This window comes from Mesorhizobium sp. M0514 (genome assembly GCF_040321145.1).
GTDB lineage: Bacteria > Pseudomonadota > Alphaproteobacteria > Rhizobiales > Rhizobiaceae > Mesorhizobium.
Genome location: NZ_JAMYQZ010000045.1, coordinates 1 through 49783 on the forward strand (window position 1 = coordinate 1; position 49783 = coordinate 49783).

At 63.8% G+C, this 49783-nt stretch carries 40 protein-coding genes; 14 read left to right on the plus strand and 26 right to left on the minus strand.

Features of this window, described 5'->3' with window-relative positions:
- Positions 1-363: 363 nt before the first annotated feature.
- Positions 364-1158, minus strand: coding sequence for a SapC family protein (locus NKI61_RS18940; protein WP_352840267.1), 795 nt, complete (start codon positions 1156-1158; stop codon positions 364-366).
- A 238-nt stretch (positions 1159-1396) separates the two neighbouring features.
- Between NKI61_RS18940 and NKI61_RS18945 the strand changes: the two genes are divergently transcribed.
- Together NKI61_RS18945 and NKI61_RS18950 are read left to right on the plus strand one after the other, a co-directional pair.
- Positions 1397-1666 (plus strand): DUF6916 family protein, encoded by a 270-nt coding sequence (locus NKI61_RS18945; protein WP_352840268.1) that lies wholly within the window; start codon positions 1397-1399, stop codon positions 1664-1666.
- A 73-nt stretch (positions 1667-1739) separates the two neighbouring features.
- Positions 1740-2318: a 2OG-Fe(II) oxygenase gene (locus tag NKI61_RS18950; RefSeq protein WP_023672959.1), complete on the plus strand. Its 579-nt coding sequence runs from the start codon at positions 1740-1742 to the stop codon at positions 2316-2318.
- 15 nt (positions 2319-2333) lie between these two features.
- Here NKI61_RS18950 and NKI61_RS18955 read toward each other — a convergent pair whose 3' ends face one another.
- From NKI61_RS18955 to NKI61_RS18975, 5 genes are all read right to left on the minus strand, one after another.
- Positions 2334-2861: a GNAT family N-acetyltransferase gene (locus NKI61_RS18955; RefSeq protein WP_023833000.1), complete on the minus strand. Its 528-nt coding sequence runs from the start codon at positions 2859-2861 to the stop codon at positions 2334-2336.
- Positions 2862-2871: 10 nt separating this feature from the next.
- Positions 2872-3399: a phage tail protein gene (locus tag NKI61_RS18960; RefSeq protein WP_352840269.1), complete on the minus strand. Its 528-nt coding sequence runs from the start codon at positions 3397-3399 to the stop codon at positions 2872-2874.
- Between the two features lie 9 nt (positions 3400-3408).
- Positions 3409-3930: a phage tail protein gene (locus NKI61_RS18965; protein ID WP_023714158.1), complete on the minus strand. Its 522-nt coding sequence runs from the start codon at positions 3928-3930 to the stop codon at positions 3409-3411.
- A 12-nt stretch (positions 3931-3942) separates the two neighbouring features.
- Positions 3943-4449 carry a phage tail protein gene (locus NKI61_RS18970; RefSeq protein WP_352510224.1) on the minus strand — a complete coding sequence of 169 codons (507 nt, stop codon included), beginning with the start codon at positions 4447-4449 and terminating at the stop codon, positions 3943-3945.
- 118 nt (positions 4450-4567) lie between these two features.
- A complete protein-coding gene (locus NKI61_RS18975; RefSeq protein ID WP_352840270.1) occupies positions 4568-16786 on the minus strand; it encodes a beta strand repeat-containing protein in 12219 nt (4072 codons plus the stop codon).
- 269 nt (positions 16787-17055) lie between these two features.
- On the opposite strand from NKI61_RS18975, the gene NKI61_RS18980 reads away from it, so the two are divergent.
- Positions 17056-17595 carry an invasion associated locus B family protein gene (locus NKI61_RS18980; RefSeq protein ID WP_502896401.1) on the plus strand — a complete coding sequence of 180 codons (540 nt, stop codon included), beginning with the start codon at positions 17056-17058 and terminating at the stop codon, positions 17593-17595.
- A 55-nt stretch (positions 17596-17650) separates the two neighbouring features.
- On the opposite strand, the gene NKI61_RS18985 is transcribed toward NKI61_RS18980, so the two are convergent.
- From NKI61_RS18985 to NKI61_RS19025, 9 genes are all read right to left on the minus strand, one after another.
- Positions 17651-19159, minus strand: a complete 1509-nt coding sequence (locus tag NKI61_RS18985) for an aldehyde dehydrogenase family protein (protein ID WP_023733647.1) — start codon at positions 19157-19159, stop codon at positions 17651-17653.
- Positions 19160-19179: 20 nt separating this feature from the next.
- Complete coding sequence (locus tag NKI61_RS18990; RefSeq protein ID WP_023672951.1) at positions 19180-19524, minus strand: cupin domain-containing protein; 345 nt, start codon at positions 19522-19524, stop codon at positions 19180-19182.
- Positions 19525-19547: 23 nt separating this feature from the next.
- Positions 19548-19889 (minus strand): cupin domain-containing protein, encoded by a 342-nt coding sequence (locus NKI61_RS18995; RefSeq protein WP_023672950.1) that lies wholly within the window; start codon positions 19887-19889, stop codon positions 19548-19550.
- Positions 19890-19910: 21 nt separating this feature from the next.
- Positions 19911-20261, minus strand: a complete 351-nt coding sequence (locus NKI61_RS19000; protein ID WP_023672949.1) for a cupin domain-containing protein — start codon at positions 20259-20261, stop codon at positions 19911-19913.
- The gene (locus tag NKI61_RS19005) at positions 20258-21532 is read right to left on the minus strand and encodes a glycosyltransferase (RefSeq protein ID WP_023704269.1); all 1275 of its coding nucleotides are present in this window, start codon (positions 21530-21532) and stop codon (positions 20258-20260) included. The genes NKI61_RS19000 and NKI61_RS19005 overlap by 4 nt, the downstream gene beginning before the upstream one ends.
- A gap of 10 nt (positions 21533-21542) precedes the next feature.
- Positions 21543-22616 carry an ABC transporter ATP-binding protein gene (locus NKI61_RS19010; RefSeq protein WP_352840271.1) on the minus strand — a complete coding sequence of 358 codons (1074 nt, stop codon included), beginning with the start codon at positions 22614-22616 and terminating at the stop codon, positions 21543-21545.
- Positions 22613-23374, minus strand: coding sequence for an ABC transporter permease (locus NKI61_RS19015; protein WP_352840285.1), 762 nt, complete (start codon positions 23372-23374; stop codon positions 22613-22615). The genes NKI61_RS19010 and NKI61_RS19015 overlap by 4 nt, the downstream gene beginning before the upstream one ends.
- Positions 23375-23590: 216 nt before the next feature.
- Complete coding sequence (locus NKI61_RS19020; protein WP_352840286.1) at positions 23591-24433, minus strand: ABC transporter permease; 843 nt, start codon at positions 24431-24433, stop codon at positions 23591-23593.
- Positions 24434-24527: 94 nt separating this feature from the next.
- Positions 24528-25592, minus strand: a complete 1065-nt coding sequence (locus tag NKI61_RS19025) for a polyamine ABC transporter substrate-binding protein (RefSeq protein ID WP_023685711.1) — start codon at positions 25590-25592, stop codon at positions 24528-24530.
- 235 nt (positions 25593-25827) lie between these two features.
- Between NKI61_RS19025 and NKI61_RS19030 the strand changes: the two genes are divergently transcribed.
- The 5 genes from NKI61_RS19030 to ggt are packed head-to-tail and all read left to right on the plus strand — an operon-like array spanning position 25828 to position 32379.
- Positions 25828-26766, plus strand: a complete 939-nt coding sequence (locus NKI61_RS19030; protein ID WP_023685712.1) for a GntR family transcriptional regulator — start codon at positions 25828-25830, stop codon at positions 26764-26766.
- A gap of 10 nt (positions 26767-26776) precedes the next feature.
- Positions 26777-28060, plus strand: a complete 1284-nt coding sequence (locus NKI61_RS19035) for a glycosyltransferase (RefSeq protein ID WP_352840272.1) — start codon at positions 26777-26779, stop codon at positions 28058-28060.
- Between the two features lie 6 nt (positions 28061-28066).
- On the plus strand, positions 28067-29449 hold the full coding sequence (locus NKI61_RS19040; RefSeq protein WP_352840274.1) for a glutamine synthetase family protein: 1383 nt from the start codon (positions 28067-28069) through the stop codon (positions 29447-29449).
- A 2-nt stretch (positions 29450-29451) separates the two neighbouring features.
- On the plus strand, positions 29452-30753 hold the full coding sequence (locus NKI61_RS19045; protein WP_352514954.1) for an NAD(P)/FAD-dependent oxidoreductase: 1302 nt from the start codon (positions 29452-29454) through the stop codon (positions 30751-30753).
- Between the two features lie 39 nt (positions 30754-30792).
- On the plus strand, positions 30793-32379 hold the full coding sequence (ggt, locus tag NKI61_RS19050; RefSeq protein ID WP_352840275.1) for a gamma-glutamyltransferase: 1587 nt from the start codon (positions 30793-30795) through the stop codon (positions 32377-32379).
- Positions 32380-32401: 22 nt separating this feature from the next.
- Here ggt and NKI61_RS19055 read toward each other — a convergent pair whose 3' ends face one another.
- From NKI61_RS19055 to NKI61_RS19075, 5 genes are all read right to left on the minus strand, one after another.
- Positions 32402-32566 (minus strand): hypothetical protein, encoded by a 165-nt coding sequence (locus NKI61_RS19055; protein ID WP_023728593.1) that lies wholly within the window; start codon positions 32564-32566, stop codon positions 32402-32404.
- Positions 32563-33618, minus strand: a complete 1056-nt coding sequence (locus NKI61_RS19060) for an ABC transporter ATP-binding protein (protein WP_352840276.1) — start codon at positions 33616-33618, stop codon at positions 32563-32565. Before NKI61_RS19060 ends, NKI61_RS19055 begins: the two co-directional genes overlap by 4 nt.
- A gap of 12 nt (positions 33619-33630) precedes the next feature.
- The gene (locus tag NKI61_RS19065; RefSeq protein WP_352514956.1) at positions 33631-34464 is read right to left on the minus strand and encodes a carbohydrate ABC transporter permease; all 834 of its coding nucleotides are present in this window, start codon (positions 34462-34464) and stop codon (positions 33631-33633) included.
- Positions 34465-34474: 10 nt separating this feature from the next.
- Positions 34475-35407: a carbohydrate ABC transporter permease gene (locus NKI61_RS19070; protein ID WP_352840277.1), complete on the minus strand. Its 933-nt coding sequence runs from the start codon at positions 35405-35407 to the stop codon at positions 34475-34477.
- A 67-nt stretch (positions 35408-35474) separates the two neighbouring features.
- On the minus strand, positions 35475-36788 hold the full coding sequence (locus NKI61_RS19075) for an ABC transporter substrate-binding protein (protein WP_023692040.1): 1314 nt from the start codon (positions 36786-36788) through the stop codon (positions 35475-35477).
- A gap of 236 nt (positions 36789-37024) precedes the next feature.
- Here NKI61_RS19075 and NKI61_RS19080 point away from each other — a divergent pair, with 236 nt between their 5' ends.
- Genes NKI61_RS19080 through NKI61_RS19100 form a run of 5 tightly spaced genes read left to right on the plus strand, consistent with a single transcriptional unit; the run spans position 37025 to position 42062 of the window.
- Positions 37025-37702: a beta/alpha barrel domain-containing protein gene (locus tag NKI61_RS19080; protein WP_352840278.1), complete on the plus strand. Its 678-nt coding sequence runs from the start codon at positions 37025-37027 to the stop codon at positions 37700-37702.
- Entirely contained in the window at positions 37702-39159 is a 1458-nt protein-coding gene (locus NKI61_RS19085; RefSeq protein WP_352840279.1) for a xylulokinase, read from the plus strand. The genes NKI61_RS19080 and NKI61_RS19085 overlap by 1 nt, the downstream gene beginning before the upstream one ends.
- Before the next feature lie 14 nt (positions 39160-39173).
- A complete protein-coding gene (locus tag NKI61_RS19090; RefSeq protein WP_352840280.1) occupies positions 39174-40466 on the plus strand; it encodes an iron-containing alcohol dehydrogenase in 1293 nt (430 codons plus the stop codon).
- 7 nt (positions 40467-40473) lie between these two features.
- Positions 40474-41277, plus strand: coding sequence for an HAD-IIB family hydrolase (locus NKI61_RS19095; protein WP_352840287.1), 804 nt, complete (start codon positions 40474-40476; stop codon positions 41275-41277).
- 2 nt (positions 41278-41279) lie between these two features.
- Positions 41280-42062 (plus strand): DeoR/GlpR family DNA-binding transcription regulator, encoded by a 783-nt coding sequence (locus NKI61_RS19100; protein WP_352840281.1) that lies wholly within the window; start codon positions 41280-41282, stop codon positions 42060-42062.
- A gap of 10 nt (positions 42063-42072) precedes the next feature.
- Here NKI61_RS19100 and NKI61_RS19105 read toward each other — a convergent pair whose 3' ends face one another.
- The 6 genes from NKI61_RS19105 to NKI61_RS19130 form a co-directional block, all read right to left on the minus strand.
- Complete coding sequence (locus NKI61_RS19105; RefSeq protein ID WP_023743088.1) at positions 42073-42582, minus strand: L-2-amino-thiazoline-4-carboxylic acid hydrolase; 510 nt, start codon at positions 42580-42582, stop codon at positions 42073-42075.
- Positions 42579-43364 (minus strand): ATP-binding cassette domain-containing protein, encoded by a 786-nt coding sequence (locus NKI61_RS19110; RefSeq protein WP_286440123.1) that lies wholly within the window; start codon positions 43362-43364, stop codon positions 42579-42581. The genes NKI61_RS19105 and NKI61_RS19110 overlap by 4 nt, the downstream gene beginning before the upstream one ends.
- The gene (locus NKI61_RS19115) at positions 43361-44371 is read right to left on the minus strand and encodes an ABC transporter ATP-binding protein (RefSeq protein WP_023743089.1); all 1011 of its coding nucleotides are present in this window, start codon (positions 44369-44371) and stop codon (positions 43361-43363) included. Before NKI61_RS19115 ends, NKI61_RS19110 begins: the two co-directional genes overlap by 4 nt.
- Positions 44368-45198, minus strand: a complete 831-nt coding sequence (locus tag NKI61_RS19120) for an ABC transporter permease (RefSeq protein ID WP_023743090.1) — start codon at positions 45196-45198, stop codon at positions 44368-44370. Before NKI61_RS19120 ends, NKI61_RS19115 begins: the two co-directional genes overlap by 4 nt.
- On the minus strand, positions 45195-46181 hold the full coding sequence (locus NKI61_RS19125) for an ABC transporter permease (protein WP_352840282.1): 987 nt from the start codon (positions 46179-46181) through the stop codon (positions 45195-45197). The genes NKI61_RS19120 and NKI61_RS19125 overlap by 4 nt, the downstream gene beginning before the upstream one ends.
- Positions 46182-46451: 270 nt before the next feature.
- Positions 46452-48056 carry an ABC transporter substrate-binding protein gene (locus tag NKI61_RS19130; RefSeq protein WP_352537065.1) on the minus strand — a complete coding sequence of 535 codons (1605 nt, stop codon included), beginning with the start codon at positions 48054-48056 and terminating at the stop codon, positions 46452-46454.
- A 362-nt stretch (positions 48057-48418) separates the two neighbouring features.
- Between NKI61_RS19130 and NKI61_RS19135 the strand changes: the two genes are divergently transcribed.
- Positions 48419-49609 (plus strand): M24 family metallopeptidase, encoded by a 1191-nt coding sequence (locus NKI61_RS19135; protein WP_352840284.1) that lies wholly within the window; start codon positions 48419-48421, stop codon positions 49607-49609.
- Positions 49610-49783: the final 174 nt, after the last annotated feature.

Sequence of the window (49783 nt, forward strand, 5' to 3'; positions counted from 1 at the left end):
CGTCAGGCTCATAACCTGAAGGTCACAGGTTCAAATCCTGTCCCCGCAACCAACATCAAAAACAGCCCGCTTCACGCGGGCTTTTTGCGTTCGGACCGTGATCGATGGCGACGACCGGCTATTCAACGATTGAGGAGGGCAGCAAGGTTGGCGTGCTGAGAGGTCCGCGAACCGGGGGATTGATGCCGCCTCGGCGCATTTCGCGAGAGATACGTCGAGCATTAGGAAGTTCGCCAACCCGTCATGGCAATCGATCTGCACGACAACAGCATGATTCGAGCCGCGGAGAGATCGTCGTGCGAAGGCGCGAACCGTTGATTTAAACAACCCGCGCCTTGCCGAAGCTTTTCGTCGCGGGCCGCGTCAGCCAGCTCGCCGCAATGACGCCTGGAAGGCCAGCGAGGTCCAGCTGTTGCTCGAGGCGAGATGGCAATAGAGCAGCGCAAGCGCGCCGGATTTCCTGAGATCAAGAAACGCCTCGTCGCTCAATTTGTTGAAGGCCGGCTCGTCGATCACCTGAAAGTCGGTGAGGTTGAGGGTCTCGCCGCCCTCCAGCGTCACCTTGCTCTGCCGCGGCGCGAACAGGCCGTGCGCGTCGATCTTGTCGATCATGGCGCGAGTCGCATTGAAGTCGGTCTGGAACTGGCTGCAGAAGGCGAGCGCCTGCCTCGAGGCCTCGGCCGGCTCGTTGCCGTCGAAGAAGGGCGCGGTCTCGTCGCCGCCCTTGGACGAAGGCGTCTGCTCGACGACGCGTTCGCTGGCGCGGTCGATGCACAACGTCAGGCGGCCGGTCGTTTTCGATTCATCGGCCAGGATGAAGGGGTACCGGCGGACATAGGCGGGAATGTAATGCGGCTCCGCCCATTTGCCGTCGGCGCCGACGAACAGGTTCTGGTCCTGGCGCAGGCCGGTGATGATGACAGGCGCCTTGGCGTCGCCGATGAAAACGATCGGGTAGGAGCGCATTGCCGCCGGCATTTCCGAGGCGACGACGGGGATTGCGTGCGCGGTGCGGGCAAAGGAGAAATCGGCCCGCGCCGCCAGGCCGAGTGAGCCGTGCCGTAGCGGATTGAGCGCCTCGGGTTTTTTGTAGAACAGCGGCAGCGCGTTGGTCGCGGTGCTTCCGGCCGGGGCCGTGCCTGTTTTCGCGTCAGTCATCCCTAGTGTTCTCCTCTTATACCATTCCGGTTTAGGCCAGTGGCTGCCGGTGCGCAACGCGTTGACGGCTGCTTCACCCTACGTGGCCAAGATAAATCTATCTGTTTGTTTGATCGTGCTCTTTTGTACTTCTGGAAATCGAGCTCTATAGACAGCACGCCATGAAGCGGCGAGATTGGCTGACGGGATAGACATCTCAAGAGAGCCGTCTGAAAGACAGACGAACCAGGGCAGGCGCATGGCAACGCTTTCGGATTTCGAGCAGGGGCAGAGCTTTTCCGTCGAAGCCGGCGGTCAGACGCTCACGATGGAACTGAGCGCGGTGCAGCCCATTGCCAACAGCCCGCGCGACGGCGGTGGCTTCACGCTGCTGTTCAGGGGGCCGCGCGACGCGGCGCTGCCGCAGGCTATCTATCGGTTCAACGGCAAAAGCGGCGCCCATGAGATCTTCATCGTGCCGATCGCTGCCGATGAGGCAGGGCGGCTTTACGAGGCGGTATTCAACTGATTTTTTTCGACCGGATCGGCCACGGGGACGCTCCGGCCATCAGGGCGATTTGGCAGCGCGGCGGCTCGACATAATGATCGACTATATCGAGATTGCGGACGTATTTGACGGAGCGGCGTGTAGCGCACTGTGCGCGGAAATTCGGGCGGCCCTGGGCCGTCCGGCCGGCCTGCTGGGGCGTGCCGACCAGAAGATGGCATGGCCGGAGATCCGAAAGACCGTGCGCGCCGATGTTTCGCAGGCCACTGAAGAGCGAGTGAGTGCCCTGTTGGCGCAGCAGAAGGCGGCTCTGGAGCGGCATTTCGGGCTGCTGCTCGGCCAGGTCGAGAAACCTCAGTTCCTTCACTATCGGCAAGGCGATTTCTTTGTGCCGCACCAGGATGGCAATACGCCGCTCATTCACGACGAGTCGCGGTTCCGAAAGATCTCGGTGGTGATCTTTCTCAACCGTCAATCGGACAACCCTTCGCCAGAAAGCTATGCAGGCGGCTCGCTGGTCCTGCATGGGCCTTACAGCGGCCCGGACCTGCGCATTGCCATGCCGGCATTGCCGGGCTCTCTCGTCGCCTTTCGCTCGGAAACGACGCATGAAGTCACCCCGGTCACGTGCAACGAACGTTTCACCATCGTCTCCTGGTATCGCGGCACGTGACGACCGGCACGGCCCTTACGGCGAACGGATCATCAGGTCGTAGACGCCCTTGTCCTCGGCAACGGTGAAGCCGAGGCGTTTGTAGAGCCGCCGCGCTGGATTGTTCTTCTCGACATGGATCGAGACCGACTTGCCGACGGCGGCGGCCTCATCGATGAGATCGGCGAGCAACGCACCGCCAGACCCCTTGCCGCGATGCGCCGGCAGGAAGGCGATATCTATGATGCAATGCTCGCTCGCCGAGCGCTCGATATACAGGCGACCGATATCTTGCCTTGCCTGCTCGATCACCAGCCAGTCGGCGTTGGGATAGTATTTCTGGTAATGCGCGTGCTGCGCTTGAAACTGCATGTCGAGGAACGCCGTTTTCTGCGCGTCGCTCCACGGCGTGACGGCAAGTTCTTCGGCGCGGGTCGAGGCGTAGAGCGCCGACAGGAACGGCAGATCGGCGTCCGCCATCGGGCGGAACGTCAGATCAATCCGCGCCGCGCGCACCCAGCAAAATATAACAGGCCCGTTGTCCACAATCGGAAGCTGGATCATGGAGTGGCGCTTACGGACGCGCCGGATAAACGCCTTGCATGGCAATGATGAACGTCATCGCCAGATAGGGAGGCAGGTTGTTGTGAGGCAACGTACTGCCCGTCATGCTCAGTGCCTGGGGGTCCATCTGGACCAGATTTTGCGAAGTGTTGTTCTGATACAGCGTTCCGCCCCCCGACTTCCCCAGAACAACCGCATCGGTAAGAGTTCCCTGGGCGCCACTCTCGGTGGATATCGCGACAAAATGATTATGTTGCGGCATTTCCGTTTGCAGAAGGGTGACGGACGTTTCGCCACCCGTCTCGCCGAGAAACCGCTCCGACAAGCCATTGCCCTGTCCTTGCCCCATGGGCGCGGAGCCAGCCATATTCGGCAACGCGAAGGTCGACTTGCCGTCGCCGCCGTAAACTGTGCCCAGCAGCGAAAACAGCGCCGTATTCTGCGAGATTGGCAGGAGCTGGCCATCGCAGGTCGCCCACCCCGTCGGGGCGAAATCTCCGGCAAAAATTCGAATTTCGGCGACGAACGGATTGGTCATGGCAAGTCTCTAGCTTTGCTGGGGGAAGATGCCAAATAGCGAGATGATGAAACTGACGGCGAGGAACGGCACCATATTGTCGTGAGGCTGGCTGCCGCCGGCCGGCGAAATGGCTCCGGCGGCCATGTTGCCATCAGGTGCGATACCCACATAGGGCGTCAGCAGGCTCGATGTCGCCAGGACACCGCCGGACGGACCCGGATTCTTGGCGATATTCGACGAACCGGTCCAGGTATGGGAATGGTTCGGCATTTGTTGGGTTGAAACAGTGACGGATTCGACCCCGCCCAGTTCTCCGACGATATAGGTCTGGCTGACCAGCGGGCCCTTGCCAGCATGGACGGGGATGCGGGATGCGAGGTTGGGCAGGGCGAATGTTTCCTCCCCGTCGCCGCCATAGGTCGTACCGATCAGATTGAACAAGGTTTCGTTCTCGGAGATCGGCATCAACTGGCCTTGGCAGAACGCCCAGCCATTCGGAGGGAAATTGCCACCGAACATCCTGATCTCGCCGACAAAAGGTTGGCTCATCGAAGCGTCCTCTTAATTTCGCGACGGGAATATGCCTTGCAGGGCAATGATGAAATTCAAGACGATATAGGGCGATCTGTTCTCATGCGGCTGGCCGCCACCGACGAAAGTGATGTTTTCCTTCGCCATAGCCACCGCGCTGCCAGGCGGCTGATAGATCGGGCTGGCGTTCGCCCCCAACAGCGCGCCGGATGGATTGTTGACGTTTCCGGCAGTGTTCGATGCGTTGACGAAATGGTTGTGTGTCGGCATTTCGCCGAGCGTGAGCGTGTGAAACTCTTCGCCGCCCTGGCCGCCGACCATTGCACCAATAGGGCCGCCCGTATGAACCGGCGCACGTCCCCTCATATCCGGAAGGGCAAAATTTGTCTGGCCGTTGCCGCCGTACCTGGTGCCAAGAAGTGAGAACAATGGCTGGTTCTGGTTAAGCGGCAACAACTGGCCGTTACAAAATGCCCAGCCGCGCGGTGCATAGTTCCAGGAAATGATCTTGACTTCACCTAAATAAGGCTCACTCATCCCCGTTCCCTCCGTTGGCGGCTTACTGTCTGAATTCTTGTATTATGCCTAAGTAAGACAACAAGTCGATATCAGATTCATAAAATATATTTCCTAGGACGAAATCCAAGGTTGCTGACTACGGTGTCGCGGCAGGCAGCAGTGGCAGCGGCTGGTTGAAGAACGTCCGGGTGTCCGTCAGTGCCGTTGCCCCGCCATTGACGGTTTCGATACCGGCCTCGCTCGCCTGCGGTACGTTGATCGTGCCGTCGGCGCCGCCGAGGCCGTCCGCGAGGAAGCGGATGGCATTGGCGTTGTTGACGTTGGTGATGGTGTTGGCATGAACGTCGGCATTGATGATAGCGCCGGCAAATGTGGCGGTGACCGTGATGCCGCGGCTGTCGGCATTGTCGCGAATGGTGTTGTTGGTGACCGTCGCGTGCACGGTGCCCGGCTGCACGAGCTGCGTGATCGAGACGCTGTCGCCACCGCTTATGCCGTTGACGCCGATGCTCTGGATAATGTTGTTGTCGATCAGCACCTTGGCGACGCCGAGGCTTTCATGCCCAACCCTGATGCCGTTGCCGGTTCGCGATCCCGAGGTTGCTACGCCTTGCGTACCGATGACATTGTTGGCGATTGTGCCGTCAAGCGTCCGTGCGAGGTCGCCGCTGCTGAACACGTTGATGGCCGTCGAGTCGCTGTTGGTGACGGTGTTGTTCCGGACGGTGAAATTCAGATTGCCGCCCGTGCCGGCGCCGGAATTGCTGCTCTGGGTGAGGTTGATGCCGTTGTTCAGATTGTTGAATAGATTTCCCGTGGTCTCGCCGATGTGAGCGTTGACGGTGCCGTCATTGGCAATGACGAACAGACCGGTTCCAGGGATGACTCCCGGTCCGGGATAGGCGTTGTTGCCGGTGAAGGTTGCGCCGTCGACGGTCAGCGTCATCGTCGGCGCGCCGGCGACACCGGCGCCGTCCGCCTCGAAGATGAAGTCGCTGCCGGCATTGTTTGAGGCGCCGTTGTTCGAGAACGTGCCGCCGCTCACCACCAGGTTCGCCAACGTGCCGCCGGAATTGATGACCTGCACGTTATGGGTGAATGAGTTGGAGACCGTGAGGTTGGTGAACGTGGTGACGTGCGAGGCGTTGCCGGTAAGTTCGTTGAACAGGATTCCGGACTCGGTGTTGGCATCGGCATTGCTGTTCAGGGTCAGACCGTTGAGCACCACACCGTTGACGCGCAGGCCCTTTATGCCGTTGCCCGCATTGTCGCTGATAATCATGTTGCTCAGGCTGACATCCTGAGTGTCGGTCAGGCTGACGCCATCGCCGGTCGAGTTCTGGATCGTGCCGCCGCTGCCCCCCGTCGCGCCGGTGCCGGTCACCACCAGATTGCCGCTGGTGCCGGTGTTGTTGAGCACGATGCCGTTGGCTGCACCATTGGACGCAATGCTCCTGAACGTCACGTCGCCGGCGCCGATCGTCGTGTTGGCGACATTAAGGGCCGTGCCCGTGCCGGACACGATGGTGTTGCCGGTGCCCTGCACCGTCATCGTGCCGCCGCCGGTGGCATTGAAACCGGCGCCGCTGGTGGTGGCGATGACCAGCCCGCCATTGGTGAAGTTGATCGTCGCGCCGGCATTGTCGCTCAGGCTGACGCCAGCCGCCGTGGTCGAGGTGATCGATTTCGACGCGCCGGAGAAGGTGATGATGCCGGCGACATTGTCGTCCAGCAGGATGCCGATCTGGCCCGCCGCATTATGCGTGATGTTGCCCGACAGGGTGATGTTGCCGGCGGTCAGGGCGCGATCCTGGATGTTGACCGCCTGGCCGGTGCTGCCGCTGGTGATCGCGCCGGCATAGGTGAACGCCGCCGTGCCGCCGCTGTTGGCGGTGCCTAGGCCATCGCCGATACGGATCACGGCGCTTGTTCCGCCCACCAGCGCGCCGGTGCCGAGGTCGATCGCTCCCGAACCGGTGACGGAATCGAGGATGACGGCGCTGGTGCCGCCGACGCCTTTGTTTGTGGAAGCGAAGGTCACGCCGCCCGCCGCGATAGCAACGCTGTCAAGGTTGACCGCGACGCCGCTGCCGGTCGAAATTGTGTTGCCCGAGCCGGTAACGGTCACGGTGCCAGTGCCGTTGCTCGTGGCGTTGAAGCCGGTGCCGGAGGTGGTGGTGATGGCCAGGCCGCCGCCGGTGAAGTTGACCGCCGTGTTGGTGTTCGCCGTCAGGTCGACGGCATTGTTGGCGCCGGTGGTCAGTATCTTGCTGGCGCCGGAGAAGTTGATCGTGCCGCCGGTGTTGGCGTTGACGAGGATGCCGTTGGCCACGCCGCCGGTGGCGCTGAGAGTTCCCGACAGCGTCATGGTGCCGGCGGTGCGGGTGGAGATGCTGACGACGTTTCCGGCCGTGGTCTTGGTGACCGAGCCGGCATAGCTGATGTTGGCCGAGCCGCCAGTGACCAGGAAGGCGGCGCCGGTCGCGCCGCTGAGCGCACCGGAGCCGAGGCTGACAGTGCCGGCGCCGGCGACATTGGTCAGCGACACGTTGTTGGTGCCGCCGGTCGAATTGGTCGAGGTGAAATTGATGCCGGTGGTGGTGGCGATGCCGTTGAGGTTGACCGCCTGCGCGGAAGTGGAGCTCACCGTGCCGGTCGTGACATTGACTGTGCCGCCATTGATGGCGCTGAAGCCGGTGGTGCCGTTTGTGACGATGTCGAGGTTGGCGAAGCTGACGGTCGAGGCCGTGGCGCCGTTGTTGATTGCGACTGCGGTGCCGGTCATCGGCGTCGTGGTGCCGAGATCGACCGTACCGGTGAAGCTCACCGTATTGGCCGCCGTCGCGCCGGAAATGCTGATGCCGCTCGCAGCGCCGTTGGCGATCACCGAGCCGGCGAAGGTGAAGCTGCCGCCAGCGCGGGTCGAGATCGTGGCCGCCGCGCCCGACGTGCTGATGATGGAGCTGGCGCCGTCGAAGCTGATCACCGCGTTGCCGCCGGTCACCGAAAGGCCGCTGCCGCCCGATATTTGGACATTGGTGCCGCTGATCGTGCCGCCGGCGCCCGACGCGCCGCCGAAGGCGATGCCGGTGCCGGTCGCTGCGGTGGTGATGTTGACGTTGGTCAGCGTCGTCGTGCCGGTGGTGTTGTCGAGCCTGAAGGCAATGCCGGTGGCGCCGGTGCTGGTGACGTTGGTGATGGTGGTGTTGGACGCGTTCAGCCACACATCGCTGGCGTTGCCGGAGAAAGTAACGTTGTTGATCGTCGTGCTGTTCGACGGGGTAATCTCGATACCCTGCGTGGCGAAATTGCTGATGGTCATGTTGCTGATGACGGTATTCGCAGCACCCGCGCCATTGTCCTTGACGCCACGCGCGGCACCCGCCGGGCTGCCATTCAGGATGAAGCCGTCGATGATGTTGCCGCTGGCGCCGAGCGTGATGACATTGTTGCCGGCACTCGTCGTCAGCGTCGCGGCGCCATTGGGCGTCTGGTCGATGATCGAGATGCTGTTGCTGGCGAGCTGGATGGTCGAGGGCACCGTCAGCGCCAGATTGATGTTGCCGTTGCCGAAGCCGCGCACCTGCTCGCCGGTGGCGAGAGCCAGCGTGTCGTTGCCATTGCTGCCTGCCGCGGTGATGGTGCCGCCATCGTTGACGAGAACCAGGATGTCCGTCGCCACGGCTGCTGCTTCGGCGGTGGCCAGCGTCGCGAGATTGTTCTGGTCGCGACCGCTGCCGTCACCGGTCGCGGACGCGCCGACGAAATAGACCTTGCCGACTCCGAAGCCCAGGCCGGGAGCCGACTGGAAGTTCACATCCTGGAAATTGTAGGTGCCGGCAACCGGCGCACTGGATGCGTCGATGCCTACATTGGCGCCGATGGTCGAGAGCTGGTCGGTCGCCGATTCGCCGTCGCCATAGGTGAAAGCGAGGTTGGTGGCGCTGTTGAGGAACACGCCGGTGTTGACGCCGGCAATGCTGGAGCTGGCGCCGCCGACAACGGCATCGCCGAGGCGTACCGTCTGGCCGCCAGTGGCGCCACGCAGGTCGACGGCGATGGTGCTGCCGGCGGCGGCCGCGTTGGTCACGTCGAAATCATTGGCGGTGATCGCCGCGTTGATCGCCGCACCATTGAGGTCGAAGGCGATGCCTGTCGTGCTGTTCAGGCCGATGTCGAGATCGTTGAAGGACAGCGCCGCGCCAAGCGTGCCGGAAACATCGACACCACGCGTGGTCATGCCTTGCAGGTTGACCGTGCCGAGAATGATGGCGCCGCCGCCGGACGAGGCGATATTGTTCAGCGAGATGCCGGTTGCGGCGGCAGTGGCCGAAACACTGTCGAAATTCATGCCCGCAGCGCCAATCGTAACGCCATTGAGGTTCAACGCGGTGCCGCCGGCCGTCGTGGTGATGCTGTTGTCGCTGAGGGGCGCGCCGCCGCTGACCGTGCCACCGCCGCTGGCGTTGAAGCCCGTGCCGGAGGTGGTGTTGATCACCAGGCCACCCGTATCGAAGTTGATCGTCGCGCCGGTGTTGGTCGTCAAGTCGACCGCCGTATTGGCGCCAGTGGTCAGCGTCTTCGTGCCACCGCTGAGAGTGATGGTCCCGCCGGAGTTGCCGTGGACATAGATACCATTGTCGAAACCGCCGGTGGCGCTGAGCGCGCCGGACAGTGTGACCGTGCCGCCGGTGACGCCGGAGATGTCGACGATCTTGCCGGCGGTGGTCTTGATGACCGTGCCGCCATAGCTGACGGTCGCAGCACCGCCGGTGACCAGGAATGCGACGCCCGAAGCGCCGCTCAATGCGCCGGATCCGAGGCTGACCGTTCCGGTGACATTGGCCAGGCTGACATTGTTGGTGCCGCCGCCCGACGAGGTCGAGTCGAGCGCAATGCTGGCGGCGACGCCGGAGAGGCTGATCGCCTGGCCGAGGGTCGAGTTTACCGTCTCGGCACCGCCGGTGGCGGTGATGCCCATCGTGCCGCCGGTGCCCACGATGGCCGTGCCGGAGGTGGTGTCGATGGTCACACCGCCGGTGAAGCTTGTCGTGCCGCCGCTCTGCGACAGGCCGACGCCGCTCGTCGTATCGATGTTGGCGAGGCCGGTGACGTTGACCGTGCCTGATACCACATGGATGCCGCCGCCGGCCGTGGCGGTGTTGTTGACCGTCACCGCGCCGAAGGTGAACGTGCCGGTGTTGGCGCCGGTGCCGTCTATGCCGAAGCTGCTGGTGCCGGTGATGCTGGTCGCGCCGGAGACATTCACCGCCCCGGTGACGCCGTTGAGGATGATGCCGCTTGTGCCGCCGCTCGAGGTGATGCTGTCGAAATTGACGCCGCCGGCGCCGAGTGTGCCTTGCAGCGATAGCGCTGTCTGGCCCGTAGCGTTGATCGTCGTCGAGCCGGCATTCGCGACGGTCAGGACATTCAGCCCCGAGAGGCTGAGGCCAGTGGCGAGGGACGTCGTGATGTCGAGGCCGCCATTGAAATTGACGGCGCCGCCGGCGGTGCCGCCCGAAATCGAGACGCCATTGCCGCCGGTGATGGCCACCTGGTCGGTGAAGGTCACCGCGCCGCCGGTGCGGTTGGCGATGTTGATGCCGCCACCGGTCAGCGTTCCGGCCGGCCCGCCATTGGGCAGGAAGCCGCGCGACACCGAGATGGTGCTGGTGCCGCCATTGACGTCGAGCAGCGTGCCGGCAAGGTTGATGTTGTTGTTGATGACCGACAGACTGCCATTGAGGCCGGTAACCTGGATGGCGGTCTGGCCCGCCGCGACATTCGAGATCGTCACGCCTTCGATGGTAATGCCGCTGGCATTGCTGAAGCCGGCCGCGCTCTGGTCGATCAGGAAGGCGGCACCGGCCGCGCTGCTGAAGTCGAATGCGGTGTGGCGCACGGCATTGTCGCCGAGCAGCTGCATCAAGTTGGCCGTCCCGCTGACGACGGCCTCGTCGCCGGTGATGTTGCCGCCGGTGGCGCCAAGAGCACCTTGGACGTTGGCCGGCTGGATCGTGCCGGTCGAAACCACATTGCTGTTGCCGAAGCCGGTGATCGTCTGGCCGGAATCGAGCGTGAAGGCGGTGGCGCCGAGATTGATCGTGCCGACGAAGGCGAAGTTCTGCGCGCCTGTCAGCGCATCGGCGGCGGCGAGCGAAATGGTGTTGACGCCCATGCTGAGATTGCCGGTCGTGCCGGCGGCGATGAAGCCGCCCGACTGCGAGACCAGCGTGACCGAACCGGGCGCGGTGGCGAGGTTGGCGCTGCCGGTGAAGAACACGTCGTCGAAATCGTAGTTGCCCGATATCGGGTCGAGGCCGACGGTGTCGACGGTGTAGCCGCCAACGGCCGCGGTGATGAAGGATTCCAGGCCGTCGGTCGAATCGCCGTCGCCGAAGGTGAAGGTGGCATTGGCTGAAGTCACCGTGGTACCGCCGGACGACAGTTCGACGCCGACGCCGACATTGTCGATCTTGGAACCCTGCAGGAAGGTGATGACCTTGTTGCCCGTGGTCGACGACAGGTCGATGCCGCGCGAGGTCAGGTCGCCCAGGCCGGTGATCGTCGTCAGGCCGAAATCGGCCGTCGTCGAGGAGCCGCTGAAGTCGATGCCGGTCTGGTTGGCGCCGACATCGTCGATGGTAGTCGTGCCGAAGCTGACATCGTTGTTGGTGCCGGCGAAGTTGATGCCGGCAGTGCCGCTCGTGGTGCCCAGCGTGACCTGGGTCGTGCCGAAGGTCACCGGGCCGGCATTGCCGACAATGTAGATGCCGATGCCGCCGGCGCCCGTCACGGTCACCGCCCCGAAGGTTGCCGATGCGGTGCTCGCGACACCGGAGACGGACAGGCCGGTGCCCAAGGCATTGGTGATCGATAGCGGGGTGGTAACATTCAACGTTGCGGTGCCGATCAGGCCACCGACCACCGCGCCGCCGCCACCGCTCGCCGACAGGGTCGGGCCGGTGAAGCTGAACGCACCGCCTGCCGGGGGCAATGTCGAGCCGATGGCGAACAGATTTCCGGTGCCGGTCGACGTGACGCTGCCGCTGAACTGGGCCGAGCCGCCGATGGTGCCGTCGATCTTGACCGCCGTGCCTGGTGCTGTTGCCGAGCTGGAGATGTTGGCCGAGACCGTGATCGCGGCGCTGCCGCCAAAAACCACGACGCCGTTGCCGGTGCCGGAATTGGTGATGGTGCCGCCGATGTTGATCGTGCCGGTGTTGTTGGTCAGGCTGACGTCGTCGCCCGAAACCAGCGTCGTCACCAGATTGTTGACATTGACCGTCGCGGCGCTGCCTTGCACCACGAAGCCGGGGCCACCGCCAACAACCGTGTCGATCGTCGTCGTGCCATTGAAGGTAACGGCGTTGGCCACGTTGGTGAGGCGGATGGCGTCGCCAGTGACGCGATTGATGTCGACAGCGCCGAAGGTGACGCTGCCGCCGCTGGTGTTTTCGATGAGGATGCCGGTCTGCACGGCGCCGCCTGAGCCGTCGACGGTGACGCTGTCGAAAATGACGCCGCCTGCGCCGATGGTCAAACCGCCGGCGCCACCGAGATGGATGCCGTTTTCGACAGGGCCGAGCCCAGATGCGGTCGTGTTAGTGCCGGTGACGGTGAGCGTGCCGCCATTGATGGCGCTGAAGGCAAGGCCGCCATCGGTGGTGAGGTCGAGCCCGCCGGTGAAATTGATCGTGCCGCCGGCATTGCCGGTCAGGTCGATGGCGTTGGCCGCGCCGGTGCTGGCGGTGATTTGGCCGGCGAAGGTGGCGGAGCCGCCGGTCATGCCGCTGATGATGACCGCGCTCGCGGCACTCGTCTGATTGATGGTGCCGTTGTAGGTGAGGTTAGGCGTTGCTCCAAGAATGCTGAGCGCCGTGCCCGTCGTGCCGGCGATCGAACTCGCATTGTCGAAGGTCAGCGTGCCCGTGGAACCGCCCGTGACGCTGACGCCGATGCCGGCGCCGGTGATGTCCAAATTGTTGAAGGTGCCGGTGCCGCCGAAGTTGCTGGCCAGCAGGCCAGTGCCGCTGACGCCGCCCATCGTCGTGTTGGTGATGTTGATCGCACCCGTTGCGCCGGTCAGGTCGATGCCGGTTACGGCGCTGCTGATCGTCACCCCGGTGATGGTGGCCGCGTTTACATTCGATCCGTTGATCGCCGAGCCCGAACCCGCATTGCTGACGCTGAGGTCGGCGACGCGGTTGCCGTTGGCGAGATCGATGGTGCTGCCGGCCGAGTTGTTGAGGGTGGCGGCGCCATTGCCGAACGGATCGACCTGGGTGCCCGAAGTAACCACCTCGCCGGTGACGTTGGCCGGCGGCCCGCCGAGAGCGACGGTGTTGCCGTTGGCGAAGGAGACGATCTGCTGGCCGTCGGCAAGCGTGAAGCCGTCGGCATCGGTGTTGATGGTTCCAGCGCCGCTGTTGACAAGAACGAAGATGGTGTTGGCGTCGGTCGTCAGACCGTCGGCGGCGTCGGCGTTGATAAGGTCGCCAACGCTCGCGCCGGAGCCGGTTCCGGTGTTTGCTGCGCCGACGAAGATGACGTTGGCGGTGTCGAACAGCTGCGGGCCGACCAAATGGGTGGCGTTAAAAGCATAGGTGCCGTTGCCGGCCAGCAGGCCGCGCATGTCGAGCGAGGCGGTGGTCCCCGTGATCGATGCGCCGCCGGCGGCACCGAACGAGAAGGTGGTGTTGGCGCTGGTCCCGGGCGCGCCGTGCGTGCCCATCTGGACGCCGGTGCCGGCGGAAATGACGCCGGTGCCGATCGTCACCGAGCCGCCGGTGGTGCCGGAAAGGTCGATGCCGGTCGAAGTGCCGGCGCCGGTGATGTCGAGCGAGGTGGCGGTGAAGGTCGACTGGCTGCCCGACAGGTCGACCCCGGTCTTGCCGGTCGCCAGGCCGGTGATGTCGATGTTGGCGAAGCTGATCGTGCCGTTCGTACCGGAAATGTCGATCGCGTTTTGGCCCGGCTGGTCGATCGCCACATCGCCGAAAGTGATGGCACCGGAATTGGCAGCCAGTATGATACCAGAGCCAGAAGGAGCGGTGACCGTGGCATTGCCGCCAAAGCCTACCGTTGCCGAGCTATTCTGGATGACAATGCCGTTTGCGACGTTCGAAATCGTCGTCGAGCCGGAGATCTCGAAGCTGCCGGTGACGTTCGTGAGGCCGACACCGGTCCCGCCACTAATCTGGTTGAGGCTGGTCAGCGTGACATCGAGCCCAATCTGGGATGCGCTGAATCCGTTGCCGCCATTGCCGGAGATCGTTCCGCCAGTGGTCGTCAGCTTGCCGGCGCCCGTCGATGTGGCGTCGACGCCACTGCCGCCATTGACCTTGGCGTCAAGCGTCTCGAAGCCGTAGGTACCGTTGCCGTTGATCAACAGGCCGTCGGTGCCGTTGTTCGACAGCGTCGTCGTGCCGTTGAACGAATAGGTTCCGTCGCCCTGGATCGACAAGCCGGCGCCGCCATTGTTGGTCGAGCTGAGGTTGGTGGCGGTAACGGTATTGGTGCCGTCGAACAGCAAGCCGTTCAGGTCGGCGCCGCTGACGGCCAGGCCCGTCATTGTGACATTGCTGACGGCGCTGCCGTGAACCGCGTTGCCGCCACCGGTATTGGACAGGTTGAAGTCGAGCAGCGAGGTATTGTTGGCGAGCGTCACCGTGTCGCCGGCACCGCTATTGGTCAGCGTGGCTGCGCCGCCGGCGTCGGAGACGGTGCTGCTGTGCACGACATTGTTGCCCGTCACATTGATCGGGATGCCGCCGAGCGAGAACGTGCGGCCGTTGCCGAACGAAGCCAGCGTCTGGCCGGCGCTCAGCGAGAAGCCGTCCGTATCGTCTATGTCCGTGCCGCGATTGACCAGCACGAAGATCGCGGTGCCGTCGGTATTGGCATCGGCCGTCGCGACCGTCGCCAGGTCGAGCAGCGAGGATCCGGTGCCCGAACCGGTCGCGGTCGCGCCGACGAAAATCACATTCTGCTGGTCGAACAGCTGCGGGCCGCTGAAGGTCGTCGAGCCGAAAGCATAGAGCCCGAGCGTCTGGTTGAGCCCCCGCGCGTCGAGGGAGGCGGTGATGCCGGCAATCGAGCCGCCGCCGAAACTGAATTGGGCATTGGCCGAATTGGCCGGCGAGCCGGAAATGCCGAAGCGCACGCCGGTGTCGACATTGGCGATCGCGCCGCCATCGGTGATGACGATCGTTGCCCCGCCCGCGCTCGGGGAAGACAGATCGATGCCGATCGAGCCGGCGGCGCCTGTGCCAGTGATGTTGAGCGACTGCGCGGTGAAATTCGTCTGGCTGCCGGAGAAATCGAGGCCGACGCCGGAGCCGAGGCCAGCAATGACGATGTTGCCGGCAATTATTGATGTGTTGGCGCCCGCAAACACCATGCCGTCGGTGCCGGGATTGGTGATGTTGATGTCGCCGAAGCGGATCGCGGCCGGCGAATCCGTGATCGCGATGGCCGGTCCGGTCGTGTTCGAGATCGTCGTCGCGCCGTTGACGGTGAGGCTGCCCGAAAGATTCTCGAGCACGACGCCCGATGTGCCGCCGGTCTGGGTGATCGAATACAGCACGATATGGGCGGTGATCGGATCGATGAAGACACCGACGCCGTCGTCGCCGAGCGCCTTGTTGCCCGACACCTGGCCGCCGGTGATGGTGATCGAGCCGGCGACCCCGGTGCCCTTCACGGTAATGCCGGCATCGTTGTTGTCGAGCGCGTTGAGGGTGGCGAAAGTGTAGGTGCCGTGGCCGGTTATATCCAGGCCGTCGTCGCCATTGCCCTGCAGCAGCGTCGTGCCGATGAAGTTATAGGTGCCGTCGCCTTCGATATGCAGTCCGTCGAGGCCGTTGCCGGTCGCGGTGAAGTTCGAGCCATTGACGCCGGTCGATGTGCCGGTGAAGTCGGCGCCGTGGCCGCCGGTGCCGGTGACCGTGACGTTGGTCAGCGTGGCGCCGGCGATGTTGTTGCCGAAGATGCCGTCCTTGCCGCCGGTGATGGTGATACCGCTCAGCGTGTTGCCATTGGCGAGCGTCAGGACGTTGTTGGCAGGGTTGGTGCCCTGGATGGTGCCGTTGGAGCCGCCGAAATTGTAGGTGCCGATGCTGCCGTCGGCGAGCCGCGCCTGGACACCGCCGCCACCGCCGATAACGGTCTGCCCGTTGGCGAGCGTCACGCCGGCTGTCGTAATGTTGCCCTTGCCGCCTAGCGCGACGACGACGCCGTTAGCGCCGGCGCCGGCGACTGCATTGTCGAGCGTGGTCGGGTCGCCGATCGTGCCGAGGCCGAGCGCGTCGTTGTCACCATCGGCGAAGAAGAACTGGCCGAATGCCGTGTTGGTGGCGGCATTGATCGCCACCCGCGTCGACGTGCCGGTAACTTTGTCCTGGCTCTCGATGCGAACGCCGATGTCGCCGCGTACGCGCTCGTTGACGCGTTTGCGCAGGCCGGGGCTGACCGGATAGACCAGCTCGGCGCCGTCATCGGCCGAAGACGAGCCCTTGTCGAAAGCGTTGAGCGGCACCGTCAGCCGGATGCTGCCGGCGAACTGGGTGTCATCGCGGTTGTCGTTGCGCACCTCGCCGGTGAAGGTCAGCGACGTGCCTTTGCCGATGACGTCGCCGATCGAATATTCCAGGCCGGCCTTGGCGCCGGTGATGCTGCCGTCGTCGCCGTCGGGATCGCCGAAATGGTAGGCGCCGACATCGAAACGCAGTGAATGGTTCTCGGGCAGGTTGAGCGGCACCTGAACGCCGACCTCGCCCTCGATGCCCCAGGCCGCGTAATCGCGGTGGGCGATGGCCGATATCTGCTCGATCAGCTGATGACCGACCAGCGACAGGCTCGACTCTTGCCCGGCCGTGCTGCGGTCGCCGCTGATCGGCAGATAGACGTTTACCTGCGCATCGTATTTTGAGGTGATGGCCTCGAGGCCGAGCGTCGAGGCGACGAACTGGTGACTGTCGTGGTTCTGGATGTTGAGATAGGCGTAGCCGCCGATCATCAGATCCGGATTCACGATGCGGCGAACGCCGAGGCCGACGTCCTGGCCGAAGCCGTCGTCGAAATCGTATTTCGAGCGCACATCGAGAAAGAGAACGGATTCGAGGTTCTGCTTCAGCGGCAGGAAACCCTCGATCGCCGTGTTGCCGCCATTGTTGTTGGCGCCGATGATGGCGCGGACCTGCGGCTGCCACAGTCCGGTGTCGCCGGCATGGGCGGCTATGCCGGTAAGGGCAAGTGCCAGAGTGGACAGCGCAGTCGTCTTCCAGAGATGCCTGGAAAAACCTGACCGGCGATACTTGCTATTCGCCCGGAAGCTTCTTCCGTGCGTCGCCATGTCATTGATCTGCCGAGTTTTCTCGGTCGTCTCCATCCCTTGCGAACCCCGACGAGTACACGCTCCGTCGCTAATACTATCCGAATCCCAGTGTATAGCGAGCATGATTGTTTGCTTTACACGTACAAGATTTCAAAGTTGTTTATTGTGGTAATCCAGCAACAGTAATTTAGCCGGCGCTCATGTACCGTATTGGCTTCCCCGCCAGGCTCGGCTGTTGTATCACGCGCTGGGCGAAACCCTGACACGACGAGGATCGGGTGGCTTCATTGCTGAGAACCGTTTGTGGGCGGGCCGCCTGGGTCGGCGCGCTATGGCTGGTCGTGTCGGCAGGGTCGGCGCTTGCCGAAGAGCCGAAGTCAACCAAATCTGCCGAGACAAAGCCTGCAGAAGGCAATCCATGGTCGCTAAACTGCGCTAGCGGATCGGCCGGCACCGAGCTTCAATGCCAGGTCTCCCAAAACCTTACCGAGGCCAAGACGGGGCAGCGCGTTCTTACCGTTACGGTTCGCCGCGACAACGGCAATGGCAACCTCGCGATGCTGCTGGCCTTGCCGCACGGGCTGTTCCTGCCTTCCGGCGCCTCGTACCAGATCGACCAGGGGCAGAAGACGACCATCGCCATCCAGACCAGTGACCAGAACGGCGCCTATGCGGCGACCCCTTTGTCGGCGGACCTCCTCAAGGCGATGAAATCGGGAACCAACCTGAACATCGGCATCGAGTCCGTGACGCGCAAGCCGGTGACCATTCCGGTCTCGCTTGCCGGATTCACTGCCGCGATCGACAAGCTTCAAGCGTTGAAATAGCCGGCCTATCTCGGCAGATGCGTAAGCATCAGCTTACGTTATGGACTAGCCGGGCTCACACGTGCTTGCGGCCGCCTGTCTCGCGGAACCAGCTGTCGGGGTAGGGGTACCACCAGTCCTTGATCGCCGGTCTGTGGTCGATGATGACCATCTTGGAGCGTCGGAAGGCGTCGAGTCCCTGGCGTCCCAGCTCGCGGCCAAGGCCTGATGCCTTCCAGCCGCCGAAGGGCAGGGCGTCATTGTCGATCAGCGGGTTGTTGACCCAGACCATGCCGGCCTCGAGCCGCTCGGCCGCTTCATGCGCCTCGGCGAGGTCGGTGGTGAAGACCGAGGCGCCGAGCCCGAACGGGCTGTCATTGGCAAGCCGGATCGCTTCGTCGAAATCCTTTACGCGGCAGATCGCTGCGACCGGCCCGAAACACTCTTCGCGCACGATCGCCATATCGGGTGTAACCCCGGTCAGGATCGTTGGCTCGTAGAACCAGCCATTGTTGTGCGCCGGCGGAATGCGCCCGCCGGCAACGGCTATAGCGCCGTTGCTGATAGCATCATCGACCAGCCGCATCACTTTCGCCCGGGCGGCTTCGCTGACCAGCGGGCCGATCTCGGTCTTGTCCATGCCATTGCCGATGCGCAGCGCCCGCGTCTTCTCGGCGAACAGCTCGACGAAGCGATCGTGAACCGAGTCGACGACAAAGAAGCGTTCGGCCGAGGTGCAGACCTGGCCGGTCAGGTGGAAGGCGGCGGTGACGCTGCCGGCTGCCGCCACGTCGAGCGGCGCGTGCTCGCTGATGATCAGCGGATCGCTGCCGCCGGCTTCGATGACGCAAGGCTTCATGCGCTCGGCGCAGGCGACTGCCACGGCTTTGCCGGCGGCGACCGAGCCGGTGAAGGCGACAGCGTGGGTGCGCTCGGAGGCGATCAGCGCCTGCGCGGTGGCGGCCGTGCCAGGCAGGCAGGCGACCAGCCCTTCCGGCAGTGAACGGAACACCGTCATGTAGTCCAGCGTCGACAGCGTCGTCGCTTCGGCCGGCTTGATGACGCAGCCATTGCCGGCGGCAAGCGAGGCCGCAACGGTCCAGCACATCAGCAGGATCGGGAAGTTGTAAGGCATGATGTGCACGGAGACGCCATACGGCTCGTAGCGCGCATACTGGAACGACCCGGCCTGCGTCGTACCGGCGATCTTGCCGGCGTCGTCGCGCGCCATCTCGGCATAGTAGCGGAAGATCGGCGCGCAATTGGCGATCTCGCCGATTGCTTCGGGATAAGGCTTGCCCATCTCGCGCACCATCAGCTCTGCGCAGCGGGTGAAGTCCGCCGCCTCGATGGCGTTGGCGACCGCATGCAGATGCTTTGCCCGGCTCTTGGCATCGAGCTTCTTCCAGGCGGCTTGTGCCGTGGTTGCGGCACACAGCACCGCATCGACCTCACCGTCCGTTGCGGCGGAGATCGAGCCGACGGTCTCCAGCGTCGCCGGATCGATCACCGGTTTTGCCGTGCCGGTCATCGGCCGGTAGTCCGGATTGACGAAGAAAGCCGGCCGTTCAGCGGAGAATTGCATGGTCGTCCTTTCAGGTCCGCTCAGCGGATCATGTAGACCTTCTTGATGGTCTCATGGACGGTGCAGACGCCTTTCCAATTCTGAGGAAAGAACGCCGCCGTGTCCGGCTCGATCTGGATGACCTCGCCCGATTCGTGCACATAGGTGCAGCGGCCCTCGAGGAAGTGGCAGAACTCGTCGCGGGTGACATGGCAGTGCCATTTGCCGGGGGTGCAGACCCACAGGCCGCATTCCGAACGGCCCTCCGGCCCCTTGTAGAGCAGCTTGCCCGAGGTGTGGGACACGCCCTCGATCATGGTCGGGATGACGCCCCAGTCGACGAGGTCGGTGATGGCAAGCGGGGATTGCATGATGGGCGTGGTCATGGCGATTTCCTTTAAAAAAGTGCTCAGCGGCACATGAAGGCCTTGGTCAGTGTTTGCGTGATGGTGGAGGTGCCGGCCCAGCCGGCGGGGAAGAACACCAGCATGCCGGCCTCGACCGGGATCTCTTCGCCATTCTCGCGGACATAGGTCCCGCGGCCCGACAGGAAATGGCAGAACTCGTCGGCGGCAAAGGTAACCTTGCGGCTGCCTGGCGTGCACGACCACAGGCCGCATTCGCTTGAGCCGTCCGGGTTCTGCGAGAGGATCCTGCCCGAGGCGCGCGGCGAGCCGGCAAGCGTGTTGCTGCCCCCGCCCCAGTCCTCCAGTTTCACGGTCGAGGCCTTTGGCCAGTGCGGTGTCGGCATATTGGGAAGCTCCGTTGCTGTTCAAGCCAGCATGTAGACGTTGCGCATGGTCTCATGCACGGTGCATTCGCCTGTCCAGCCGGCAGGGAACATGACCACGGTCCCGGCTGCGACTTCTACCACCTCCCCGGCATCCGACCGGTACGTCGCGCGGCCGGCGACGAAATGGCACAATTCGTCGCGCGGAATCGAGAGCCGCCAGCGGCCGGGCGTGCACACCCAGATGCCGGATTCCGGCTGGTTGTTGGGTCCTTTGTGGACAAGCCTGCCGGTCGAGTGCGACGCGCCGTCCAGCGCGTCGGACTGGGCGCCCCAGTCGACGAGGTCGGTGCGGGTGGAGGCTTGGTAGAGATGCGGGGCGGAGGAGGTCACAGCAGCGCCTCCAGCAGCCCGGCTGCCTTCTCAGGCCCGTTCTGGGCCTGCATCTGCGCCGAGGTCTTCGCCAGCCTGATCTTCATCTTGGGGTCAGTCAGGCAGGCTTCGATCCTGCTGATCAGCTGGGCGTCGCTCCAGTCGTAGCGCGGCATGCCGAAGCCGTGGCCGGTTTCCTGGACGCGGGTGGCGTTGTCGTGGCCGTCCCAGACATAGGGCATGATGATGGCCGGCTTGCCGAAATAGAGGCACTCTGTGAACGAGTTGTTGCCGCCATGGTGGATTACGGCATCGACCTGCGGGATAACTGAAGGCTGCGGAAACCAGCTCTCCACGATGACGTTGTCCGGCACATCCGTGTACTGGTCCTTGTAGCCGCCGACATTGACCAGCGCGCGGTAACGGGTCTTGCCCAGTGTTGCGATTATGCGCTTCAACAAATCGACATCGCCGGCGCCGAGGCTGCCGAAGGAGACATAGAGCAGCGGCCCGTCATTGTTCTCGGGGAAGGTCGGCACGGTATAGGGCTTTTCCTGCCGCACGCAGCCTTCCAGATACTGGAACTTTGCCGGGTCGAGCGGATGGCGGCGCTTGAACTTTGCCGCTTCGGGATAGAGCAGCAGATTGAGATAGGGCGAGGCCTCGAAGAATTGGCCGACGGGGTAGGGCGCTTCATTGTTTGCGGTGAGGAAGGCGTTGAAGTCGTCGTGGATGGGCTTGATCACCGCGTTGAAATGATCGCGGTAGCGCTGGTGGCCGACATGGTCGTTCTCGCCGCAGCCCGAGAGATGCGGCGGGATGTCCTCATCCTCGATCTCGTTTTCCGAGCAGGAAATGACGCGCACCCAGGGTTTGCCGAACTGTTTGATGGCCGGAAACAGGATGACGTTGTCGACGCAGATCACGTCCGGCTTGATGGCGGCCAGAACGCGCGGCAGATCTTTCTGCGCCCATTTGGCGCTGTCGACGATCGCGGTCCAGCAATCCTTCACGTAATTGTCGACCTGATCGTATGGCGATTTGCGGAAGTTCGGGATGTGGCCGTTGATGAAGTCTTCCCAGAATTTCGCCATCTGCTCGGGCGGCATCGGCTCCGACAGGTTCACCGGATGCGCTTCGAAGCCGTAACCCTTGTAGACATCGACAAAGCCCGGGTCGGACAGGAACACTGCCTTATGGCCGCGCGCCTCGACGGCTTGCGCGATGCCGACCGAATTGAGCGCCGGGCCGTAGGCCGCTTCGGGAAAAAACGCGATCGTCTTCTGCGCCATCAGGCTTCTCCTATTCTGCAAAAATTCTGACATCGGCGGCGTCCCAGCCGAGTTCGACTTGGTCGCCCGAGGAGACCGGCCGGCGGTCGGCGGCATCGGCGGTGACGCGCACCAGGAACGGTTTTGGCGACAAGGGCGTGCGGATATGCAGCTGCAGGTCGAGCCCGTGATAGGCCAGCGCCTCGACCGTGCCCGTGGTGCGGTTGGCGGTGTCGGCTGACGGGAACAACCGGATGCGTTCGGGTCGCACCGAAGCGACAGCGAAAGCGCCGGGTGTGAGCTTGGCGGGAACCTTGCCGGTGATGCGCGCGCCGTTCGCGGCGATCACGCCATTGGCAGACACCTTGCCCGGTACGAAATTCATCACGCCGATGAAGTCGGCGACGAAACGGTCGGCCGGATGTTCATAGATCGCGTGCGGTGTGTCGCATTGCAGCAGCTGGCCGTCCTTGAGCACCGCCATGCGGTCGGCCATGACGAGTGACTCTTCCTGGTCGTGGGTGACGATGACGAAGGTGATGCCGACTTCGTGCTGCAGGCGCTTCAGCTCCATCTGCATGGCGCCGCGCAGTTTCTTGTCCAGCGCGCCCAGCGGTTCGTCGAGCAGCAGCAACCGAGGCCGTTTGACCAGCGCGCGGGCGAGCGCGACGCGCTGCTTCTGGCCACCCGACAATTGCTCAGGCTTACGGTCGGCGAAGGGGACAAGCTCGGTGGTGGCCAGAATGGCCTCGACGCGGGAACGGATTTCAGCTTTCGGCAAGCGCTCCATCTCCAGCCCGTAGGAGACATTGGCGCGCACGCTCATATGCGGGAACAGCGCGTAGGACTGGAACATCAGATTGACCGGCCGCTTGTTGGGCGGGGTCCGGGCGATGTCTTTGCCATCGAGCAGTATGCGGCCGTCGGTTGGCGTCTCGAAGCCGGCCAGCATGCGCAGCAGCGTGGTCTTGCCGCAGCCGGAGGGTCCAAGCAGCGCGAAGAACTCGTTTTCGCGGATGTCGAGCGAGATGCCGTCGACGGCGGTGACCCGGCCGAACTTCTTCGAAACGTTATCAATGGCCAGCAGCGTGCGCGGTTCGCTCATTGGCCGATGATCCCACGGTTGAGCCGCTGCGACAGGGTCAGCGCGGTGATGGATACCGCCATGACGATGGTCGCCAGCGCGTTGATCTCCGGCGTGATGCCGAAGCGGATCATGGCGTAGATCTGCATAGGCAGCGTCGTCGAGGCGCGGCCGGCACCGGCGGTGAAGAAGGCGATGATGAACTCGTCGACCGAGAGCGTGAAGGCAAGCAGAGCGCCGGCAATCACTGCCGGCGCGATGACCGGCAATGTCACACGCCGGAAGGTGGTCAGAGCCGAGGCGCCGAGGTCGGCGGAGGCCTCGACGATCGACCAGTCGAAACTCTTTAGCCTTGCGCGCACCACCGAGCAGACGAAGGCGAGGTTGAAGACGACATGGGCGAGGATGATGGTGTGCAGGCCCATGGTCAGGTTTAGCATGGAGAAGAACGACAGCAGAGCGATCGCCAGGACGATGTCGGGGATGATCATCGGTGCGAAGATCAGCGCCTCGAGACCCCTGCCGTATTGCCGGCGCATCTCGATGCCGATGGCCAGCAGCGTGCCGAGCAGCGTGGCGATGGCCGTGGAGACCAACGCCACGATCAGCGTGTTGAGCGCAGCGGAAAGGATTGCGGAATTGCCGGCCAGCGAGGCATACCATTTCAGCGAAAAGCCCGACCATGCCGTCGGCAATCCGCCTTCGTTGAAGGACAGCGCCACCAGCACGGCGATCGGGATGTAGAGGAAGGCGAAGACGAGGGTGAGGATCGTCCGCATGCCGATCGTACGGGTGAAGGAATGGGTCACCGCCGGCCTCCGACAATTGGAAGGCAAGCGAACGACCAGAGTCCTTCTTCCCGTTCACGGGGAGAAGATGCCGGCGGGCAGACGGGGGGCAGCGCTGAGCGTCGCAAAGGTTGACGCCGCCCCTCATCCGCCCCTTCGGGGCACCTTCTCCCCGTGGACGGGGAGAAGGCAAGAATTGCGCAGCGCTCAGCCATCGGCGTCACCCCTTGCCTCTGCCGCACGCCCCGCGGCGCGGTCGGCGGCGAGTGCCTGCGCCATCAGCACCAGAAGCATGATGGCGATCAGCGCCATCGCCAATGCCGCGCCAAACGGCCAGTCATTGGCGGTCAGGAACTGGTCGTAGACGAGGTTGCCGATCATCTGGAAGCGGCCGCCGCCAAGCAGCGCCGGGGTGACGAAATTGCCGATCGACAGCACAAAGACGAAGACAGCACCCGCAGCGATGCCGGGCACGGTCAGCGGCAGGATGACACGTCGGAAGGTGGTGGCAGCGGAGGCGCCGAGATCGCGTGAGGCCTCGGCCAGTTCCGGGTTGAGGCGCGACAGCGGCGCGTAGCAGGCGAGGATGACGAAGGGCAGATAGTTGTAGACGAGGCCTGCGATGACCGAGCCTTCGGTATAGAGCATCGAGGGCGGTTCGCCGGTGTAGCCGAACCAGCGCAAGAGCTGGGTGATCAGGCCTTCGCGGTTGAGCAGCACGATCCAGGCATAGGTGCGGATCAGGTAGTTGGACCAGAACGGCAGCACGGCGAAGAACAGGAACACCGGCTGCCACCGGCGCGGGGCGGCCGCGATCGCATAGGCGGCGGCATAGCCGATCACCACCGCGATCAGCGTTGCCGTGCCGGCGATGCGCGCCGAATTGAGGAAAATGCCGGCATAGAGCGGGTCGAACACCAACCCGAAATTTTCCAGCGTCAAAGTGTAGTCGATGCCGCCATAGATGCCGCGCCGGAAGAAGGCGAGCGCCAGCACCAGCGCGCATGGAATAACCATCAGCGCGGTCAGCCAGACCAGCGCCGGGGCCATCAGCAGGGAGGAACGAAGTCGGGTCTGGGACAATTTCTCGGGTACCGCTCAGGGCCGGCGGCAGAAGTGCTGCCGGCCGTGAAGTCTGCGCCGCTTACTGCGCGGCCTTGATCTCGCTGACGATCTTGGAATAGTCGCGCTGGGCTTCGCCGACGTCACGCAACTGCTCGAACTTGACGAGATCGGCCACCGGCATCGCCATGTTGGGGAATTTGGCCAGGAAGTCGGCCGGCAGGCTTTCCATCGCCGGCTTGTTCGGCACCTTGTAGTCGATGTTCTGCGCCGCCCAGGCGTGGTTCTTGGCGTCGAGCATGAAGTTGATGAACTTGAAGGCGTCGTCCTTGTGCTCGGACGCCTTCATCACCACCATCGTGTCGACCCAGAGGTCCGAACCTTCCTTGGGGATGACGTATTTGATCTCCGGCTTGTCGGCGATGCCGTAATTGCACCAGCCGTCCCAGGCCTGCACCATCAGCGCCTCGCCGGAAACCAGCTTGGAATAGAAGGTGGTGTCGTCATAGGCGAGCAGGGTCTTCTTGGCGGAGATCAAGAGGTCCTTGACCTCGGCCATCTTGGCCGGGTCGGTCTCGTTGACCGAATAGCCCTTGTCGAGCTGCCCGGCGGCCAGCAGCCAGCGATCGGTCGCCAGCATGGTGGTCTTGCCCTTCATCTCGTCGGAAGGGGCGAGCAGGTCGCTCCAGCTCGTGGGCGCCGTCTTGACAAGGTCAGAGCGGTAGCAGAGGCCCGTCGTGCCCCAGGTGTAAGGCACGGAGAAAGCGTTGCCGACATCGTGCGGCAGCTTGGTCGCTTCGGGATAGAGGTTGGCGAGGTTGGGGATCTTGGCATGGTCGATCGGCTCGGTCAGGCCAAGCTTGTTTAATACTTCGGCGAAGGGCGAGGAGACGAAGACCACGTCATAGCCCTTGCCGCCGGCGGCAATCAGCTTGCCCATGATCTCTTCATTGGTGGCGTGCACCACCACTTCGCCGGCAACGCCGGTGGCGGTCTTGAAAGCGGCCATGGCGTCGGGTGCCATGTACCCATCCCAGTTCGAAATAACGAGGTCGGCTGCGGCGGCCGGCACCGAGAGCGTCAGGGCGAGACCGAGAGCGATTGAGGATGTATTGAGCGCACGGCGCCGCAGGCTGGTAGCGGTCATGGCAGTCTCCCATTCGGTTTGATCGTCGAAATCATTTGCCGGACCAAGGCCGGCGACGCGCGCGCCTGCCTTGATCCTGTTCCCTCGGTCTTTTCTCGCCGATTGTGCCGACAGTACTATTGCAGAAAAAAGTACGTCAATCCATAATCTGTCAACCGACGGAGGAATTTGGCCGATTGTCCCTGTTCCGGCGATCAGCCAGACCAATGCGCCACATTCGCATTCGAGAAAAGCCATGCAAGCCGTAGCCAGACGACCTCGCACCAACCATCTCGATCTGGCGCAGCGCATCCTGGATGTGGCGCGGCAGCGTGGCTTCGAGCCTGGCGCCCGCCTGCCCGAACAGCAGATCGCCTCGCTGTGCAATGTCTCGCGCACGCCCGTACGCGCCGCACTCGGCCTGCTCGCGGAACGGGGCGTGGTGCGCTGGGAGGCCGACAGCGGTTATCATCTGACGGTCGACCTCGCCGCCCAGCCCGCCATTGCCGCCGAACTACCCAGTGCGGAGGAAGACGAGCTCGCCGAAGCCATCCTGCGCGACCGCTCGGCGCGACGGTTGGACCAGACGGTGACCATCGCGGGGCTGATGCGACGCTACGACGCTGATCGCAAGACGGTACTAAAAGCACTTAACAAACTGACCGACGAGAATCTTCTGGATCGTGCGCCTGGGCAATCCTGGTTGTTTCGCCGCGCGCCGGACGATCCGGAGGCGCAAGGCGAAAGCTACGAGTTCCGCCTGGTGCTGGAGCCGGCGGCCATCCTGACGCCAGGCTTTCGGCTGGACGGGGCGCGGGCAGCAATGTTGCGGCAAGGCATGGAAGCGCTTGCAGCGCTGCCGGACGAGACATTCGACACGCGCGAGTTCCAGCGGCTGGACATGGATTTTCATGGCATGATCGCCGAGGGCTGCGCCAACCGTTTTGTGTCGGATGCATTGGCCGATCATCTCCGCCTGCGCCGGCTGCCGGGCATCTATTCCGGCGTCAACGTGTTTCGGCTGCGGCAATCGTTGCGCGAACACTCGGGCATACTCGACTATCTTGAAAGCCGGCAGTATGAGGTGGCTGCCGATCTGCTTCGCATTCACCTGCGGCTCTCCCGCAGCCAGCGACCGCAAGCAGCCAGCCGCGGAGCTCCCGCACTGTTCGGCATGATCAGCCGGCCGGATTGAAGAGGAATAATTGACGCGTAAAGCCAGCCCGACCATCGCGCTGTTTCCCGAGGCCAGTTTCGGCGCCGCGTTGAATTGCGTCGGTATCGCACAGGCATTGCGCGCACGGGGCGCTCGCCCCGTCTTCATCTGCCATGCCGGCTTCTCCGGCGTCTATACCGACTATGGCTTCCAGGAATACCATCTGCCGACGGATGAGCCGCTGAGCGACAGCGACCGCCAGAGCTATTGGCAGGCCTTCGTGCGCCGGCACCTGCCGCATTTCCGGCTGAGCCCGATCGACCAGCTCGAGACCTATGTCGCGCCGACCTGGCAAGCGATCGTCGACACCGCCGTCAACGCCGAGGCGCCGCTGCGCCAATTGCTGGCGCGGCTGAAGCCGGACGCGGTGGTGCTCGACAACGTCATCATGTTCCCGGCGATCGCCGCCGCCGGCTGCCCGTGGGTGCGCGTCGTCTCCTGTGCCGAGACGGAACTGCCGGATGCCGAGGTGCCGCCCTATCTCTCGGGGATGGGTGCCGACGACCCGCAACGTGCGGCGTTCGAAGCGCGCTATCTCGCGGCCTCCGCACCCGCGCATGAGTGCTTCAACCGTTTTCGCGCGGATGCCGGCCTGGCGCCGTTGCCCAAGGGCCTGTTCCTCGAGACATCACCCGACCTCAATCTGCTGCTGACGCCAGCGATCGTACGGCGTGAGCGGGCCGAGCCGCTCGACCCCAAACGCTTCGTTTATCTCGAAGGCTGCGTGCGCTCGGAAGGGCCGTTCGAGGTGCCGGTGTTTCCGCGCAATGGCGGGCCGCTGGTCTATGTCAGCTTCGGCAGTCTCGGCGCGATGGATGTCGGGCTGATCGAACGCATGCTCGCCGTCTTCGACCGGCTGCCGGCGCGCTTCATCGTCAATGCCGGCGGCCTGCGCGACGCCTACCGCGCGGTGCCGGACAATGTCTATCTCGACGCCTGGTTTCCGCAGCCTTCGGTGGTGGCGAAGTCGGACCTGTTTATTCATCACGGAGGAAACAACAGTTTTTGCGAGGCGCTGCGCTTCGGCGTGCCGTCGCTGATCATGCCCTATTGCTGGGACGGACATGACAATGCGCAACGCGCGGGAGAGACGGGCGTGGGCGACCATATCGGCCGCGACGCCTGGACCGAAGGGGGATTGGAGAGAGCCATTCTCGGCCTGCTGGCCGACGATGCGATGCGCGCCCGCCTCAGGGACAATGCTGCCAAGATGGCGCTGACCCCTGGAACGGATGTGGCCGCGCAAGCCATACTCTCTCTCATAGGTACGTGAACCAAAATGCAGGACAAAAATACCAACACCGCTCTCTTCACCGGCAACGATCCCAAGGCCTGGCTCGCCCAGCACGGCATCACGGAGGTCGAGTGCCTGGTGCCCGACATGAATGGCGTGCTGCGCGGCAAGGCGCTGCCGACAGCAAAATTCCTCAAGGCGCTGGAAGACCGCGCACTTTACCTGCCGAGCAGCGCTTTCCTGGTCAGCATTGATGGCCGCTACTCCGGTTCGATCGACGAAGGCTTTGCCTATCAAGACCCGGATATGCGCATGGTGCCTGATATGTCGACGCTGTGCCTGGCGCCGGGCGGTGGCGCTGGCAAAGCCTATGTCTTCGCCGACGCCTTCCACATGGAAGGCAAGCCCTGGATGGCCTCGCCACGACATGTGCTGTGCGCCGTGCTCGATCTCTACCGGAAGCGCGGTTGGCGCGCGGTGGTGGCGCCGGAAGTCGAATTCTATCTGACCGCGCCCAATCCGAATCCCGACCAGCCGCTGACGGCACCGGTTGGCGCCAATGGCCGCTCCGAGGGCTCGCAGCATCCCTATGACATGGTGGCGCTGGAAGAATTCGAGCCGGTGATAAGGCGCGTCTATGATTATGCCGCAGCCGCCGGCCTGCCGCTCGACACGCTGATCCATGAATCGGGCACCGCGCAGCTGGAGATCAATCTGCTGCACGGCGACGCGGTGCCACTCGCCGACCAGGTGCTGCTGTTCAAGCGGCTGACGCGCCAGGCAGCGCAGCAGAGCGGCATGCACGCGACCTTCATGGCCAAGCCGATCGCCGCGCAGGCCGGCAGCTCGATGCATCTGCACATGTCTGTCGTCGATGAAACGACAGGCGCCGCGCTGTTTGCCGACAGAGATGATGCAGACACCGAAATGTTCGGCCATTTCATCGGCGGCCTGCAGAAATATGTGCCCGAGATCATGCCGCTATTCGCACCCAACGTGAACTCGTTCCGCCGCATCCGGCCGAACCACAGCGCGCCGGCCAACATCGAATGGTCGCATGACAACCGCTCCTGCGGCCTGCGCGTGCCGGCAGGTGGCCGCGCCGCCCGGCGGGTAGAGAACCGCTTGCCGGGTGCGGATTGCAATCCCTATCTGGCGATCGCCGGTTCGCTGCTTGCCGGCTATCTCGGCGTCGAGCAGAAGCTGGCGCGCTCGGCTGAGGCCTCGGGCAATGCCTACAAGATCAAAAGCACGCTGCCGAAAACGATGGAGGAGGCGCTTGATCGTTTCACTGCTTGCGAGCCGGTGCGGGCATTGCTCGGCGAGGATTTTTTCCAGACCTATCTGCGCGTCAAGAGCGTCGAACTCGACCTGTTCCAGAGCGTGGTGACGAGCTGGGAACGCGACCATTTGCTGCTGAAGGTGTGATCATGGCCTCCGGCTCAACGGGTTTCAATTCGAGCCTCGATATCGGCAATTCCTATTATGTCGCCACCGCCAATCCGGCGCCGGACCATCCGGCGCTGGTGGGAGATGTCGGCGCCGATCTGGTGGTGGTCGGTGGCGGCTGCACCGGCCTGTCGGCCGCCCTTCATGCCGCCGAGCGCGGCCTGAAGGTGGTGCTGCTCGAAGGCGGCAAGATCGGCTGGGGCGCGTCGGGCCGCAATGGCGGCCAGATGATCCCCGGCCTGCGCAAAGGCGCCAAGGGGCTGGTCAAGCTCTACGGCCCCGAGCGGGCGAAGGCGCTGTTCGACCTCGCCTTCGAGGCGCGGGGCCTGGTGCTCGACATCATCGAGCGCCACGCCATCGACTGCGATCTGCGGCTGACCGGCCATCTCGTCGGTGCCGTTAATGGCTCCGACCTCAGGGATCTCGAAGACGAGGCCAAATGCCTCGAGAGCGTGATGAAGTTCCGCGACGTCGAGATCCTGTCGGCGGCGCAGGCACGCGGCAAGGTGGACACGCCCTATCATGGCGCGATGTATGAGCCGCTCGGCGGCCATATGCATCCGCTGAACTACACGCTCGGCCTTGCCCGTGCCGCCGTGGCGGCCGGTGTCGTCATCCATGAAAATTCCGTCGCGGTAAAGCTGGAGCTGGAGCCATCGATCCGGGTCTCGACATCGAAGGGTTCGGTACGGGCCAAGCATGTCGTATTGGCGGGCGATGCGCTGCTCAATGGGCTGGAGCCACGCGTCAACAGCCGTATCATGCCGGTCGGCAACTACATCGTCGCCACCGAGCCGTTGGAGGGTAAACGCAATGTCATCCCGGCCAATGTGGCGGTGTCCGACACACGCTTCGTCGTCAACTACTACCGCATGTCGGCGGACGGACGCCTGCTGTTCGGTGGCGGCGAGCGTTACACGCCGTCGCCGCCGGCCGACATCGCCGGCTTCGTGCGGCCGCATATGGAAGCCACTTTCCCGCAATTGAAGGGCTGCCGTATCGACCATGCCTGGGGCGGGCTGGTGTCGGTGACGACATCGCGGCTGCCGCATGTCGGGCACTATGGCGAGGTCTATTTCGCGCATGGCTATTCCGGCAAGGGCGTCATCCTGTCGACGCTGTCGGGCAAACTGCTCGCCGAAGCGATCACCGGTGATGCCTCACGGCTCGATCTGTTCTCGACGCTGACGCCGATGCCGTTCCCGGGCGGTACGGCGCTACGGGGTCCGCTCTATGTGCTGGGGATGTTGTGGTACGCCATGCGCGACCGCATCAAGCATTGAGGCTGCTGCCGGCGGGCGCGAACCATTGGAGGCGATTGCATGCGTGATTTTCAGTTCCCCGGCCGCTCGCCGGTTCGCGCCACCGAAGCGATGGCGGCGACATCGCATCCGTTGGCGACGCTGGCCGCCATCGACATGCTGCGCTCCGGCGGCAATGCCATGGATGCCGCTGTGTGCGCTGCAGCGGTGCAAGGCGTCGTCGAGCCGCAATCGACCGGCATCGGCGGCGACTGTTTTGTGCTCTACAGTCCCAAAGGCGAGGGCGATGTTCTCGCTTTCAACGGCTCGGGGCGTTCGCCCGCTGCGGCAGCCGCCGAATGGTATCTGGAGCGGGGGCATTTCGAACTGCCTGCGGCCGGACCGCATGCCGTCACCATACCAGGCGCCATCGATGCATGGTGCCGGCTGCTTGAAGATCACGGCAAGAAGGGCATCGACGCCGCATTAGCGCCTGCCATTCGCTATGCCGAACAGGGCTATGTCGTTCATGATCGCGTCGCCTTCGATTGGGCTGACGAGGTTGCCCTGCTCGCCGCCGACGAACATGCCGCGCGGATCTTCCTGCCGAACGGCCGGGCACCACAGGCCGGTGATGTGCATCGGCAGCCGGAGCTCGCGGAAACCTTGCGCATCATCGCGAGCAAAGGCCGCGCCGGCTTCTATGAGGGCGAGGTCGCGGATGATCTTGTGGCGCGTCTCGGCGCGCTCGGCGGGCTGCATGCGCTGGACGATTTCGCTGCAACCAAGGGCGACTACGTCAAAGCGGTGAACACGTCCTATCGCGGCTACGACATCCATCAGATGCCGCCAAACAATCAGGGCCTGACGGCGCTGATCATGCTGAACGTGCTTTCCGGCTTTGCGCTCGGGTCATTGGAGCCAAACGGCGCCGAGCGGCTGCATCTCGAGATCGAAGCCGGCCGGCTTGCCTATCAGGACCGCGACACTTTCATCGGCGACCAGAATTTCGTCAAGGTTCCCGTCGAGCAACTGTTGTCGGCAGCCTATGCGGAGCGGCTGCGCGCCGCCATCGATCCGGGCCGCGCCATGACGCATCTGCCGCGGCTTGAGCTTCCGCGCAGCGACACCGTCTATATCTCTGTGGTCGACCGCGACCGCAATTCGGTCAGCTTCATCAACTCGACCTTCGGTTCTTTCGGCAGCGGCGTCGTCGGTCCCAAGACCGGAGTCGTGCTGCAGAATCGCGGCAGCAGTTTTCGCGTTACGGAAGGCCATCCAAATCGTATCGCGCCGCGCAAGCGACCGATGCACACCATCATGCCTGGCATGGCGACGCGAGGGGGTAAGGTGGTGATGCCGTTCGGGGTGATGGGCGGCGGCTACCAGCCGTTCGGCCACGTCCATCTCCTCACCAACATGATCGATTTCGGCATGGATCCGCAGCAAGCACTGGATGCGCCACGGGTGTTTTACAAGGACAACGCCGTGCTGGCGGAGCGCGGCATTCCAGCTGAGGCGATCGCCGGCCTGCGTCAGCGCGGCCATCAGGTTTCGATCGCCGAGGAGCCGCATGGCGGCGGCCAGCTGGTGCTGATCGATTGGGAAAAGGGCACGCTCACCGGTGCCTCCGATCCGCGCAAGGACGGTTGTGCGCTGGGCTACTGATCTGCGTTGCTGGAATGCGCATTCAGAACCAGATCAGCCAGACAAGCTGCAGGATTACCAGTGCAATGGCGTCCCAGAAGATGAGTTCCCCCATCGAGAACCAGCGCCGCGAGAGGTTGAAGCTGTAGAACAGCCGCCAGACAAGTGCCGCGGCGGCCAGCGGCACCAAAGCGAGTAGCGAGCTCACGGCAGCCGCGCTCCCGAAACCGCATCGAACGTGTGCAGCGCTGCCGGCGGAAAGCGTAGATAAAGCGGCTGGCCGGGATCGAAAGCGCGATCGACATTCACTGTCCTGACGATCAGCGCATTCGCCTCGCTCTTGGCGAAGATCAGCACGTCCGGCTCGACCGGTTCGACGACGTCGACGGCAAACAGGATGGCATCGCCGGCAGTCGCGTCGACAAGCTGGATCTGCTCGGGGCGAATGCCGAGCACGATGGGACCATCAGGCTTTCCCGGAAGCGGGCAAGTGAAACCGCTGGCGTGGAAGACGCCGGCGCGGACATCGCCATCGAACGTGTTCATCGCTGGACGGCCGATGAATTCGGCGATGAAGCGATTGGCAGGCCGCCGATAAATCTCGCGCGGGTCGTCGTACTGGATCAGTGCGCCTTCGCGCAACACCGCGACCCTGGTCGCCAGCGTCACCGCCTCTTCCTGGTCGTGTGTGACGAAGACGAAGGTCTTTTTCAGCTCGCGATGCAGACGCTTCAGCTCGGTGCGCATGTGGAGCCGCAACAAGGCGTCGAGATTGGACAGCGGCTCATCCATCAGACAGAGGCTAGGTTGCCAGACCAGGGCGCGGGCCACAGCCACGCGCTGCGCCTGGCCGCCCGACAATTGCGAAGGGCGGCGGTCTAGGTAACGGGTGATCTCAAGCAGCTCGGCCATGGCGCGGACGCAGCGGTCAAGCTCGGCAGCCGGCATCTTTCGGATGCGCAAGGGATAGGCGATGTTCTCGTAGACGCTCTTATGGCTGTAGAGCGCATAGTTCTGGAACACCATGCCCATGCCGCGCAGGCGCGGCGGCAGGTCGGTGACATCGAGGCCCTCGACCATGATGCGCCCGGCCGTGGGACGTTCAAGGCCGGCAAGCAGCCGGCAGGCTGTCGTCTTGCCGGAACCAGAGGGCCCGAGCAGAACAAGGAATTCGCCGGGCTCGAAAGCAAGATCGAGCGCCTGCAGCGCCACCGTCCCGTCCGGGAAGGCCTTGGTGACGCCGTCGAAAACAATTGCCATGCAAGGATCCCTTCAACCCTTGACCGCGCCGAAGGTGAGGCCGCGGACGAGCTGTTTCTGGACAAGGAAAGTGAAAAGCACGATCGGCAGCGTTGCCACGATCGCGACTGCCGCGACTTGTCCCCAGAGCGTGCCATGCGGCGTCACCAGTCCGGGTATGCCGACGGTCAGCGGCCGCCCGTCGAAAGCGACGAGGATGAAGGCATAGAGGAACTCGTTCCACGACAGGATGAAGCAGAGCACCGCTGTGGCGCCGATGCCGGGTGCGGCCAGCGGCGCGACGACGAAGAAGAATGCGCCGAGCCGCGAGCGGCCGTCCATCATCGCGGCTTCGTCGATCTCCCTGGGGATTTCGGCGAAGAAGCCGCGCATCATCCAGACGACCAGCGACAGGTTGAAGGAGGTGTGGGCGATCACCACGGCGTAGATGGTGTCGATCAGGCCCAGCGAGGTGAAGAACAGGAACAGCGGCACGGCGATCGAGATCGGCGGCGCCATGCGCGTGGTCAGGAAGAAGAAGAACAGGTCTTCCTTGCCGGGAAAATTCGAGCGGGCAAAGCCGTAGGCGGCCGGCGCGCCGATGACGATGCACAACACTGTCGACGATACCGAGATCAGCACCGAATTGATCGCCAGCGGCCAGTATTCCTTGTCGATGAAGACCGCCGGATAGTTGGAGAACGTCGGCGTAAAAGCCCATTTCGGCACCGAGGACAACAGGTCGACGCGGTTCTTGAACGAGGCCAGCACCATCCAGACGTAGGGCGTCAAGGCCACCACGACAGCGACCAGCAGCACGGCCCAGGCAAAACTGCTCCAGGCGCGGTTGGTGGATTGATCGATCATCGCAGCGCCCTCAAAACGACGCCGCCTGCTTGCGGCTCGACCAGTAGACGGCCTTGTAAAAGACGGAGCACAGGATCAGCACGACGAGATAGATCATGAAGGCGACCGCGGCGCCGTAGCCGAGGTCCCAGTTGCGGAAGTTGACGCGGTAGGCGTAGATCGACACCAGTTCGGTCAGCGTTCCCGGACCGCCGCCGGTCATCAGGAAAACCTTGTCGAACTCCTTGAACGCGTCGATGCCGCGCAGCAATAGCACCAGCGCGATGACGGGCCGCAGCAGCGGCAGCATGACATCGCAAAAGATCTGAAACGGTTTTGCGCCATCCATCATCGCCGCCTCGAACGGCGCGCGCGGCAGGCTCATCATCCCGGCGAGCATGATAAGAGTGACGAAAGGGGTCCACTGCCAGACATCGATGGCGACGATGGTCGGAAACACCAGGTCGGGTGCCGAAAGCACCGCCGAATTCTGCGCCAGCAGGCCAACCTTGCGCATGTAGAAGGTGAGCATGCCGAAATCGCCCTGCAACAGCAGCCGCCAGATCAGCCCGACGGCGACCGGCGCAATCATCATCGGGATGAGCAGCAGTGTGGTGAGAAGCCGCTGGCTGGCGACGAAGCGGAAGATCAGGAAGGCCAGCGCAAAGCCGAGCAGGAATTCGAGGCCGACGGCGATGATGACGAATTTCAGCGTCAGCAGGAACGATGCCCAGAAGAATGGATCGTTGCGCATCAGCTTGCGGAAATTGTCGAAGCCGACGAAGGCGCCCCCATGGCTGGCATCAGCGAAGCTGAGGTCGGTCAGCGCGGTGTAGACCATGTAGTAGAACGGGCCGACCAGGAAGACGACGACGAGCAGTGTCGCCGGCAGTATCAAGAGCGGTCCCACCCCACGGTCGAGAAGCGGCATTCCGCGGCGCGGCGATGGAGTGCGGTTCGTCACGGGTGTTTCCTGCGGACAAGAACGGCTACCCGCTTGTGCGGGTAGCCTCTGCGCGACATCTCAAGGCCTATCGTGCCGGATAGGTCATTGGTGCGCAAGAACCGAGCAATGTCGAGATATCGGTGGCGGCGGTGTCGAGGGCGGCCTGCGCCTCCTTTTCGCCGGCGAGGTAGGACGACAGTTCGCGCACCAGTATGTCGGTCATCTCGGCCGATTGCGGCAGCGTCGCCTTCGGCACCGCATGCTCGTTGGCCTCCATCGAAGCCTTGGCATAGGGCAGCTTCTGCACCTCCGCCGAAGCATAGACATCGGGCCGGCCCGAGGCGCCGCCATTGAGATGCTGCTCGAGCTGGCGGTCATAGCCCATCATCCACTGGACGAAGAGGAAGGCGGCCTGCTGGTTCTTCGAATAGACCGGGATCAGATAGGTCCAGCCCTCGACCTGGCCGATCTTGCCGCCGTCGCCTTGCGGCACGAGATCGAAGCCAACCTTGCCGACCACGGTGGAGGCCGTGGTGTCGACCGATACGGCATAGGTTGCGTCGTTCCACATAATCAGCTCGGCGACCTTGGCTTGCTGCATCAGCGCCATGACATCATCCCAGAAATAGTTGAGGCTGTCCGGCGGCGAGAATTGCAGCAGGCTCTTGTAATATTCGAGCGAGGCGACGGCCTTGGGGCTGTTGACGATGACCGGGCCGCAGGCCGAGCCGCTCTTCACGTCGAGCACGTCGCCGCCGAAGGAATAAAGGAAATTGAGCCACTCATACCACAGCGCCTCATGGCGCTTGCCCTGCAGGGCGGTGCCGTAAAAACCCTGGTCGGGGCGATAGAACCATTCGGCGATATCGCGGTATTGCTTCCAGTCCTTGGCGGGAGCGAGGTCGTTGCCATACTTGGCCTTGAAGCCTGCCTGCTCCTTGGGATCGGCGAGCAGGTCCGAGCGATACCACATGAACATGTTGAGCACTGTGAAGGGGAAGCCGTACTCCTTGCCGTCATACCAGGAGATTTCGTGCCAGGCGGTCTGGTAGAGCTGCTTCTCCGGCTCGAAGCTCGGATCGCGCAAAGCCGGGTCGGCCATCATCTTGGCGATTTCGACCAGATGGTTGTTGGTGGCGAACTTGCCGAGTTCGCGATGCGGCTGGATGATGACGTCGTAGCGGCCGCGGTGCGAGTTGAGATCGAGCTGCACCTTGTTGACGGCTTCCGAGTGCTCGTACATCTCGACTTCGACATGGATGCCGGTCTGTTTTTCAAACTCCGGCGCCATCTTCTTCAGCGCTTCGAGGGGCGGCAGCGCCTCGCCGACCATGCGGATGGTCTGGCCGCTATAGGGCTTCGACGCCTCTTTCAGATCCCACGCGGCCGCTTGTGTCACTTGCCACGTCAGGGGGCACACAAATACGGCTGCGACGAGCAGTCTGGACGCGGTACGTCTCAGCGGCTTGAGCATTCTTCCCTCCCTAGAAGTCGTGCCTGGCGGGCCGGCGCCCGTTCTGTCATAAAATGTGTGGTACTGCAAATCAAAATGTGGCACCTTGCAACGAATGGTTGGGAGGTGTTAACAGACCGGCGGTAAACCGGCTTTCCCGACCAGGCGAGGCGACCTTTCGGATGGACTTCATCTTCATGCTGACGCGTAACGATCGCACGGTCGAGGACTGTCTCGACCTCGTCGAGTTGATCGAGCCGGTCGGCCTGAAGCATGTCGGTTTCAAGGATATTGGCGTCGCGCCGGATGTGCTGCGCAAGCTCGCTGTCGCCATTGCCCGGACAGGCGCCACCACTTACATGGAAGTTGTCTCGACGACGGCTGAGGCCTGCCTTAATTCCGCGCGCATCGCCAGGGATCTCGGCATCCAGCGCCTGCTCGGTGGCACCCAGGTCGACGAGATCATGGCGCTGCTGGAGGGGAGCGGCACCAAATACTACCCTTTTCCGGGTCGGCCGGTCGGCCATCCAACCAAGCTCGGCGGCTCGGTCGAGGACGTCGAGGCTGATTGCCGAGCCTTCGCCGAGAAAGGTTGTGCGGGATGCGATATCCTCGCCTATCGCGCCACCGAGGCCGACCCGGCCGAACTGGTGCGCGCAGCCCGGCGCGGGCTTGGTCCGTCGCGGCATCTGATCGTCGCCGGCGCTGTGGCATCAGCCGATCGGATCAAGGCAATCAAGCTGGCCGGCGCCAACGCTTTTACCATTGGCACAGCGGTTTTCGATGGCTCCTATTCGCCGACGAAAGGTTCTATCCTCTCGCAACTGCGGGATGTCCTCGCGGATTGCGAGCGTGTCTAATGCCAGTCATCGGCATCGATCTCGGCACACAAAGCCTGAAGGCGATCGTTGTCGATGACGAATTGCGGCTGCGTGGCGAGGCCGCTGTGTTGTACCAGCCGGCCTTCCCGGCGCCCGGCTGGGCCGAACAGAACCCGGCGCTGTGGCTGGCGGCGCTCAAGCCGGCCATTGCCGGCGCGCTCGACAAGGCTGGGCTTGCGCCGTCCGACATCAAGGGTATTGCCATTGCCGGCCAGCTCGACGGCTGCGTCGCGGTCGATCGCAATGGTGAGGCGCTGGCGCCGTGCATCATCTGGATGGACCGGCGGGCGTCCGGAGAAATCGCCGGCATAGATCCCGGCTTCATCCGCGAGCGCACCGGTCTCGTCCTCGACGCCACGCATATGGCGGCCAAGATCCGTTGGGCAGCGCGCAACCTGCCCGAGACGCGCCGGGTGGCGCTCTGGCATCAGCCTGTATCGTTCGTGGTTGCGGCGCTGTGCGGCCGCGCCGTCATCGACCATGCGCTGGCCTCGACGACCATGCTTTATGGGCTGAGGGAGCGCGATTACGCCGGCGATCTGCTCGCGGCCTTCGACATCGATGCAGACAGATTGCCCGCCATCGATGATGCCACCGCAGTCGCCGGCGCTTTGACCGGCGCCGGCGCCGAGCTGACCGGTCTGCCCTTGGGGACGCCGCTTGCGGTCGGCACCGGTGACGATTTTTCCGCCGCCATTGGTGCCGGCGTCGTTATGCCTGATATCGTCGCCTGCAATCTTGGCACGGCAGAAGTGGTCGGTGCGGTATCGGACACGCTTCGTCTCGACCACGGCGGCCTGGTCGAGACGCATGGTTTTCTCGGTGACCGCTATTTCATCTCCAATCCCGGATGGCTTTCGGGTGGCGCGGTGACGTGGTTTCTATCAACCTTCGGCGTCGATTCGCCGGCGGCCATGTCGGAACTGGCGGCGACGGTGGTTGCCGGCAGCGATGACCTGCTGTTCCTGCCGGCGCTGTCCGGCGCCATGGCGCCGCGCTGGATCGACGAGGCGCGCGGCGCTTTCTACGGGCTGACTTCCTTCCACGGCAAAGCGGCTTGCGCCCGTGCCGTGCTGGAAGGCTGCGCCTTCGCCATGCGCGACGTGGTCGACCGGCTGGACGAGCTCGGCATCGCCACGGGGCGCATCAGGCTCTCGGGCGGTGGTGCCCGCAGCCGGGTGTGGGCGCAGATCCGCGCCGATGTCAGCGGCAGGCCGGTCGAGATCGCGGGTGCGGCCGATGCCTCGCCGATCGGTGCGGCAATCCTTGCCGCCGCGGCCGTCGGCCTTACCTCCTCAGTGCAGCAGGCGGCTGAAAGGCTGGCCGGCCACGTCGAGACGATCGACCCTGATCCTTCCGCCAAGGCCGCCTACGACAGAAGTTACCGCCGGTATCGCACCTTGTTCGATGCCCTGACCCCGCTTCATGCTGACTGACCGGACTGCATCCTATGTCCAGACAAATGCTCGATCGCCTTATTGCCGGCACGCTGCCTGACCCGGACAGCCAGGGAATGCTGTCGGTGCCGCTGAAGACCATCGTCATAGGGCGCGGTCTCGGCGACGAGGCCGATGCGCTGGTCAAGCCGCTGCCGCTCGGCCGCAAGCTCGCCGTGGTCATGGATCCCGACACAAGGCTGGCGCTCGGTGAGAGGGTGTCGATCGCACTGCGTGGCAGCAGCGATGTCGACAAGATCATCCTGCCGCGCCATCCGCATCCGGACATGGACGCGGTGCGATCGGTGATCGCACGCACGAAAGACGCCAGCGGCCTGGTCGCGGTCGGATCTGGCTCGATCAACGACATCACCAAATATGCTGCCCATCTCACCCAAAAACCTTATGCGGTGTTCGGCACCGCGCCATCGATGAACGGCTACACCTCGGTGTCGGCGGCAATCACCGAGGACGGCCTCAAGAAATCGCTGACGGCCAGCCTGCCGGTCGGCGTCTTCCTCGATCTCGATGTCATGGCGCGGGCGCCGCACCGGCTGATCGCTGCCGGCTTCGGCGATTCGATGGCGCGGCCGACCGCGCAGACCGATTGGCTGATGGCGCATCTGTTGCTCGGCACGCCCTACAGGCAGGCGCCGTTCATGCTTCTGGCCGAGGACGAGGAGGCGCTTATCGCCAAAGCCGGCGAACTCGGGACCGGCGACATTGAGGCGATGGAAGTGCTGGTGCGCACGCTGGTCATGTCGGGCCTTGGCATGACTTTGTGCGGCGGCTCCTATCCGGCCAGTCAGGGCGAACATCTCATCGCCCACTATATCGACATGCGGGGCCAGGGATTGCCCGAAGCGCATCACGGCGAGCACATAGCGGTGACGACGTTGACGATGGCGCGGCTGCAGGAACGCGTGCTGGCGCTGCGGGAGCTGCAGCTCGCGCCCTCCGCCGATACGCCAGACCGCTTCATCGAAATCTTCGGCGAAACGCTCGGACGTTCCTGCTGGGCGGCATTCAAGCCCAAGCTGCTGGACCGCGAACGGGCGGACGCTGTCAACACCATGCTGGCCAGGCAGTGGCGCTCGCATCGCGAAAGGCTGCTGCGGGTGGCACGCCCGGCTCGCGAGATCGCGGCAGCACTGCGTGCCGCCGGCGCCCCAACCACGCCGCAAGAGGTCGCCATACCGGCTGGCTTCTACGACGAGGCGGTCGCCAATGCGCGGCTGATCCGCGACAGGTTCACCATGCTCGACGTCGCTGCTGCCTCGCTCGAAACGGTTGCGGCGGGAGCCTGAGCGGGTGCTGCGTCCGCTCACCGACTTCACCGCGCCGGACCGGCGCAACATCGCTGTCGTGCTGACCGACATAGACGACACCTTGACCGACAAGGGGCGGTTGCCGGCAAAAGCCTATGCGGCGCTCGAGCGGCTGAAGCAGGCCGGATTCATTGTCGCGCCGGTTACCGGCCGCCCTGCCGGCTGGTGCGACCTGATCGCCCGGCAATGGCCGGTGGACGGCGTGATCGGCGAGAACGGCGCCTTCTATTTCCGCTACGACGACGCCAAAAAGCGGATTGTTCGCCACTACGCCAAGAGCGCTGCCGAACGGCAGGCCGATGCCGCGCGCCTCAAGGAGATCGAGCAAACCGTTCTGCGCGAAGTTCCGGGTGCGGCGGTCGCGGCCGACCAGGCCTATCGCGAGGCCGATCTGGCGATCGATTTTTGCGAGGACGTGGCGCCGCTGCCCAAAACCGAGGTTCTGAAGATCGTCGGCATCTTCCAGCGCTATGGCGCGACGGCGAAAATCTCGTCCATCCACGTCAATGGCTGGTTCGGCAAATACGACAAACTGTCGACAAGCCGGCTATTCTTGCGGGACTGTTTCGGTATAGATATCGACCATGACAAGGACAGCATTGTCTTCGTCGGCGATAGTCCAAACGATGCACCAATGTTCGGCTTCTTCCCCAACAGCGTCGGCGTCGCTAATGTGCTGGACTTCGCCGGCGAGCTTCCGGCGTCTCCCGCCTTCGTCACAAGCGGGCGCGGCGCGAAGGGATTTGCCGAGTTTGGGGACGCGCTGATTGCTGCAAAGGGAATGGAATAGTCATGGACCAAGGCCGACTGACGAAGAAGGAGCGGCACGCGCTTATCCTTTCGGAAGTGCGCCGGTCGGCGTCGATACGCATCTCCAAGCTCGCACGGCGCATCGGCGTCGCCGGCGAGACCATCCGCCGCGATCTCATCGAACTCGGCGATGCCGGGCTGATCAACCGCACCTATGGCGGTGCGACGATCTCGCTGGTGACATCAGAACCGGTGATTTCGGAGCGTGGCCTGACCCTGATCGAGGAGCGCGCCCGCATCGGCCGCGGCGCGGCAGGCCTTGTCGAGAAGGGCCAGATCGTGATGATCGATGGCGGTTCGACCACCTATGAGGTGGCGCGCAACCTTTCGCAGCTGAAGCGCGACCTGACTATCATCACCAATTCCACCGGCGTGGCCTCGGTGGCGGGCGCCAATCCGACCTTTCGGGTGCTGCTCTGCCCCGGGACCTATGATAGCCGGGAAGGCAGCGTGTTGGGCGAAGACACCGTCGAGTTCCTGCGCCGCTACAATGCCGACGTCGCCATTATCGGCGCATCGGGGATAAGCGCCGATGGTCCGAGCGACATGATCTCGGGCGCCGCGGCCGTTAAACGCGCAATGATATCGCGTTCACTGTCGACGGTGCTGGTGGTGACCCACGACAAGTTTGGCCGCAGCAGTCTGGAACGCATCTGCGGGCTCGATGACATTGCCGATATCGTCACCGACAGCGAACCGAAGGCCGACCTGCGCACTGCTGCCGAACAGGCGGGCACGGAGCTGCATGTGTTTGCCGCCGACTGATCAGCATTGGCTATCCGGCGGCATCCCGGTTGGTCAGCGCGATGTGGCAGCAGCCGGGGCCGTGGCCCGGCGTCCAGGTGACATTGTCGAAGCGCACGCCCGTTGCCTTGAACAGACCACGGTCGAAAGCGCCGGCGATGCGGCAGAGCGTGGCGAGTTTTTCATCACCGACACCGGCCTCGACCCAGGCGTCCTTCAGCGGACAACGCTTCACCTTGAAGGCGATGTGGTCCGGCCCGCGCTCGACATCGGCCGGATACATCAGGCCGCCATCCGGGCTGACGGCCAAAAATGCCTCGCCGATGGCCGGCGCGTCGTTAGGTCCGAAACGGGCGAAGGCGGCCGCCGCCACCTCCTTGCCGCGCTGCTCGATGATGCGGATCATGATCGCCTCGGCCTTTTCCGCGCCGAGTTCGCCGGTCAGCTCGTCGAGAAACAGGCGGTAGAGATCGGCGCGGTTACGGAAGGCGGAATCGAGTTCGCGCGAGAGTTTTTCGGCTCTGGCTTCTGGTTCGGTCATGGTACTTGCCTGCTGCTTCTGTCCAATCTTGGCGCCGCCGCAACCAGCGCCTTGCCGATTGCCGACTGCGGCGCGTCGATAACGTTGCGGGCGTCGCCGCTCTCGGCGATCCGCCCGGCATCGAGAAGAACGACGCGGTGGGCGATGGCCCGTACGACGCCGAGATCATGCGAAATGAAGAGATAGGCGATCCGTTCCCTGGCTTGCAGGTCGAGCAGCAACGCAAGGATCTGTCCGCGGACCGAAACGTCGAGCGCCGACACCGCCTCGTCGAGCACGATCAGCGACGGTTTGGTCGCGATGGCGCGGGCGATGGCGACGCGCTGTCGCTGGCCGCCGGAGATTTCGTGAATGGCGCGCGGGGCGAGATCGGCTGCCAGCCCGACGCGATCCAGCAAGGCAGCAATGCGGGCCGGCCTCTCGGCGCGGGAAGCGATGGCATGGATGCGCAAGGGATCGTCAAGCACGCGAGCCACCGTGGCGCGCGGGTTGAACGCGGCGAGCGGATCCTGGAACACCATTTGCAGGCGCGCGCGCTTGGTGCGCAGGGCCGCACCCTTCAAGAGCAGAAAGTCGTCGCCTTCGAACTGGACGGTGCCGGCGTCGGGCTCGATCAACCTAAGCACTAGCCGCGCGATCGTCGACTTGCCGCTGCCGGAGCGCCCGGCCAGCGCCAGCGTCTCGCCGGGTTCGATGGCGAAGGAGACACCGTCGACGGCCGCGATGGCCTTGCCGCCACGACGGTATCGCTTGGTAAGACCGGAGACGGTGAGCAAGTTCATGCCGGCGCCCGTCGTAGCAGCGGATCGGCGTCGAGGCCGAGATGGGCGTCGAGCAGCGTTCGCGTATAGGCATGGCGCGGGGCGTTTATGATTTGCTCCGTCGGGCCGAGTTCGATCAGTTCGGCGTTCCGGAATACAGCGATACGCTCTGCGAGTTCGGCGGCCAGCGCGATGTCGTGGCTGATGAACAGCAGCGTCATGCCGTCCTCCGCCACCAGTTGCCGAATGAGGCTGACGATTTCGGCTTGCACAATGGTGTCCAGCGCGCTGGTCGCCTCATCGGCGATCAGCAGTTTCGGACCGGCTGCAATGGCTGCGGCAATAGCAACGCGCTGCTTCTGGCCGCCGGAGAGCTGGTGCGGGAAAGCACGCATGGCGGTTTGTGGGTCGGGCAGCCGGACACGTTGGAGCAGGGTTTTGGCTTTGGCGTAGGCTTGCGGCCAGTCGAGGCCGAGGTGGGTGCAGGCGACTTCGGCGATCTGTTTGCCGACGGTCATGACGGGGTCGAGGCTGGCGGAGGGGTCCTGGAAGACGAAACCAATGTCGCGGCCGGGAAGGGGGAGCGTGCTGGGCTCGGTTAATTTGAGAGGTCGGCGTTCCGTCACACCCCCCTCTGTCCTGCCGGACATCTCCCCCGCAAGGGGGGAGATTGCTCTCTCATCTCCGCCTTCGCCAACCACGAACGTTGCAGAAGGGAAGCCGTCGGCAAAGCTGCTGATCTCCCCCCTTGCGGGGGAGATGTCCGGCAGGACAGAGGGGGGTGCCTTGACGCCTGCCTCTCCTGTAGATCTCAGGAACCAATCGATCCTTCCCTTAACCTTGGCTGACCCCGGCAGCAGTCCAGCCACCGCCAGCGCCAGCGTGCTCTTGCCCGAACCGCTTCCGCCAATGATCGCCAGCCGCTCGCCGGCAATAACATCCAGGCTGACCCCCTTCAGCGCCGTCACCTCGCTGCCATCTCGCCGATAGCGCACCGACAGATCGCGTATCTCAGCCAGTGCGGTCACGACAGGCTCCTCCGCACCGCCGTCGTCTCCACCACGCATTCGCCGGCGAGATAGATACCGAGCACGGTCAGTACCAGGGCAATGCCCGGAACGATCGACAGAAAGGGTGCGGTGCGCAGCACAGTGCGGCCCTCGGCGATCATGCCGCCCCAGGTGACGCGATTGGGGTCGCCGAGGCCGAGGAAGGACAGCGCTGCCTCGGTGAGGATCGCGGCCGCCACGATCACCGAGGACAAGGCCAGCACCGGCGGCAACGCGTTGGGCAACACCTCGCGAAAAGCGATCTCAAGCGGATGCATGCCGATGACGCGAGCGCCGGCGACGTAATCGCGTTCGCGGATCGACAGCACTTCGGCGCGCGCCACACGCGCCGGCCCGGTCCAGGCGCCGAGCGCTATTGCCGCGACGACGATGCCGAGCGACGGACCGACGACGCTGACGAAGGCCAGCGCCAGCAGGAAACTCGGCACGGTCTGGAAGGCATCGGTGATGCGCATCAGCACCTCGTCGACAAGGCCGCCGGCAAAGCCGGCCAGCGTGCCGACGACCGCGCCGACGAAGAGTGCCGCCGCCGCCGCCGCCAGGCCGACCGCCAGCGAGGTGCGGGCGCCGTGGAACAGTTCGGCCAGCACGTCACGGCCGAGCCGGTCGGTGCCGAGCGGCAGCGACCAGTCCTGGAACGGCGGCAGCAGTGCTGGTCCGGCAATGGCCTGCGGGTCGCCGGGGAAGAGCAGCGACGCAAACAGCGCCATGGCGAACAGAAGCGCCAGGATGATCGCGCCGGCGACCGCTTCCGGCCGGCGCAGGAACCGCGGCAGCGCGCTCACGCGCTGGCCTCACTGGCGCCGACGCGCGGGTCGAGGAAGGCGTAGGCGATGTCGACTGCAAGGTTGATGGCAATGACGAGGACGGCGCTGGTGAGGATGATGCCGAGCAGCAGCGGCGTGTCGCGCGAGGCGACCGCTTCCTGCGCCAGCCGGCCGAGCCCGGGCACGGCAAAGACGCTTTCGATGACGACGCTGCCGCCCAGCATCTGCGCCGATTGCAGGCCGAACATGGTGACCAGCGGCAAGAGCGCGTTGCGGGCGACATGGGCGAGCACGATGCGGCGGCGTGACAGCCCCCTGGCGCGGACGGCGAGTACAAAATCCTGCCGCCACGCCTCGGCCATGCCGGCGCGCATCATGCGCAGATAGAGCGCGAGATAGATGAAGCCGAGCGCGGAAACCGGCAGGACGAGGTGGACGGCGATGTCGGTGGCGCGGTCAAAACCGGTCTTGTCCGAGGCCAGGCTCTCGATGCCGCCGATCGGCAGCCAGCGCAGGTCGACGGCAAAGACGACGATCAGCACCAGGCCAAGCCAGAAACCCGGCACGGCATAAAGCGCCAGCGAGCCGATCGACAGGAAGCGGTCGCGAAAGCTGCCGGGTCTGGCGCCGGCGTAGATGCCGAGCGCCGAGCCCAAACCGAAGGAGAGCGCGGTGGCGGTCACCATCAGGAGCAGTGTCGTCGGCAGGCGTTCCAGGATGACATCGCGAATTGGCCGCGAGAAGGTAACGGACTGGCCGAGGTCGAAATGCAGCAGCGCCCAGAGATAGTTCGCGAGCCGTGTCAGCTCGGACTGGTCGAGGCCCCAGCGATGACGCAGCAATTCGATCATGCCGGCGTCGCCGCCGGTCGAGACGATGTAGGCGTCGACCGCGTCACCGGGGGCAGCTTCCAGGAGGAGGAATGTGCCGATGATGACGATCAGCAGCACGAAGATGCTGCCGACGAGGCGACGGCGGATGAGGGTGAGGGCGCGGGTCATGGGAAAGGCATAGCGCTACGCCAGTCGGGAGAGGTGCGGTGTCTAGGCACCCCCCTCTGTCCTGCCGGACATCTCCCCCGCAAGGGGGGAGATTGGATGTCGCCTCTGCCTTCGCCAGTCTTCGATGCCGAATGTACGCGACAGCGAAGCTGCTGATCTCCCCCCTTGCGGGGGAGATGTCCGGCAGGACAGAGGGGGGTGTGACGAAACGCGGCCCTACGCCATGCCTTCACACCAATTTCTTTGCGAACTTTCATCCGCGCAAATGTGTCACGATTCCAAATACGTGTCCGCCCAGTTCGAAACCGCCCAGCGCGGGTTGTTGGCGATGTTCCCCACCGTCTCGCGCGCGACGCTGATGAAGCTCCATTCGGCGACGTTGATCAGCGGCAGGTCCGCCGCGACCTGTTTCTGGAATTCCTTGTAGAGGTCGGTGCGCGCTGACGTATCCAGCGTCTCCGAAGCCTTGGCGATCAGCGCGTCGAGCGCGGCGTTCTTGTAGCCGCCCTGGTTGGAGAACGGCACGCCGTCGGGAATGCCGCTCTGCACCAGGATGGTGGTCGAGATCGCCGGGTCGCCGCGGAACACCGGCGGGCCGACGGCGAGGTCGAAGGCGTGGTCGGTGTAGACGGCCTTGATGTGCGCGGCCGAGTCGTTGTTGACGATCACGGCGTCGATGCCGATTGCCGCCAGCGCCTGGCGCAGATAGTCGCCGAACTGCTTGGTCTCGTTGAAATAGGGTGCCGGCAGGAGTTTCAGCGCAAAACGCTTGCCGTCATCGGCGCGCTTGTACCCCGCGTCGTCGAGCAATGCGTTGGCCTTGGCGACGTCGAATGGATAGATCGGCACGTCGGCAGTGTAGAATTGCGGATCGTTCTTCGGCACCGGGCCGGTGGCGGTGGCGGCATAGCCGAGGAACACCGTCTTGACGACGAAGTCCTTGTCGATGGCATGCGCGATCGCCTGGCGGACCTTCACGTCGGCCAGTTCCTTGCGGCGATGGTTGATCTCGACGACGAGCTGATAGGTCAGCCCCTCATAGCCCTTGGAGATCACCTTCAGGCCCGGCACCTTGGAGATGCGGTCGAGGTCGGCCAGGGGCACGGCGGAGAAGGCGGCGAGCTGGATCTCTTCGGCCTCGAGCGCCGCTGCAGCCGACGTGCGGTCGGGTAGCACCTGGTAGATGATCTCGTCGAGATACGGCTCGTCCTTGGCCCAGTAATCCGCATTCCTGGTCAGCTTGTAATACTGGCCGGCCTTGTATTCGCCGAACTTGAACGGCCCGGTGCCGATGGGTGCATTGTTGGCCGGGTTGTCCTCGATCTTGCCGACCTCGTAGATGTGCTTCGGCACCACGCTTGACAGCGCCGGCAGCGCGTTGCGGATCAGCTGGAACGGCGTTGGCTTGGCGAATTTGAAGACGGCGGTCAGATCGTCAGGGGTGTCGACTCTGGCCAGATCCTTGAACACGGTGCGGCCGAGATTTTGCAGCGGTTTCCAGATCTGCAGCGCGGAGAAGGCGACGTCGGCCGAGGTGAACGGCTCGCCGTCATGCCACTTGACGCCGTCGCGCAGTTTGAAGGTCACCGACAGCCCATCGGCAGCACCTTCCCAGGAGAGCGCAAGGCGGGGTTCCAGTCCGTCCTTGCCTTCGAACGAGGCTTCGGCCAGCGTTTCGACGATCTTGCTGGAGATGAAGAAGACGCCGTTGGAGGCGACGATGGCCGGATTGAGGTTGCGCGGCTCGGAATCGGCGGCAAGCACGAGGCGGCCGCCCTTCTTCGGCGTCTGCGCCCAGCTGAATGTGGGCATGGCGGTGGAGGCCAGCAGTAAAACTGAGCCGCCAAGCAGCGTGCGTCTGGAAATATCCGACATGATCAACCTCCGTCCTCTCCGCGACCAGATGGGCGCACCCCTCGAAGCTGGCGGCACCCGCCAGCATCCTCGCGGCGATTATGGCCCTTGCCAAGGGTTTCGCCAGAGACGGAATTGGCGCATCTTTGCTTGGCTTTGAAATTTTCGTCCGCTGGACCAGTTTAGAGGTGGCCCTTTCATTCTGGTATTCTGGTAGGACCAGATTGCCTTAGTGTGCAGCAATGACGAGTGGTGACAGCCTGCCGAAGCAATCTAACCTGTTTCTGGCTGGACCAGAGTTAACGAAATGGTGCAGATTTGATCGAAGCCAAGGGATTGGACGCAGTACGGCCGGCGATCCCACTGATATCAGGGAGAGAAAGATGAACATCGCCCCGGGCAAGAGCGCCGTCAGCAATATCCCGTTCGATCAGGCGAGGGTCGACCGGCTGATGGAAGAGGCCGGCATCGATGTTCTGCTCGCGACCTCCAAGCACAACACGCAGTATCTGCTTGGCGGCTACAAGTTCATCTTCTTTGCCGCCATGGATGCGATCGGCCATAGCCGTTACCTGCCTATCGTCCTCTATGAAAAGGGCGGGCCCGATCATGCCGCCTATATCGGCAACCGCATGGAAGGCGCCGAGCACCAGAACAACCCATTCTGGACGCCGACGCTGCATGCCGCCTGCTGGGGCACGCTCGATGCTGCCAATCTTGCGGTTGAGCACATCAGCAAGATCGGCAAGGCAGGCGCCCGCATCGGCATCGAGCCGGCCTTCCTGCCGTCGGACGCCTATGCGCTGATCCGCAGGGCGTTACCGGATGCCAGGCTGATCGACGCGACCGGCATGCTGGAGAGCATGCGCGCCATCAAGACGGACGCCGAGCTGGAAAAGCTGCGTATTGCCTCCGAGCTAATCACGGATTCCATGCTGGCGACCATCCAGTGGGCGCATGAAGGCACGACCAAGGCGGAGATCATCGAGCAGCTGCGGCGTGAGGAAACCAATCGCGGCGCGCATTTCGAATATTGCCTGCTGACGTTGGGCGCCAGCCACAACCGCGCGGCGTCACTGCAGGCTTGGAAAAAGGGCGAAGTGCTGTCGATCGATTCCGGCGGCAATTATCACGGCTATATTGGCGATCTCTGCCGCATGGGCATTCTGGGCGAACCGGATGCCGAACTGGAAGATCTGTTGGCCGAGGTCGAGACAGTGCAGCAGGCGGCGTTCTCGAAGGTGAGCGCAGGCACCGTCGGCGGCGATATGATTTCGCATGCCGAGGGCGTGCTGAAGGCCTCCAAGGTCGCGCCCTACACGGATTTCTTCGCCCACGGCATGGGGCTGATCACGCATGAGGCTCCGTTCCTGATGACCAACCATCCGGTGACCTATGAAGGCACCTATGCCGCCAAGCCGCTCGAGACAAACATGGTGCTGTCGGTGGAGACGACCATGCTTCACCCGACGCGGGGGTTCATCAAGTTGGAGGACACGTTGGCGGTGACGGATACGGGATGTGTGATGTTTGGGGATCGGGCGCGGGGCTGGAATAGAGGTGGGGCTTTATAGAACGAAGGCCGGCGCCGCCCCTCATCCGCCTGCCGGCACCTTCTCCCCGTAGAACGGGGAGAAGAAGGCAGCTCGGGCGATTGGCGAAATCGCCGATGAGAGCTGTCCAGCCGATAGATGGGTAACACTTTGAACCGGATACATAGGTGACACTTCTCTCCCCCTATGCGTCCG

What these genes read in the sequence shown, in the direction of transcription:
- NKI61_RS18990 (WP_023672951.1), bottom strand. Translation starts at nt 19,524, where the DNA reads ATGACCACGCCCATCATGCAATCCCCGCTTGCCATCACCGACCTCGTC.
- NKI61_RS18940 (WP_352840267.1), bottom strand. Translation starts at nt 1,158, where the DNA reads ATGACTGACGCGAAAACAGGCACGGCCCCGGCCGGAAGCACCGCGACC.
- NKI61_RS18945 (WP_352840268.1), top strand. Translation starts at nt 1,397, where the DNA reads ATGGCAACGCTTTCGGATTTCGAGCAGGGGCAGAGCTTTTCCGTCGAA.
- NKI61_RS18975 (WP_352840270.1), bottom strand. Translation starts at nt 16,786, where the DNA reads ATGGCGACGCACGGAAGAAGCTTCCGGGCGAATAGCAAGTATCGCCGG.
- NKI61_RS19065 (WP_352514956.1), bottom strand. Translation starts at nt 34,464, where the DNA reads ATGATCGATCAATCCACCAACCGCGCCTGGAGCAGTTTTGCCTGGGCC.
- NKI61_RS19135 (WP_352840284.1), top strand. Translation starts at nt 48,419, where the DNA reads ATGAACATCGCCCCGGGCAAGAGCGCCGTCAGCAATATCCCGTTCGAT.
- NKI61_RS19040 (WP_352840274.1), top strand. Translation starts at nt 28,067, where the DNA reads ATGCAGGACAAAAATACCAACACCGCTCTCTTCACCGGCAACGATCCC.
- NKI61_RS19110 (WP_286440123.1), bottom strand. Translation starts at nt 43,364, where the DNA reads ATGAACTTGCTCACCGTCTCCGGTCTTACCAAGCGATACCGTCGTGGC.
- NKI61_RS18950 (WP_023672959.1), top strand. Translation starts at nt 1,740, where the DNA reads ATGATCGACTATATCGAGATTGCGGACGTATTTGACGGAGCGGCGTGT.
- NKI61_RS19130 (WP_352537065.1), bottom strand. Translation starts at nt 48,056, where the DNA reads ATGTCGGATATTTCCAGACGCACGCTGCTTGGCGGCTCAGTTTTACTG.
- NKI61_RS19015 (WP_352840285.1), bottom strand. Translation starts at nt 23,374, where the DNA reads ATGCGGACGATCCTCACCCTCGTCTTCGCCTTCCTCTACATCCCGATC.
- NKI61_RS19090 (WP_352840280.1), top strand. Translation starts at nt 39,174, where the DNA reads ATGTCCAGACAAATGCTCGATCGCCTTATTGCCGGCACGCTGCCTGAC.
- NKI61_RS19085 (WP_352840279.1), top strand. Translation starts at nt 37,702, where the DNA reads ATGCCAGTCATCGGCATCGATCTCGGCACACAAAGCCTGAAGGCGATC.
- NKI61_RS19125 (WP_352840282.1), bottom strand. Translation starts at nt 46,181, where the DNA reads ATGACCCGCGCCCTCACCCTCATCCGCCGTCGCCTCGTCGGCAGCATC.
- NKI61_RS18970 (WP_352510224.1), bottom strand. Translation starts at nt 4,449, where the DNA reads ATGAGTGAGCCTTATTTAGGTGAAGTCAAGATCATTTCCTGGAACTAT.
- NKI61_RS19080 (WP_352840278.1), top strand. Translation starts at nt 37,025, where the DNA reads ATGGACTTCATCTTCATGCTGACGCGTAACGATCGCACGGTCGAGGAC.
- NKI61_RS19100 (WP_352840281.1), top strand. Translation starts at nt 41,280, where the DNA reads ATGGACCAAGGCCGACTGACGAAGAAGGAGCGGCACGCGCTTATCCTT.
- NKI61_RS19105 (WP_023743088.1), bottom strand. Translation starts at nt 42,582, where the DNA reads ATGACCGAACCAGAAGCCAGAGCCGAAAAACTCTCGCGCGAACTCGAT.
- NKI61_RS18960 (WP_352840269.1), bottom strand. Translation starts at nt 3,399, where the DNA reads ATGACCAATCCGTTCGTCGCCGAAATTCGAATTTTTGCCGGAGATTTC.
- ggt (WP_352840275.1), top strand. Translation starts at nt 30,793, where the DNA reads ATGCGTGATTTTCAGTTCCCCGGCCGCTCGCCGGTTCGCGCCACCGAA.
- NKI61_RS19020 (WP_352840286.1), bottom strand. Translation starts at nt 24,433, where the DNA reads ATGGCCCCGGCGCTGGTCTGGCTGACCGCGCTGATGGTTATTCCATGC.
- NKI61_RS18995 (WP_023672950.1), bottom strand. Translation starts at nt 19,889, where the DNA reads ATGCCGACACCGCACTGGCCAAAGGCCTCGACCGTGAAACTGGAGGAC.
- NKI61_RS19005 (WP_023704269.1), bottom strand. Translation starts at nt 21,532, where the DNA reads ATGGCGCAGAAGACGATCGCGTTTTTTCCCGAAGCGGCCTACGGCCCG.
- NKI61_RS18965 (WP_023714158.1), bottom strand. Translation starts at nt 3,930, where the DNA reads ATGAGCCAACCTTTTGTCGGCGAGATCAGGATGTTCGGTGGCAATTTC.
- NKI61_RS19030 (WP_023685712.1), top strand. Translation starts at nt 25,828, where the DNA reads ATGCAAGCCGTAGCCAGACGACCTCGCACCAACCATCTCGATCTGGCG.
- NKI61_RS18955 (WP_023833000.1), bottom strand. Translation starts at nt 2,861, where the DNA reads ATGATCCAGCTTCCGATTGTGGACAACGGGCCTGTTATATTTTGCTGG.
- NKI61_RS19010 (WP_352840271.1), bottom strand. Translation starts at nt 22,616, where the DNA reads ATGAGCGAACCGCGCACGCTGCTGGCCATTGATAACGTTTCGAAGAAG.
- NKI61_RS18985 (WP_023733647.1), bottom strand. Translation starts at nt 19,159, where the DNA reads ATGCAATTCTCCGCTGAACGGCCGGCTTTCTTCGTCAATCCGGACTAC.
- NKI61_RS19060 (WP_352840276.1), bottom strand. Translation starts at nt 33,618, where the DNA reads ATGGCAATTGTTTTCGACGGCGTCACCAAGGCCTTCCCGGACGGGACG.
- NKI61_RS19025 (WP_023685711.1), bottom strand. Translation starts at nt 25,592, where the DNA reads ATGACCGCTACCAGCCTGCGGCGCCGTGCGCTCAATACATCCTCAATC.
- NKI61_RS19045 (WP_352514954.1), top strand. Translation starts at nt 29,452, where the DNA reads ATGGCCTCCGGCTCAACGGGTTTCAATTCGAGCCTCGATATCGGCAAT.